The 54,496-nt window shown below is 64.0% G+C and carries 58 protein-coding genes (1 of these 58 cut by a window edge); 40 read left to right on the top strand and 18 right to left on the bottom strand.

What is annotated here, in order from left to right:
- Positions 1–569, top strand: partial view of a LacI family DNA-binding transcriptional regulator gene (locus tag AC1DLO_RS06225; protein WP_476888821.1) — the 3' portion only. The gene continues 52 nt to the left of window position 1, outside the view; only the last 569 of its 621 coding nucleotides appear in the window; its start codon lies beyond the left edge, outside the window; it ends in the stop codon at positions 567–569.
- A gap of 3 nt (positions 570–572) precedes the next feature.
- Here AC1DLO_RS06225 and AC1DLO_RS06220 read toward each other — a convergent pair whose 3' ends face one another.
- The 3 genes from AC1DLO_RS06220 to AC1DLO_RS06210 all read right to left on the bottom strand — a co-directional run bounded on the left by AC1DLO_RS06220 (position 573) and on the right by AC1DLO_RS06210 (position 4,331).
- On the bottom strand, positions 573–1,559 hold the full coding sequence (locus AC1DLO_RS06220; protein WP_476888820.1) for a bile acid:sodium symporter family protein: 987 nt from the start codon (positions 1,557–1,559) through the stop codon (positions 573–575).
- A gap of 162 nt (positions 1,560–1,721) precedes the next feature.
- Entirely contained in the window at positions 1,722–3,221 is a 1,500-nt protein-coding gene (locus AC1DLO_RS06215; RefSeq protein WP_476888819.1) for a SulP family inorganic anion transporter, read from the bottom strand.
- Positions 3,222–3,227: 6 nt separating this feature from the next.
- A complete protein-coding gene (locus tag AC1DLO_RS06210) occupies positions 3,228–4,331 on the bottom strand; it encodes a GTP pyrophosphokinase (protein ID WP_476888818.1) in 1,104 nt (367 codons plus the stop codon).
- A 151-nt stretch (positions 4,332–4,482) separates the two neighbouring features.
- Here AC1DLO_RS06210 and AC1DLO_RS06205 point away from each other — a divergent pair, with 151 nt between their 5' ends.
- The 4 genes from AC1DLO_RS06205 to AC1DLO_RS06190 all read left to right on the top strand — a co-directional run bounded on the left by AC1DLO_RS06205 (position 4,483) and on the right by AC1DLO_RS06190 (position 7,756).
- On the top strand, positions 4,483–5,295 hold the full coding sequence (locus tag AC1DLO_RS06205; RefSeq protein WP_184741231.1) for an alpha/beta hydrolase: 813 nt from the start codon (positions 4,483–4,485) through the stop codon (positions 5,293–5,295).
- Between the two features lie 68 nt (positions 5,296–5,363).
- Complete coding sequence (locus AC1DLO_RS06200) at positions 5,364–6,332, top strand: carbohydrate kinase family protein (protein ID WP_476888817.1); 969 nt, start codon at positions 5,364–5,366, stop codon at positions 6,330–6,332.
- Positions 6,329–6,853 carry a YbhB/YbcL family Raf kinase inhibitor-like protein gene (locus tag AC1DLO_RS06195; protein ID WP_476888816.1) on the top strand — a complete coding sequence of 175 codons (525 nt, stop codon included), beginning with the start codon at positions 6,329–6,331 and terminating at the stop codon, positions 6,851–6,853. The genes AC1DLO_RS06200 and AC1DLO_RS06195 overlap by 4 nt, the downstream gene beginning before the upstream one ends.
- 42 nt (positions 6,854–6,895) lie before the next feature.
- On the top strand, positions 6,896–7,756 hold the full coding sequence (locus AC1DLO_RS06190; protein WP_476888815.1) for an HAD family hydrolase: 861 nt from the start codon (positions 6,896–6,898) through the stop codon (positions 7,754–7,756).
- On the opposite strand, the gene AC1DLO_RS06185 is transcribed toward AC1DLO_RS06190, so the two are convergent.
- Positions 7,753–9,027: a LuxR C-terminal-related transcriptional regulator gene (locus tag AC1DLO_RS06185; protein WP_476888814.1), complete on the bottom strand. Its 1,275-nt coding sequence runs from the start codon at positions 9,025–9,027 to the stop codon at positions 7,753–7,755. The genes AC1DLO_RS06190 and AC1DLO_RS06185 overlap by 4 nt on opposite strands.
- A 139-nt stretch (positions 9,028–9,166) precedes the next feature.
- Between AC1DLO_RS06185 and hxlB the strand changes: the two genes are divergently transcribed.
- The 4 genes from hxlB (at position 9,167) to AC1DLO_RS06165 (ending at position 11,795) form a co-directional block, all read left to right on the top strand.
- Entirely contained in the window at positions 9,167–9,820 is a 654-nt protein-coding gene (gene hxlB / locus AC1DLO_RS06180) for a 6-phospho-3-hexuloisomerase (protein WP_476888813.1), read from the top strand.
- Between the two features lie 62 nt (positions 9,821–9,882).
- Entirely contained in the window at positions 9,883–10,506 is a 624-nt protein-coding gene (hxlA, locus tag AC1DLO_RS06175; RefSeq protein ID WP_476888812.1) for a 3-hexulose-6-phosphate synthase, read from the top strand.
- A 186-nt stretch (positions 10,507–10,692) separates the two neighbouring features.
- On the top strand, positions 10,693–10,941 hold the full coding sequence (locus AC1DLO_RS06170) for a hypothetical protein (RefSeq protein WP_476888811.1): 249 nt from the start codon (positions 10,693–10,695) through the stop codon (positions 10,939–10,941).
- Positions 10,942–11,015: 74 nt separating this feature from the next.
- Positions 11,016–11,795, top strand: coding sequence for a glycerophosphodiester phosphodiesterase family protein (locus AC1DLO_RS06165; RefSeq protein WP_476889073.1), 780 nt, complete (start codon positions 11,016–11,018; stop codon positions 11,793–11,795).
- Here the strand turns inward: AC1DLO_RS06165 and AC1DLO_RS06160 are convergent.
- Together AC1DLO_RS06160 and AC1DLO_RS06155 are read right to left on the bottom strand one after the other, a co-directional pair.
- On the bottom strand, positions 11,737–13,026 hold the full coding sequence (locus AC1DLO_RS06160; protein WP_476888810.1) for an RNA polymerase sigma factor: 1,290 nt from the start codon (positions 13,024–13,026) through the stop codon (positions 11,737–11,739). The two genes, AC1DLO_RS06165 and AC1DLO_RS06160, sit on opposite strands and share 59 nt — an antisense overlap.
- Positions 13,027–13,033: 7 nt before the next feature.
- Positions 13,034–13,384, bottom strand: a complete 351-nt coding sequence (locus AC1DLO_RS06155; RefSeq protein ID WP_476888809.1) for a YciI family protein — start codon at positions 13,382–13,384, stop codon at positions 13,034–13,036.
- 132 nt (positions 13,385–13,516) lie between these two features.
- Here AC1DLO_RS06155 and AC1DLO_RS06150 point away from each other — a divergent pair, with 132 nt between their 5' ends.
- Together AC1DLO_RS06150 and AC1DLO_RS06145 are read left to right on the top strand one after the other, a co-directional pair.
- Entirely contained in the window at positions 13,517–14,659 is a 1,143-nt protein-coding gene (locus AC1DLO_RS06150) for a glycerate kinase (protein ID WP_476888808.1), read from the top strand.
- 265 nt (positions 14,660–14,924) lie between these two features.
- Complete coding sequence (locus AC1DLO_RS06145) at positions 14,925–15,389, top strand: GatB/YqeY domain-containing protein (protein ID WP_476888807.1); 465 nt, start codon at positions 14,925–14,927, stop codon at positions 15,387–15,389.
- Positions 15,390–15,454: 65 nt separating this feature from the next.
- Here AC1DLO_RS06145 and AC1DLO_RS06140 read toward each other — a convergent pair whose 3' ends face one another.
- Positions 15,455–16,807 carry a uracil-xanthine permease family protein gene (locus AC1DLO_RS06140; protein WP_476888806.1) on the bottom strand — a complete coding sequence of 451 codons (1,353 nt, stop codon included), beginning with the start codon at positions 16,805–16,807 and terminating at the stop codon, positions 15,455–15,457.
- Positions 16,808–16,996: 189 nt separating this feature from the next.
- Between AC1DLO_RS06140 and AC1DLO_RS06135 the strand changes: the two genes are divergently transcribed.
- Complete coding sequence (locus tag AC1DLO_RS06135) at positions 16,997–17,602, top strand: malonic semialdehyde reductase (RefSeq protein WP_476888805.1); 606 nt, start codon at positions 16,997–16,999, stop codon at positions 17,600–17,602.
- Positions 17,603–17,722: 120 nt separating this feature from the next.
- Positions 17,723–18,223, top strand: a complete 501-nt coding sequence (locus tag AC1DLO_RS06130) for a 2'-5' RNA ligase family protein (protein WP_476888804.1) — start codon at positions 17,723–17,725, stop codon at positions 18,221–18,223.
- Positions 18,224–18,237: 14 nt separating this feature from the next.
- On the opposite strand, the gene pgm is transcribed toward AC1DLO_RS06130, so the two are convergent.
- Complete coding sequence (pgm, locus tag AC1DLO_RS06125; RefSeq protein WP_476888803.1) at positions 18,238–19,896, bottom strand: phosphoglucomutase (alpha-D-glucose-1,6-bisphosphate-dependent); 1,659 nt, start codon at positions 19,894–19,896, stop codon at positions 18,238–18,240.
- 208 nt (positions 19,897–20,104) lie between these two features.
- Between pgm and AC1DLO_RS06120 the strand changes: the two genes are divergently transcribed.
- A complete protein-coding gene (locus AC1DLO_RS06120; RefSeq protein ID WP_476888802.1) occupies positions 20,105–20,725 on the top strand; it encodes a DUF4190 domain-containing protein in 621 nt (206 codons plus the stop codon).
- A gap of 83 nt (positions 20,726–20,808) precedes the next feature.
- On the opposite strand, the gene AC1DLO_RS06115 is transcribed toward AC1DLO_RS06120, so the two are convergent.
- Genes AC1DLO_RS06115 through AC1DLO_RS06105 form a run of 3 tightly spaced genes read right to left on the bottom strand, consistent with a single transcriptional unit; the run spans position 20,809 to position 24,530 of the window.
- On the bottom strand, positions 20,809–22,278 hold the full coding sequence (locus tag AC1DLO_RS06115) for a peptide MFS transporter (protein WP_476888801.1): 1,470 nt from the start codon (positions 22,276–22,278) through the stop codon (positions 20,809–20,811).
- Positions 22,279–22,336: 58 nt separating this feature from the next.
- Complete coding sequence (locus AC1DLO_RS06110) at positions 22,337–23,794, bottom strand: amidase (protein ID WP_476888800.1); 1,458 nt, start codon at positions 23,792–23,794, stop codon at positions 22,337–22,339.
- On the bottom strand, positions 23,787–24,530 hold the full coding sequence (locus AC1DLO_RS06105) for a Type 1 glutamine amidotransferase-like domain-containing protein (RefSeq protein ID WP_476888799.1): 744 nt from the start codon (positions 24,528–24,530) through the stop codon (positions 23,787–23,789). Before AC1DLO_RS06105 ends, AC1DLO_RS06110 begins: the two co-directional genes overlap by 8 nt.
- An 80-nt stretch (positions 24,531–24,610) precedes the next feature.
- Here AC1DLO_RS06105 and AC1DLO_RS06100 point away from each other — a divergent pair, with 80 nt between their 5' ends.
- The 3 genes from AC1DLO_RS06100 (at position 24,611) to AC1DLO_RS06090 (ending at position 26,241) form a co-directional block, all read left to right on the top strand.
- A complete protein-coding gene (locus tag AC1DLO_RS06100) occupies positions 24,611–24,937 on the top strand; it encodes a rhodanese-like domain-containing protein (RefSeq protein WP_476888798.1) in 327 nt (108 codons plus the stop codon).
- Positions 24,938–24,967: 30 nt separating this feature from the next.
- The gene (pheA, locus tag AC1DLO_RS06095) at positions 24,968–25,927 is read left to right on the top strand and encodes a prephenate dehydratase (protein WP_476888797.1); all 960 of its coding nucleotides are present in this window, start codon (positions 24,968–24,970) and stop codon (positions 25,925–25,927) included.
- A gap of 95 nt (positions 25,928–26,022) precedes the next feature.
- The gene (locus AC1DLO_RS06090) at positions 26,023–26,241 is read left to right on the top strand and encodes a hypothetical protein (protein ID WP_184741211.1); all 219 of its coding nucleotides are present in this window, start codon (positions 26,023–26,025) and stop codon (positions 26,239–26,241) included.
- Between the two features lie 27 nt (positions 26,242–26,268).
- On the opposite strand, the gene AC1DLO_RS06085 is transcribed toward AC1DLO_RS06090, so the two are convergent.
- Positions 26,269–27,315 (bottom strand): diacylglycerol/lipid kinase family protein, encoded by a 1,047-nt coding sequence (locus AC1DLO_RS06085; protein WP_476888796.1) that lies wholly within the window; start codon positions 27,313–27,315, stop codon positions 26,269–26,271.
- A gap of 111 nt (positions 27,316–27,426) precedes the next feature.
- On the opposite strand from AC1DLO_RS06085, the gene serS reads away from it, so the two are divergent.
- From serS to AC1DLO_RS06070, 3 genes are all read left to right on the top strand, one after another.
- Positions 27,427–28,707, top strand: coding sequence for a serine--tRNA ligase (gene serS, locus AC1DLO_RS06080; protein WP_184741209.1), 1,281 nt, complete (start codon positions 27,427–27,429; stop codon positions 28,705–28,707).
- Positions 28,708–28,925: 218 nt separating this feature from the next.
- Entirely contained in the window at positions 28,926–30,065 is a 1,140-nt protein-coding gene (locus AC1DLO_RS06075) for a hypothetical protein (protein WP_476888795.1), read from the top strand.
- A gap of 101 nt (positions 30,066–30,166) precedes the next feature.
- Positions 30,167–31,012 (top strand): HAD family hydrolase, encoded by an 846-nt coding sequence (locus AC1DLO_RS06070; RefSeq protein ID WP_476888794.1) that lies wholly within the window; start codon positions 30,167–30,169, stop codon positions 31,010–31,012.
- A gap of 23 nt (positions 31,013–31,035) precedes the next feature.
- Here the strand turns inward: AC1DLO_RS06070 and AC1DLO_RS06065 are convergent, their stop codons facing one another.
- The 6 genes from AC1DLO_RS06065 to AC1DLO_RS06040 all read right to left on the bottom strand — a co-directional run bounded on the left by AC1DLO_RS06065 (position 31,036) and on the right by AC1DLO_RS06040 (position 35,438).
- Positions 31,036–31,635, bottom strand: coding sequence for a hypothetical protein (locus AC1DLO_RS06065; RefSeq protein WP_476888793.1), 600 nt, complete (start codon positions 31,633–31,635; stop codon positions 31,036–31,038).
- A gap of 42 nt (positions 31,636–31,677) precedes the next feature.
- On the bottom strand, positions 31,678–32,358 hold the full coding sequence (locus tag AC1DLO_RS06060) for a hypothetical protein (protein WP_476888792.1): 681 nt from the start codon (positions 32,356–32,358) through the stop codon (positions 31,678–31,680).
- Positions 32,345–32,986 (bottom strand): hypothetical protein, encoded by a 642-nt coding sequence (locus tag AC1DLO_RS06055; RefSeq protein WP_476888791.1) that lies wholly within the window; start codon positions 32,984–32,986, stop codon positions 32,345–32,347. The genes AC1DLO_RS06060 and AC1DLO_RS06055 overlap by 14 nt, the downstream gene beginning before the upstream one ends.
- 62 nt (positions 32,987–33,048) lie before the next feature.
- Positions 33,049–33,825, bottom strand: a complete 777-nt coding sequence (locus AC1DLO_RS06050) for a hypothetical protein (RefSeq protein ID WP_476888790.1) — start codon at positions 33,823–33,825, stop codon at positions 33,049–33,051.
- Entirely contained in the window at positions 33,822–34,799 is a 978-nt protein-coding gene (locus AC1DLO_RS06045; RefSeq protein ID WP_476888789.1) for a WXG100 family type VII secretion target, read from the bottom strand. Before AC1DLO_RS06045 ends, AC1DLO_RS06050 begins: the two co-directional genes overlap by 4 nt.
- A gap of 150 nt (positions 34,800–34,949) precedes the next feature.
- Entirely contained in the window at positions 34,950–35,438 is a 489-nt protein-coding gene (locus tag AC1DLO_RS06040) for an inorganic diphosphatase (protein ID WP_059388921.1), read from the bottom strand.
- Between the two features lie 136 nt (positions 35,439–35,574).
- Here AC1DLO_RS06040 and dacB point away from each other — a divergent pair, with 136 nt between their 5' ends.
- From dacB to AC1DLO_RS05940, 20 genes are all read left to right on the top strand, one after another.
- Complete coding sequence (gene dacB, locus AC1DLO_RS06035; RefSeq protein ID WP_476914430.1) at positions 35,575–37,107, top strand: D-alanyl-D-alanine carboxypeptidase/D-alanyl-D-alanine endopeptidase; 1,533 nt, start codon at positions 35,575–35,577, stop codon at positions 37,105–37,107.
- A gap of 68 nt (positions 37,108–37,175) precedes the next feature.
- Positions 37,176–38,288, top strand: a complete 1,113-nt coding sequence (locus AC1DLO_RS06030) for a zinc-dependent metalloprotease (RefSeq protein WP_476888787.1) — start codon at positions 37,176–37,178, stop codon at positions 38,286–38,288.
- 104 nt (positions 38,289–38,392) lie between these two features.
- The gene (gene tilS / locus AC1DLO_RS06025) at positions 38,393–39,430 is read left to right on the top strand and encodes a tRNA lysidine(34) synthetase TilS (protein WP_476888786.1); all 1,038 of its coding nucleotides are present in this window, start codon (positions 38,393–38,395) and stop codon (positions 39,428–39,430) included.
- 31 nt (positions 39,431–39,461) lie between these two features.
- Positions 39,462–40,013, top strand: a complete 552-nt coding sequence (hpt, locus tag AC1DLO_RS06020; RefSeq protein WP_184741199.1) for a hypoxanthine phosphoribosyltransferase — start codon at positions 39,462–39,464, stop codon at positions 40,011–40,013.
- A 219-nt stretch (positions 40,014–40,232) separates the two neighbouring features.
- The gene (locus tag AC1DLO_RS06015; RefSeq protein ID WP_476888785.1) at positions 40,233–40,787 is read left to right on the top strand and encodes a SipW-dependent-type signal peptide-containing protein; all 555 of its coding nucleotides are present in this window, start codon (positions 40,233–40,235) and stop codon (positions 40,785–40,787) included.
- A 9-nt stretch (positions 40,788–40,796) separates the two neighbouring features.
- Complete coding sequence (locus AC1DLO_RS06010; protein ID WP_476888784.1) at positions 40,797–41,432, top strand: SipW-dependent-type signal peptide-containing protein; 636 nt, start codon at positions 40,797–40,799, stop codon at positions 41,430–41,432.
- Complete coding sequence (locus tag AC1DLO_RS06005) at positions 41,429–42,010, top strand: signal peptidase I (protein WP_476888783.1); 582 nt, start codon at positions 41,429–41,431, stop codon at positions 42,008–42,010. Before AC1DLO_RS06010 ends, AC1DLO_RS06005 begins: the two co-directional genes overlap by 4 nt.
- Entirely contained in the window at positions 42,007–42,735 is a 729-nt protein-coding gene (locus tag AC1DLO_RS06000) for a hypothetical protein (protein ID WP_476888782.1), read from the top strand. Before AC1DLO_RS06005 ends, AC1DLO_RS06000 begins: the two co-directional genes overlap by 4 nt.
- Positions 42,735–43,283: a hypothetical protein gene (locus AC1DLO_RS05995; RefSeq protein WP_476888781.1), complete on the top strand. Its 549-nt coding sequence runs from the start codon at positions 42,735–42,737 to the stop codon at positions 43,281–43,283. Before AC1DLO_RS06000 ends, AC1DLO_RS05995 begins: the two co-directional genes overlap by 1 nt.
- A 168-nt stretch (positions 43,284–43,451) precedes the next feature.
- Positions 43,452–45,521, top strand: a complete 2,070-nt coding sequence (gene ftsH / locus AC1DLO_RS05990) for an ATP-dependent zinc metalloprotease FtsH (RefSeq protein ID WP_184741182.1) — start codon at positions 43,452–43,454, stop codon at positions 45,519–45,521.
- 10 nt (positions 45,522–45,531) lie between these two features.
- Positions 45,532–46,203 (top strand): GTP cyclohydrolase I FolE, encoded by a 672-nt coding sequence (gene folE / locus AC1DLO_RS05985; protein ID WP_476914429.1) that lies wholly within the window; start codon positions 45,532–45,534, stop codon positions 46,201–46,203.
- 8 nt (positions 46,204–46,211) lie between these two features.
- Positions 46,212–47,117 carry a dihydropteroate synthase gene (gene folP, locus AC1DLO_RS05980; RefSeq protein ID WP_184741180.1) on the top strand — a complete coding sequence of 302 codons (906 nt, stop codon included), beginning with the start codon at positions 46,212–46,214 and terminating at the stop codon, positions 47,115–47,117.
- Between the two features lie 29 nt (positions 47,118–47,146).
- On the top strand, positions 47,147–47,506 hold the full coding sequence (folB, locus tag AC1DLO_RS05975; RefSeq protein WP_476888780.1) for a dihydroneopterin aldolase: 360 nt from the start codon (positions 47,147–47,149) through the stop codon (positions 47,504–47,506).
- Positions 47,503–48,042 carry a 2-amino-4-hydroxy-6-hydroxymethyldihydropteridine diphosphokinase gene (gene folK / locus AC1DLO_RS05970; RefSeq protein ID WP_476888779.1) on the top strand — a complete coding sequence of 180 codons (540 nt, stop codon included), beginning with the start codon at positions 47,503–47,505 and terminating at the stop codon, positions 48,040–48,042. Before folB ends, folK begins: the two co-directional genes overlap by 4 nt.
- A 3-nt stretch (positions 48,043–48,045) precedes the next feature.
- The gene (locus AC1DLO_RS05965; protein WP_184741177.1) at positions 48,046–48,567 is read left to right on the top strand and encodes a DUF3180 domain-containing protein; all 522 of its coding nucleotides are present in this window, start codon (positions 48,046–48,048) and stop codon (positions 48,565–48,567) included.
- On the top strand, positions 48,548–49,060 hold the full coding sequence (locus tag AC1DLO_RS05960; protein ID WP_476888778.1) for a PH domain-containing protein: 513 nt from the start codon (positions 48,548–48,550) through the stop codon (positions 49,058–49,060). Before AC1DLO_RS05965 ends, AC1DLO_RS05960 begins: the two co-directional genes overlap by 20 nt.
- A complete protein-coding gene (locus AC1DLO_RS05955) occupies positions 49,057–50,559 on the top strand; it encodes a PH domain-containing protein (protein WP_476888777.1) in 1,503 nt (500 codons plus the stop codon). Before AC1DLO_RS05960 ends, AC1DLO_RS05955 begins: the two co-directional genes overlap by 4 nt.
- Positions 50,552–51,502, top strand: coding sequence for a Rossmann-like and DUF2520 domain-containing protein (locus tag AC1DLO_RS05950; RefSeq protein WP_476888776.1), 951 nt, complete (start codon positions 50,552–50,554; stop codon positions 51,500–51,502). The genes AC1DLO_RS05955 and AC1DLO_RS05950 overlap by 8 nt, the downstream gene beginning before the upstream one ends.
- A gap of 2 nt (positions 51,503–51,504) precedes the next feature.
- Positions 51,505–52,407 carry a pantoate--beta-alanine ligase gene (panC, locus tag AC1DLO_RS05945; RefSeq protein WP_476888775.1) on the top strand — a complete coding sequence of 301 codons (903 nt, stop codon included), beginning with the start codon at positions 51,505–51,507 and terminating at the stop codon, positions 52,405–52,407.
- Between the two features lie 128 nt (positions 52,408–52,535).
- Positions 52,536–53,984 carry an MDR family MFS transporter gene (locus AC1DLO_RS05940; protein ID WP_476888774.1) on the top strand — a complete coding sequence of 483 codons (1,449 nt, stop codon included), beginning with the start codon at positions 52,536–52,538 and terminating at the stop codon, positions 53,982–53,984.
- The last annotated feature ends 512 nt before the right edge of the window (positions 53,985–54,496 follow it).

The raw sequence follows: 54,496 nt of genomic DNA, 5'->3' as shown, positions 1-54,496 counted from the left end.
TCTCCCTCACCACCGTGTCTTATGTCCTGTCCGGGCGCCACGGCGGCACCACCCGCATCAGCGAGTCAACCCAAGCGCGCGTGCAGGCGGCTGCCAAGGAGCTGGGTTACGTGCCTAACCAGGCAGCCCGCGGAATGCGCCGCGGCAAGACAGATCTGGTTGCGATTGCCATCGGTGATCTCGAATGGCCCTGGGACCGTGCTTTGGCCACGGCTGCAGCACGCATCTTGCCCGAGCACGGCTACCAGCCGGTGATCCTCATCGGCGAAGGATGGCGTCGGTTCATGCTCTCCGGCGGTGCCGACGGGGCCATCATTGGCGCCCTTCCGCCTGGCACGCTTCTCGATCTCACGGTGGGCGAACTCGCCCGGCGGGGAGTGGCCCAGGTCATCATTTCGGACACCATGCAGCCCGCCGGGTTCGATGTCCTGGCACCTGGATCCGCCGGTGGGATCCCGGAACCGGAAGCCCTCGAAGGTGCCATCACCCTCCTTCTGGACCGGCTCGCCGGACGCACTATTGGCGCGGGAACCACCAAGGCCGCGCCGTGGGAGTTCAAGGCTCCGTAGCTGTCAGCTCTCCTTGAGCGGCTTCCGGGCCAGCCACGCCGCGACAATGGCACCGGAAACGTTGTGCCACAGCGAGAAAACGGCCGACGGCAACGCTGCCAGCGGCGTGAAATGCGCCGTGGCCAAAGTGGCGGCAAGGCCGGAATTCTGCATGCCGACCTCGAAGGCCAATGCCCGGCGTGCCTTATCGTCAAGCCGGCCCAGCTTGCCCGCCAGGTAGCCCAGGCCGAGGCCGAAACCGTTGTGGAGCACCACGGCGAGGAACACGATGCCGCCCGCGGCAACGATCTTGCTGGCGCTGCCCGCCACCACCACGGCGACGATCAGTGAGATCACGACGGCGGATGCCCAGGGAAGTGCCGGTAGCACCTTGCCGACGAGCTTCTTGAGGAAGAGGCGGGCCGCGAGGCCTCCGACGACCGGGAGGAGGACTGTCTTGACGATGTCCAGGACCATGGAGCCGGCATCGATGTCCAGGAACGATCCCGCCAGGAAGAAGACCAGAACGGGGGTCAAGATGGGGGCGATGAGGGTAGAGACTGACGCGACAGCCACGGACAAGGCAACGTCACCCTTCGCGAGGAACGCCATGACGTTGGAAGCCGTGCCGGACGGCGCGCAGCCCACCAGGATCAGGCCGACAGCCAGCTGCGGCTCAAGGTTGAGCGCCACCGCAATCAGCCAACCGGCACCCGGCATGATGACGTAGTGCGCCACGATGCCCAGCACCACGGCCCAGGGGCGTTTGGCTACTGATGCGAAGTCCGGCGGGGTAAGCGTCAGGCCCATGCAGAACATGATGATGCCCAGGAGGTAGGGCACGCTGGGACCCAGTGGTTTGAAGGCATCCGGGAGCAGGAAACCGGCCACTCCGGCGAGAACGACGAGCAGGGGGAAGACCGTGACCGCAATCCGGGCGATCTTGGCTTCCGCGGCAAGCGCCGGATTCAGGACGGGAGTTTCGGTGGGGTTGGTTGTTGCCTCAAGCATCTGTCTATCGTGGCACCCGCGGTAGAACGTGCTCCCAATCCGTGACCCGAATCGAATGAATATGTCAGATGACCGTTGTTTCCAGACCCAACTAACTCGCATTAAGTGTCGTTTTGGCGGCTCATAACGACAACAACTGCGAGCTAGTTGGGGCCAGGGACGTTAGCCCGCGTTGAGCTTGCCCGCGAGCCGCTCGCGCATCCGGATGCTGGCCGCGTTGAGCCCTATAAGCTCCACCTCGCGGCCGTGCCTGCGATATTTTTCTGTGACGGAATCCAGCACGGCAACGGTGGAGGCGTCCCAGATGTGCGAAGCGTGCAGGTCGATGACCACGTGGTCGATTCCCTCCGAGGAGTCTTTCGCGTAGTCGAATTGCGTGTAGAGGTCGTTGGATGAAGCGAAGAACAACTCACCGTCCACCGTGTAGCTCGCCACGGTCCTGCCATTGAGTTCGAGCTCGCTCCGTTCCACCGTGGCGAAATGGGCCACACGGCGGGCAAACAGCACCATGGCCGCGAGGACGCCGGCGCCAACTCCGATGGCCAGGTTGTGGGTCGCCACCACCACGGCCACGGTCACCAGCATGACGCCGGTCTCGGATTTCGGGAGGCGCCTGAGCGTTGCGGGCCGGATCGAATGCCAGTCAAACGTGATGAGGGAAACGAAGATCATCACAGCAACCAAGGCGGCCATGGGGATCATGCCGACCACGTCCCCCAGGGCCACAACAAGCACGAGCAGGAATGCTCCGGCCAGGAAGGTCGATAGCCTGCTGCGGGCACCCGAACCCTTGACGTTGATCATGGTCTGTCCGATGACGGCGCAGCCGCCCAAGCCACCCAGGAAACCGGTGACGATGTTCGCGATGCCTTGGCCCCAGGAGACCCGGGTCTTGTTGGAACGGGTGTCCGTGATGTCGTCCACGAGTTTCGCGGTCAGGAGCGACTCCAGCAGGCCCACCAGCGCCATGGACAAGGCGAACGGTGCAATGGTCTGGAAGGTCTCCCAGGTCAAAGGCACATTCGGCAAGAAGAAGCCGGGAAGGCTGTTGGGGAGTTCGCCCTTATCGTGCACCGTGGGAACCCTGATTCCTGCCATCACCGTGACGATGGTGAGGGCGACGACCGCCACCAAAGGCGCGGGCACCGCCGTCGTGATCCTGGGCAGACTGAAGACGATCAAAAGCCCTATGGCCACAATCGGGTAGACCATCCAGGGGACGCCGATCAGCTCGGGCAACTGGGCCATGAACACCAGGATGGCCAAGGCGTTCACGAATCCGATCATGACGGAACGGGGAATGAAGCGCATGAGCCGCGTGACGCCCAGGACCGCCAAGACGATTTGGAAGATCCCCGCCAGGATGACCGTGGCAATCAGATAGTTGAGCCCGTGCTCCTTCATGACGGGGGCGATCACGAGCGCGACGGCGCCAGTAGCCGCGGAGATCATGGCCGGCCGGCCACCCACGATCGCAGTGGTCACTCCCATGGTGAAGGACGCGAAGAGCCCGATCCGAGGATCCACGCCGGCGATCACAGAGAACGCGATGGCCTCTGGAATCAGCGCAAGGGCCACCACCAAACCGGCCAGGGCTTCCGTTTTGAGCCTGCGGGGCGAGCGCAGCGTGAAACGGAGGGACTGGAGCTGCTCGGGTGTCATGGGTCCTTAGCTGTTGGTCAGGCGGTACCGCTCAATCTGCTTGAGCCGCCGCTGGAGGCTGTCCCGCCGGGGGTGGGGGACGACGTCGGGAGCCTCGGCGGTGAGGTCGATGTGTTCGGTGCCGTACTGCCACAGCAGGAGATCATCCAGGAGGCGGTCCGGTCCGGGGGAGTAACGGTGGTCCAAGGCCTTGCGGACCTCGGTGATCCGGTTGGCGCTGAGGAGACCGGCGAGTTCCACGGTCTTGTTCAGTCCGTGGGCCGCCAGAAGCTCCGCAGCCCAGCCCCAGTCGTCATCAACTTTACGGTCAACGTGCGGAAGGAGCGTCCGCCAGACGTCACGTACACGGTTGGGCGTGAGGGGCATGGACCCTTCGCCGTCCAGATCCCAGTAACCGCGGACCTCCTCGTAGCGTTCGTGGAGGTCCGCGAAGGCGCTTTCCACGGTTTCCAGCATGGCTGCGGTGGCCGTGAACTGGCGGTCGAAATGTGGTGTCCAGGCGCGCGGATCCTCAGCCTTGAAGCGGATGTCGTGTTCGATCTCGCTCCAGGCATGGGCAAAAACCGTACGGATCTGGCATTCGAAGAAATAGCTGCCATTCGGCGGAATGTCCGGATTGAAGACCTGCTGGTAGGCCTTCACGGTCTCGTTCTGGATGGTGCGCAGGATGAGGTGGCGGCTCGAATATCCGTAGGTGCCGGACTCGATCGAGCCGATGTCCTTCTCGAGGTCGCCACGGCAATCGAAAAGCTGGCGCTGGCGCTTGATCAAATTGGCAACGGCGGCGTTCTCGGCCGGAAGCTTGGTGATGACGCGCAGTCCCACCATGTCGTTCAGGGTGCGGAACGGGTCCGGGAACTTCAGCACCCGGGGACCGCCCTCCAGGGGCACTTCGGTGCGGGAGATCTTCTCCCGGAAGGATTCGACCGTCTTGGTGCGTCCCGTGACGAAAAGGGGCACGGACTCGCTGTCCTTGAGCATGTCCCGCAAGGTCAACAGGACGTCGCGGGTGACGAGCTTCAGGGCAGGCCGGACGCGTTCGTAGAGCTCCACGTTCGCCTGTACTGATTCGCGCAGCTGAGGATCCAAGCTGTCCCAATTGCTAGCCATGCCTCCAGCTTACGGCGGAGGGCCGACAGTTTTCGGAGCCGGACCGCGTTGGAGCCGGACCGCGCTCCTTTGCCTGTGTCCGCGCGGAAACCGCGACGGCTCCCCCTCCGCGTCGCCCCGCCGCGATAGGCTCGGCACAAAGGAGGACACGATGAAGCGGCACAAGTACTACTACGGCGACCACTCCAGCCAATGGGGCGAGTTGTTCGTACCAGACAACTCACTGGAGGCACACCGCAGTCGGCATGACGGAGTGGTGGTGGTGATCCACGGCGGATATTGGCGCTCGCAATACGGCGCCGAGCTCGGCGAGCCGATTGCGCGGGACCTCGCTGCACACGGAATCGCCGCCTGGAACCTTGAGTACCGCAGGGCAGGAAACGGTGGCGGGTGGCCGCACACGTTCGAAGACGTCCTCGATGGAATCGACCATCTGGGCGAGATTGCCGGCACGCACGGACTCAACCTGGACAAAGTGGTTGCGCTGGGCCACTCCGCAGGCGGCCACCTTGCGGTGTGGGCAGCCGGCCGGGAAAAGCTCTCCAAAATTGGTGCCCCCGACGCCGATCGGCAGCTCCATCGGCACGACAATGGCACAGCCGTGCGGCTGACCGGCGTGGTGAGCCAATCAGGGCTCCTGAACCTGGCAGATGCCGAACGGCTCAACCTGAGCAATGGTGCCGTCGACAACCTGATGGGCGGCGACTCCATTAGATACCCCAAACGGCATATTTATGCGGACCCCATGAGGTCGCTCCCCATCAGTGTTCCGGTTTTTGCCGTCCACGCTGCTTCTGACGAAGATGTTCCGTGTAGCCAATCTGAGGCTTACGTTGCCGCTGCCACTGCTTCCGGAGGCGCCGCACAGCTCCTCAAGGTACCCGGGGACCATTTCGACCTGATCGATCCCAGGGCGGTTGCGTACAAGAAATGCCGGGAGCTGGTGCAGCGGCTTCTGGTGTGACGGTTTGCTGACAAGTCACCCACTGTCATTGAGAGACGCGCACCACATCTGCGTGGCAGAGTTGTCCCATGCTGACAGTCATTGGTGAAGCGCTGGTTGATGTGGTCCAGCGCTCCTCGGGAGTCGATGCCCACGTGGGCGGCAGCCCGCTCAACGTTGCCGTGGGGCTGGCCAGGCTGGACCACGCCGTCCAGTTCATCGGACGCTTCGGTAAGGATGCCTACGGCGACTCGATCGCGGCCCACCTGCGCTCCAGTTCCGTCATGGTTCCGCTGCCGCCGGATGAGAATCCCACCAGTGTGGCCACTGCACTGATCGACGACGACGGCGCGGCCAGCTACACCTTCGACCTCATCTGGGAACTTCCCGGCCTCGCAACTCGACTGCCCTTCATGCTTCAGGGAACGTCCCTCCTTCACACCGGCTCCATCGCCACCATGTTGGAGCCGGGAGCAGCGGAAGTCCTTGCCGCCGTCGAGCACGCCCACCCGAACGCGACCATCAGCTTCGATCCCAACTGCCGGCCCAGCATCATCACAGACCGGGACTACGCTCGCGCCCAAGTGGAGCACTTCGTGGCGCTCTCCGACGTGGTCAAGGCTTCCGACGAGGACCTTGAGTGGCTCTACCCCGGCGTCGACGTCCTGGAATCGGCCCGGCGCTGGCTGCGCCTGGGCGGTAGTGCGGGACCGGCCCTCGTGGTGGTCACACGGGGAGCGGACGGACCTTGGGGAGTCACTGCCGCTGGCGAGGCCCAAGTGGACGCCCCCAAGATCGACGTGGCGGACACGGTGGGCGCGGGTGACTCTTTCATGGCCGCGCTCCTCTCAGGGATTGTCGATCAAGGACTGGCAGGGGCGCAAAACCGGGACGAGCTGCATGCCATGCCTGCCGAAGTGCTCGAAGGGATCCTCAACCATGCAGCGCGTGCTGCGGCTGTCACTGTCTCCCGGCCAGGCGCGAACCCGCCGACGCGAGCCGAGCTCAACGCCCTAGGCGCCCCAGAGGCTGAGGCAACCACTGAAAGGAAGCCATGAGCTACGCCGACCTTCCTCGCGTCCCGGCCTTTGATCTCACCAGCGAATCGGTCAAGGACGGTGACGCGCTCAAACCGGCACAGACCAGCAAGCGCTTCGGCGTGGCCGGAGGCAAAGACGAGTCGCCACACTTGAGCTGGGATGGAGCCCCGGCGGGAACCAAGGGTTACGTCGTCACGGTTTTCGATCCCGATGCCCCGAAGGCCGATGGCTATTGGCACTGGGCCGTAATCAACATCCCTGCCGGTGTGAGCTCCTTGCCGGCCGGCGCCGGGGTTCAAGGTGGTTCGCACTTGCCGTCGGGCGCTTTCCAGTTGAAGAACGACGCCGGGTTCCCCGGTTATCTGGGGGCCGCCCCTCCGCCAGGACATGGACCGCACCGGTACATCGTGGCCGTGCATGCCGTTGACGTCGAAGAACTGGGTCTCGACGCCGGCGCCTCCACGGGTGCGCTTGTCCGGAAGCTGGTGTCACACACCCTGGCCCGGGCCGTCATCACGGGCCATTTCGAGCGCCGGTAGCTCGTAGCCGCCCTCGGCGGCCGGCCCCACTAGACTGACATGATGCGGCTCGTAGCAAGTGACATTGACGGCACCATCCTTGGCCATGACGGCAAGATCAGCAGCCGCACTATCCGCGCTTTCCATGCTTGCCGTGACGCGGGCATCGAGGTGGTGTTCGTGACGGGTCGGCCGCCACGCTGGCTCTATCCGTTACGCGAGCAGATCGGGCACACCGGCACCGTCATTTGTTCGAACGGAGCCGTGGTGTGGGATCTTGAGGCTGACAAGCTGATTTCCGCCAATGCATTGAGCATCGAGTCCGTGCTGGAGGCCCGCAGGATTATCAAGCAGCTCCGCCCCGACGCCTTGTTCGCGGCCGAAACCCTCACCGGATTCCACCTTGAGCCTGGTTTCATCGAGAACGAAACCAGTGAGCTCCTGGCCGAGTTCACCCCCGCGCGGCTGGATGAGACGCTCACCGCGGATGACGCTGTCGTGAAGTTCCTTGCCGTGACCCGCACCGGCACCCCGGATGATTTCCTTGCAAAGGTGCAGCCCGCCGTCGCGCATCTCGTGGAGACCACGCACTCAGCACCGCGGACCGCCCTCCTGGAGATGTCCGCGCCCGGTATCAACAAGGCCGTCACGCTGGCTGAATATGCGGCGTCCAGGGGCGTCGAGGCCGCGGATGTGGTGGCTTTCGGTGACATGCCCAATGACGTCGAGATGCTGCGCTGGGCCGGCGACGGTTACGCGATGGCCAGCGGCCACCCAGAGGCCATCAGCGCCGCGGGTCAGCAAGCGCCGCATTTCGACGACGACGGCGTGGCCCAGATTCTCGAGGCGAAGCTCAATTCCCTAAGGGTGGCGGTGGGGACTAGCCAGCCCCGTACCCGGACGCCGCGCACCCGCCAGGACTAGCCCGGCGTCCGCAGCCCGTGGCTGTGCGCCAAGGCAATGGCCTCTGTTCGTGAACCTACGCCGAGTTTCCTGAAGATATTCCTGACATGGAATTTAACCGTGTTTTCGCTGATGTGCAGCTTGGCGGAAATAGCCCTGTTCCGCTGCCCGGCGGCCAACAGCTGAAGGACTTCCATTTCGCGCTCCGCCAGGCCCCATCCGCCGATGTCGCCGACGGGGGCCGATGGCGGGTCCAGCGGCAGGACCACCTGCACATCCGCTCCCCAGCCGGCCATGACCTCGATGTTCATGCGGCCGTCCAGTGCCGCCACCCGGCTATTGAGCCGTGCAATGTTGGGCGAATCCGCGGTCAGTTCTCCCAGGCCGTCGTCGCGCACATTGATGAGGAGGTTTACGCCGTCGCAGTCCCACTGCACGCGCACACGCTTGACCTCAGGCTGCTCCACGATGGCGAGTACCAGGCCCCGCACGATTGCCCGGGCAGCATGGGCTACCTCGCCGGGCAAGGCGCGGCCGTTGATCGGTGGCTCGATGAACTGGATGTCGAGCCCGCTGAAGTGCGTGAGTGGCCGCAGGTCCTCCCGCAGCCTTTCAAACGCGGTAGCCACGGGCTCTTCCACGAGATCCGATGTGCGGTCGCTCAACGTCCGCAAATTCACGAGGGAGGTAGCGGCAAGGTCCGTGACGGCCTTGCGCGCCGCGGCGTCGTCGAGGGAGCCTGATCGCAGCGCCGCCAACATCGTCTCAAGGGTGGTGGAATGCTTGTCCACGAGTTCGGCCGTGACTCGGAGCCGCTCGGCGGACGCCGCCCGGGATTCCAAGAGGTACGACGGCGGCGCGTCCGCCACCTTCTCTTGGATGCGCCGGGCCGTCAGTTGCCACAGGTAGTCGAGCATCCGCAGCGCTGATTCACGCTCCAAGGGCTCTTCGGCCAGGACCGGCGCAGTGAGGGTCAGCAGCGCATTGGTCTGGGACGTCAATGCGAGGACGGGCCGCAGCCCTCCGGCGATGGTCGCTTCTCCCTGCCAGGCCTCGCCTTCCGCGACATGGGAGCGCAACTGGTCCAGTTCAGGAATGGAGACGCGGCTGATGATCCCCTCCGCCCCGGCCTTCTTCTGGGGCCGGCCAGTGCAGTCCTCGGTGAAAATGATCAACGCGCTACTGCCCACATAGGGCGATGCTGCTTCACGAAGGCGTTCGGCGATACTCGTCAACGGGGCGTTCGCTAGTGCGGCCACCGCCTCCAGGAGTGTCCATGCGGTTGGAGTCATCCCGCCACTTTAGCGGCTTCCGTTCTGCGCCTACTACCCGAACGGGTAGTTAAGACTGCCCGTGCTCAGCGTTTTGCCTATCCGTTCAATCCTGAACGATTGATTCAAGCAGAGCATTCAACTGAGCAGGAGGTAACGCATGACCACCACCGCAGAGGCTGTCCACGCCGCATCGGACGAAGATCGTGTCCTGGGTAGCGGCGCCCAGGACGTCGACTTAAGCCAGGACATCGACCTAAGCCTGGCCCTCGTGGGTAGCGAAATCGCGGAGACGGCCGCTGAAGTGGACTTGGGGCAGCTGTCCCGCCTGGCCACGGAAGTCCAGTCCGCGGGAAACTCGGCCACCGGCCGGATCTTTGTCGCAGGAGCTGGCCGAAGCGGCCTTGTCCTGAGGATGGCTGCGATGCGGCTGATGCACTTCGGCTTCGACGTCCATATCGCGGGGGACACCACGACGCCGGCTATCCGCGCGGGCGACGTCCTGCTGCTTGCCTCGGGCTCCGGGACGACCTCCGGCGTCGTGCGGGCCGCCGAGACAGCCTCAAAAGCCGGCGCCAGGATCGCGGCCTACACCACGAACACAACGTCCCCGCTCGCGGAACTGGCCGACGTCGTCGTCATCATTCCCGCTGCGCAGAAGACAGACCACGGCTCAACAGTGTCCCGTCAGTACTCCGGCAGCCTGTTCGAGCAGGTGCTCTTCCTCGCTACAGAAGCGGTCTTCCAGGCCTTGTGGGACAACGACGCAACCCCGGCCGAGGAACTGTGGCTCCGCCACGCCAACCTCGAATAGCCCCTGATTTCCAGCGCACCAACACCACAACAAACCTCAACAAAAGAAGAAAAGAGAACCCCATGAAGCTGCAAGTCGCCATCGACGTCCTCACCACCGAAGCTGCCCTCGAGATCGCGGGCAAGGTGGCCGAATACGTTGACATCATCGAACTCGGCACTCCGCTCGTGAAAAGCGAAGGTCTTTCGGCCGTGACCGCCATCAAGGAAGCCCACCCGGACAAGATCGTGTTCGCAGACCTCAAGACCATGGACGCTGGCGAACTCGAAGCCGATATCGCCTTCAAGGCTGGCGCCGACCTCGTCTCCGTACTCGGCGGCGCAGACGATTCCACGATCGCCGGTGCGGTCAAGGCGGCCAAGGCACACAACAAGGGCATCGTGGTGGACCTGATCGGCGTTGGGGACAAGGTCACCCGCGCCAAGGAAGCCAGGGCCCTTGGTGCCAAGTTCATCGAGTTCCACGCTGGCCTCGACGAGCAGGCAAAGCCGGGTTACAACCTGGACGTCCTGTTGAGCGCCGGCGAGGAAGCCCGGGTACCGTTCTCCGTGGCTGGCGGAGTGAACCTGTCCACTATCGGAGCAGTCCAGCGCGCCGGAGCGGACGTCGCCGTCGTCGGCGGTTCCATCTACGGTGCAGACGACCCCGCGCTGGCCGCGAAGCAACTCCGCGCAGCGATCATCTAGTACCCCCTTTTTTCAACCGGGCCGGGCCCAACTGACCCGCAGTTAACGTCCGTTTTGGGGCCTCCAAACGACATCAACTGCGGGCCAGTTGGGTCCGCTCACGTATTACACAGATTCAGTCCAACTGCCGTTCAACTTGCCCCCATAGTCTTTTGCCATTCGATACCGAACAAATATGGGGACAAGATGGCAAAGAGGAAGACGACCGGGTGGCCCGAGGCCCCGGTTCGCCGGGCAGTGCCGGCCGAACATTGGAAGCAGTTGCGCCGCGGAGATCGCGTGCGCGTCAAGCTTGCGCCGGGGTTTGAGAACCCCGGCCAGGTGGACGCCATTTCGAGTGACCACAGTGTGGTCTGGGTAAACCTCGATGGCGGCCGCGGACGCACGCTGGTGCACTGTGGCGACGGCGTGGAGATCGTCCCGCAGGAATCCTGAGGCATTCGCTGGCCGCACGGCCTGGCCACGCTACCGCGGGTCGCCTCGCCGCGGGTTACGCTACCCGTGTGAGCCTGAACCTGCCCTTCTTTAGCCGCCCCGACGGACAAAACGCACCGCTCGCCTTCGCACACCGCGGGTTTTCGCCGGACGGACTCGAGAACTCGGCGGCGGCCTTCAGTGCCGCGCTTGGGCTTGGCTTCACGCATCTTGAAACCGATGCCCGCACCACTGCTGATGGCGTGGTTCTCCTTTTCCACGACGAGACTCTGGACCGCGTCACGGACAGCCACGGCCAGATCTCCAGCCTCAGCGCGGCTGAGGTTGCCAAGGCCCGGATTGGCGGCCGCGAAGCAATTCCCCTCTTGGCAGACATCCTGGCCGCATTCCCCGAGACGCGGCTGAACGTCGACGTCAAGGATTGGCATACCGTCAAGGCCCTCGCCGGAGTCATTGAACGGCTCGACGCGCATGATCGGGTGTTGATCGCGAGTTTTTCCGATCGCCGGCGTCGCGCAGTCCTGCGGTTGCTCCGCCGTCGAACGGCATCTTCGGCGGGCATCGTGTGCAACGCCGCCTTTACCCTTCTGGGACCGCTTGTTCCGGAAGGATGGCTACGGAAGATCCTGCACGACGTCGATGCCCTCCAGGTACCCGTCCGCTACGGCCCACTGACGGTAGTGACGTCCGGTTTCCTGCGGCGGGCGCATCGGCTTGGGTTGCAGGTCCACGTCTGGACGGTCAACGACCCGGCAGAGATGGCCAGGCTGCTGGATATGGGTGTGGACGGGATCGTCACCGACCGTGCGGACCGTCTGAAGTCGGTGTTGCAGGACCGCGGGGGATGGTGGTGAGCGCCCGGGCCCGGGCCTCCAGGAAAGCCCGCTCGGCGTCGTTCCCGGTGCGCTCTTGCGCAGCGCGGTAGGCGGCAATAGCTTCGTCGTTGCGGCCGAGCCGGCGGAGCAGGTCCGCCCTCACGGCGTGGATCAAATAGTAGTTCCCTAGTTCAAGGAGTTCGACGGCGGCGAGACCCGCGGCGGGTCCTTCCACCTCCGCGAGGGCAATTGCCCGGTTCAAGGCAACCACTGGCGTCGGCACCAAGGCCAGGAGTTGCCCGTAAAGCGCCAGGATTTGCCGCCAATCGGTGTCGGCGGGCTTTGAAGCGCCGCTGTGCACGGCATTGATGGCTGCCTGTAATTGGTAAGGACCTGGCTGGTTCCGCTTCAAGCACTGCCGCACCAACAGTTGCCCTTCGGCAATGAGATCTTTGTTCCAGAGGCTGCGGTCCTGATCCGCGAGCAGCACTAGGCCGCCGTCGGGAGTTGTCCGGGCGGCACGGCGGGAATCGAGGAGAATCATGAGGGCCAAGAGCCCCTTGGCCTCGGGCTCGTCAGGCATGAGTTCCATGATGAGCCGGCCGAGGCGTATAGCCTCGCGGCAGAGGTCTTCGCGCACCAGCCCGGCCCCTGAACTCGCGGCGTAGCCCTCGTTGAAGACCAGGTAGACCACGGCGAGCACCGATTTCAACCGCTCCGGCAGCTCGGCCCCGCTCGGCACACGGTAGGGGATGTGGGCGTCGCGGATCTTTCCTTTCGCCCGCACAAGGCGCTGGGCCATAGTTGGCTCGGGGACCAGGAAAGCGTGGGCGATTTCGGCGGTGCTGAGCCCACCCAGGAGCTTGAGTGTCAGTGCCACTTGTGCGGCCCGGTTGAGGGCCGGGTGGCAGCACGTAAAGATCAGCCGGAGCTGGTTGTCCTCCACTGTGTCCACCTCGATTGCTTCGGCTTGATCGCCATGCACCTCGCCGTGCAGATCGCCGTTCAGCAGGGCGGACTGGGCGAGTTTCTCCCGGCCGGTTGCCTCGCGGCGGAGCCGGTCGATGCCGCGGTTGCGGGCGGTGGTAATGATCCAGCCGGCGGGGCTTGGCGGCAGCCCGGCGTCGGGCCATCGGGCCACGGCCTCGGTGAAGGCGTCCTGGACCGCGTCTTCGGCGGCATCGATGCTGCCCAAAACGCGGACCAGGACGGCCACGGAGCGTCCATACTCTTCGCGGAATATTTGTCCGATCTCCGAAATATGGACCATGGGGAAACTATTCCCGGTAGCCCGCGAAGGGCCGGACTTCGATAGGCAAGGTGGTGGCTTGGGCGGCTTTGCGTCCCCACTCGAGCGCCACGTCCAGGTCCGGAGCCTCGATGACCCACAGCCCTCCCACGTGTTCCTTTGCCTCGGCGAAGGGCCCGTCCGTGGTGAGTACTTCGCCGTCGTTCACCCGCACCACTGTGGCGGCGCTGGCGGGGTGCAGGCCGCCCGTGAAAACCCAGGCGCCGGCGTCGCGCATTTCCTGGTTCAGGACGTCAAGATCGGCCATGACTTTGTTCAGGATTTCGGGTTCCGGAATGGGGCCGTCGGGCTGGTAGATGCTGAGCAGATAGCGTGACATGGCTGTTCCTCCTTGGGATGTGGCGCCGGCACCTTGCCTGCGTCTCACCCTCTATACGAACGGCGTGTGCTGTTTTCGACATCTCCACGCACTAATCTGCGAAAAGCTTAGCGCCGCTGGCAGGATGGAATCATGCGTATCCTGATTGCCCCGGACAAGTTCAAAGGTTCCCTCACCGCTGCCGAGGCTGCATCGGCCATGGCCGAGGGCGCATTGCGTGTCTATCCGGATGCCGTGGTGACGCAGTTTCCCATCGCCGACGGTGGCGAAGGAACACTGGAAGCGGCCGTGGCGGCAGGCTACGAGGAGCGGATCAACGCCGTCGTCGGCCCGATTCTCAAGCCGGTAGGTGCCGCATGGGCCATCCGGCAAAACGCCTTCGGCGGAGCCACCGCAGTGATTGAAACGGCGCAAGCGTCAGGGTTGGCGCACATGGAGCCGACACCGGAAAACGCCTTGCGCGCCCACAGCTATGGCTGCGGCCAACTCATCGCCGCGGCCCTCGACGCCGGAGCTACAGAGATTGTGCTCGGCCTGGGAGGCTCCGCAATGTCCGACGGCGGCAGCGGCGCCTTGCGCGCACTCGGGCTCAAGCCCCTGGATTCTGCAGGGAACGTGGTTCCGCTTGGTGGAGGCTCGCTCGCCGACGTCGTGTCCCTCGACGTCTCCGGGCTGGATCCGCGGCTGACCGCGGTACGGTTCCGGATCGCCGTCGACGTCCGGAACCCGCTCTTTGGCGACGACGGTGCAGCGCACGTTTTCGGTGCGCAGAAGGGGTCGGATGCAGATGCCGTGGAGCTGCTCGACGCCGGCCTGCGCAACTGGGCATCCCTGCTGCGGGAAGCGGGCGGACAGGACGTCAACGTCCCTGGCGCCGGGGCGGCTGGCGGATTCCCGGCGTCGTTCTTGGCCTTCACCCGGGCGACGCTTGAAGGCGGGTTCGCCCTCGTGGCGGGACTGACAGGGCTTCCCGAACAGCTCGAGGGCGCGGATCTGGTGATCACGGGGGAAGGCTCCATGGATTCGCAGTCGCTGACCGGCAAGGCACCCATCGCCTTGGCCGATTCGGCCCATGTGCAGGGCATTCCCGTCATTGTCGTAGCCGGCAGGATCTTGGTGACGCCCGAGGAACTCGCAGGCCACGGCGTGGTTGCCGCGGCCCAGTTACTCGATGTCGCCCAACGTCGCGATGGGGTGCCCGACGCGGCAGATGCCGTCGCGAACGCCGCCAAGTACCTCGCGTGGGCAACGAGCCAAGTACTGGAAGGCGTCTAGCCCCCGTCCGCGGAGGGACATGCCCCCCGTTGGCTGCGGGGAATGGACATAGTGTGAATATGTCCAATGCTCAAAGCCAAGAGGGGGCATGCTCAGTGTTGGATTGCGGGGTTACTCGGCGTCGCCACCGGGCAGATAATGAATGTACAAGTATGGCTCTGACTTCTGCCATGCACCTACGATGCGACGACCCCGCCCGGGACGCCGTCACCGCCTGCCGGGCTGGCAGCCGGCCAGCACGGCAAATCGAATCGAGGAGCACACCATGTCCACCTTGAAGGAGCGGCTGCACGCAGACGTCGTCAGCCATATGAAGGATGGCAACCGCGTCGCCCTGAACGCCACGCGCAACGTCCTGAGCGAGATTGACACCCGTGAGAAGGCCGGACAGGCGCCGATCCATTTGGACGACGCCCAAATCACGGCCATGTTGCAGAAGGAGGCCGCGGAGTATCACGAGGTCGCCCGCCTTTACGAGGAGGCCGGAGAGTCCGAGCGTGCCGCCACGGAGATCGCGGATGCCGAGGTAATCGAAGCCTATCTCCCGGAACCACTGACTTCCGAGGAAGTCGAGTCCATTGTTGACCGGACCATCGCTTCGCTCAAGGCCAACGGCGTGGAGTTGAGCCTGATGCACATGGGCTATGTCATGAAGCCGGTCACCGAAAGGGTCGCCGGCCGCTTCGACGGCAAGGCGGTCAGTGAGATCGTCCGCAGGCGCCTGTCTTAGCTAGGTGTGTTCGGCGGGGAGGGTACTCTCCCCGCCGAACACATGAATTTCCCAGGGACGGGACGCTACCGCTTCTTCCCGCTCCTCTTAGCCGCCGCATTCATCGCTGCCTTTGCCACTGGCGGCAGCCCCGCTGTCTCCATCTCCGGCTCGGCGACAGTCCCGCGCCAACGCGCCAAGCCCTTCATACCGTGGTAGACCACCAAAGCGGCGGCCGAACCCAGCGCGATGCCCGTGAACTTCAGCTCTCCGATGGTCCAGGTGTAGTCCGCGATTCCGATGATCAAAGCGACGGCGGCTGTGGTCAGGTTGATCGGGTTGGAGAAGTTGACCTTGTTCTGTACCCAGATCTTCACGCCCAGGACGCCGATCATGCCGTAGAGCATGGTCGCGGCGCCGCCCAGCACGCCGGCGGGGACGGTGGCAATCAGTTCGCCAAACTTGGGCGAGAAGCTCAGCAGGATGGCGAAGGCACCGGCAACCCAGTAGGCCGCCGTCGAATATACCTTTGTGGCTGCCATGACGCCGATGTTCTCGGCATACGTCGTGGTGCCGGAGCCGCCGCCGAATCCGGCGAGGACAGTCGCGACGCCGTCGGCCATCAACGCGCGGCCGGAGACGTCGTCGAGGTTTCGTCCGGTCATCGCGGCCACGGACTTCACGTGCCCCACGTTCTCAGCGACAAGGACCAGGACAACCGGTACGAATAAGCCAACGACGCCGAGGTGGAACTCGGGTGTTTGGAAGTGCGGGAGCCCGATCCACGACGCCGCGTCCATCTTGGAGTAGTCCACTTCGCCGCGCGTCATGGCGGTGAAGTAGCCAACCACGACGCCCACCAGGATGCTCAAACGGCCCAGAATGCCGCGGAAGAGGACGCTCACCAGGATGATCGTCACCAGCGTCACGAGGGCGGTGACCGGGGCCTTGTCGAAGTTCGCCTTTGCGGCCGGCGCCAAGTTCAGGCCGATCAGGGCGACGATTGCGCCCGTCACGATGGGCGGCATGGTCCGGTTGATCCACTCAGCGCCGAACTTCTGCACCACTGCGCCGACAAGCGCCAGTACGACGCCGGCGAGCACCACGCCGCCCAGCGCGCCGGGAACGCCGAACTGCTGTTGGGACGCCAGGATGGGGGCGATGAAGGCGAAGCTCGAGCCAAGGTAGCTGGGTACGCGGCCCTTGGTGATGACCAGGAACAATAGCGTGCCGATGCCGGAAAAGAGCAATGTGGTGGCCGGTGGCATGCCCGTGATGATGGGCACCAGGAAGGTGGCTCCGAACATCGCGACGACGTGCTGCATGCCGACGCCGATGGTCAACGGCCACGCCAGCCGCTCCTCGGGTGCCACCACGTGTCCCGGCCGGATCGTCTTGCCGTTGCCATGCAGCTTCCATTTGGTTCCAAGCATGCTCATCTACGGGAGCCTTCCCTGAAAGTTGTGATTATCCGGGTGCAACCTTACCGCCCGGACGGCCTGCCGCTTCCGCTGTGTGGAACGTCACGTGGCTTCACGGGAAGAGGCGAGGGGAAGTTGAAGTTGCAACTTACGGAAAGCACAAGCGCCCGGCCGTCCAAGGCTGCGGGCACAGCGAAAGGTACGCGAATGACGATCGCCCACGAAGAAGCAGTGATTGACGCCGCAGCAGTCGACGCCATCTTTGCCGAAGCCCGCACAGCCAACTCCTTTGCCGGCGAGGTCTCCGAAGAACAGGCCCAGGCTATCTACGAACTGACCAAGTTCGGCCCGACGGCGTTCAACTCCCAGCCGCTGCGCGTCACCTACGTCCGTTCGGACGAAGCCCGCGCCAAGCTCGTCGAGACCCTTTCTCCGGGCAACAAGGCCAAGACCGCTTCTGCTCCATTGGTCGCAGTGCTTTCCTACGACACCGCTTGGCACGAGCAGTGGGACAAGTTCCTTCCGGTCTACTCCGCCCCGAAGGCCATGTACGACGCCAACCCCGAGTTCACCGCAACCACGGGCAACAACAACGCCCACCTGCAGGCTGGCTACTTCATCCTCGCCGTCCGCTCGCTCGGCTTCGCTGCCGGCCCCATGACCGGTGCCGACTTCGCTGCGATCGACGCCGAATTCTTCCCGGCCGGTGACCAGAAGAGCTTCCTCGTGGTCAACATCGGCCAGCCAGGTCCGGACGCTTTCGGCGATGCCAAGCCGAAGTTCGCCTACGAAGACGTCGTCCGCACCGTCTAACGCTCGCTCACCTTTGACGTCCTTTTCGCCGACCGTCGCTCACGTCTTGTGAGCGACGGCCGGTGTTTAAGGCGGGATGTGTGATGGAGGGTTGCGCGGGACCGGTGGGAAACTTTCCTTATGCGGAACCTGATTCTGGTGGCATTCGTCGAAGCAGTGGCTGATGGGCTGGTCTTCCCGCGCAGTGACTGGCCGCTGCACATCACCCTGCTGAGGTTCGACGTCGAGCCCTCCGACGATGAGGACGTCGCCGCTCGTCTCAGCGAGCTTGTTTCAGCGCCCGCGATGGGCGCCCTCGGGGCGGAGCTTACGGTGGGGTCCGACGCCGGATTTGGCCACCAAGGTTCCATACCGGTCAGCTTGGTGGAACACCATCCCATTTTGCAGGGCTTGCACGAGGAACTGTTCGACGCCATGGAGAGCGTCGGAGGGCGCGCGGCAACTCCTCGCTACGTCCTGGACCACTACCGTCCGCACATTTCACATCACGACGGCAAGCGCCCCGAGCCGGGTGACGCCGTCGTGCTCGACCAGATCGCGCTGGTGGACATGGCGCCGGGAGGCAACCACACGATCCGCCGGATCCTGAAACTGTGGCGCCTCCCGGCAGAGTCCGAGTAAGGGGTCCGGGGAGGCTAGGAAATCACGCCGTCCACGAGTGCCTTGGCCTCTTCCTGGACCTGCTTGAGGTGCTCGACGCCCTTGAAGGACTCGGCGTAGATCTTGTACACGTCCTCCGTTCCGGACGGACGGGCCGCGAACCAGGCGTTCTCGGTGACCACCTTGAGGCCGCCGATTGATGCACCGTTGCCCGGAGCCTCGGTCAGCTTGGCGGTGATTTCCTCGCCCGCCAGCGTGGTGGCGGTGACGTCCGACGACGAGAGCTTGCCGAGCGCGGCCTTCTGCTCACGCGTGGCGGCGGCGTCGATCCTGGCGTAGACGGGCGAGCCGAACTGGTCCGTAAGGCCCTTGTATAGCTGCGATGGCGACTTGCCCGTGACTGCCGTGATCTCGGATGCCAACAGCGCCAGCAGGATGCCGTCCTTGTCAGTGGTCCAGACGCTTCCGTCGCGCTTGTTGAACGAGGCACCAGCAGACTCTTCGCCGCCGAAGGCGCCCTCGCCGGAGAGAAGGCCCGGCACGAACCACTTGAAACCCACCGGAACTTCCACGAGCTTCCGGCCCAGCCCTGCGGCCACGCGGTCAATGATGGAAGAGGACACGAGGGTCTTGCCGACCACCGAGTCCGGGTTCCAGCCGGTGCGGTTGCGGTACAGGTAGTCGATCGCGACGGCGAGGTAATGGTTCGGGTTCATCAACCCGCCGTCGGGGGTCACGATGCCGTGACGGTCGGCGTCGGCGTCGTTTCCTGTAGCGATATCGTAGGCGCTGCCCGTGCCTGCGTCAGACATTCGGTTGATCAGCGAAGCCATGGCCGACGGCGAGGAGCAGTCCATGCGGATCTTCTCGTCCCAGTCGAGGGTCATGAATGCCCACTGTGGGTCAACGGTGGGGTTCACCACGGTGAGGTCCAGCTGGTGACGCTCGCCGATTTCACCCCAGTAGTCCACGGATGCGCCACCCATGGGGTCTGCGCCGATGCGGACGCCGGCCTGGCGGATCGCGTCGAGGTCCAGGACGGCTGGGAGATCGTCCACGTAGCTGCTGAGGAAATCGAACTTGCCGGTGCCCTCCGCCTTGAGCGCATCGTTCAAGGGAATCCGCTTGACGCCGCGCAGGCCGTTTTCCAGGAGTTCGTTGGCGCGGTTGGCTATCCAGCCGGTGGCATCGGTGTCGGCAGGGCCGCCATGCGGGGGGTTGTATTTGAAACCACCGTCGGCTGGGGGGTTATGGCTCGGGGTGACCACGATGCCGTCCGCCTGGGGTTGCCCGGGGCCGGCCTCGTTGTTGTACTTGAGGATCGCGTGGCTGAGCGCCGGGGTGGGCGTGTAGCCGTGCCGCGCGTCGATCAGGACGTTGACCCCGTTGGCGGCGAGGACTTCAAGGGCGGAATTTTGCGCAGGTTCGCTCAGCCCGTGGGTGTCCTTGGCGAGGAAAAGCGGGCCGGTGATGCCCTGCCCTGCGCGGTATTCCACGATCGCCTGGGTGATGGCGAGGATATGCCCTTCGTTGAACGAGGCCTTCAGGCTGGAACCCCGGTGTCCGGAGGTCCCGAATGCAACGCGCTGGGCGGGATCGCTGAGATCCGGCGTCACGTCGTAGTACGCGTCAAGAAGGGCAGTGATGTCTACAAGGTCCTGGGGAAGGGCAACAGTGCCCGCACGGCTAGCCATTGACCCAGCATGCCAGACGGTCCAGTGCGCTTGAAGAGAAAACACACTATTGCGGTGCCTATGACATCGTATTTCCGCTCCACCAACGAAGATTCACTGCCCGTTTACCGGAGTGCGGCACGGGGTTGGCGAGTTGAGGCTCCGGGAGCTTATATGCGCCTTGGCTCGGCGGTAGGCTGTGCAGAAAGACTCACGAGGGGGATTTTCCATGACCGACCAGCCAGCTAAACCCGAGAACGCCCCCCAGGGTGATGAACCGCCCAAGGGCTACGAACCGCCGACGTATGTGCCGCCAGCACCCCAAGCCAGTGAAAACCCGTATGGCGAGCAGCCATTTGCCTCGCCGGCGGCTCCTGGCCCGTACGGTCAGCCCGAAACGCAGCCCCAGGCGCAGCAGCCGCAGGAACCGTATGGCCAGCACCAAGGCGGTCCGGCCCAGTTCGGTCAGCCCGCTTACGGACAGCAACCGGCTTATGGCCAGCCCGCTTCGCCGTACGGGCAGCCTTCCCAAGGACAGCCTGCTTACGGGCAGCCGCCCAGCCCCTATGGTCAGCCCGCTTACTATGGCATGCCTGCCGAGCCAAAGGGCCTGAGCATTGCCAGCATGTGCTGTGGCATCTCAGTCTTCATCGGTTTCGGCTTCTTCATGCTGCCGCAGATCGCGGCCGTGATCCTTGGGCACATGGCCCTCAAGAAGGAGCCGGCTGGCAAGGGCATGGCCATCGCGGGCCTCGTGATGGGATACCTCGGCATTGCGGGTGCGGTCATCTTCTGGGTCTTTATTGTGATCGTTGCCGCAACCGCTTCGCGCTACAACTACAACTACTAGAACGACGACGGCCGGTGCGCCCGGTGGGAATCCCGCCAAACACTCCGGCCGCCGTCGTTGTTTACGCCGACGTTGTTAAGGGACTAGCGGACGCCGGCCATCAACTTCTTGATAGCCGGCGAGCCGGCGGCCAGGGCCACCGCGATCACCACGGCCGTGCCACCGACGCCCAGGAAGTAGGGCAGCTCGTCAGCTGGGTTGTACAGTCCGGCCAGAATGCCCGCCAGCGTGGTCCCGAGGGACACTGAGAGGAAGAACAGGGCCACCATCTGCGTGTGGAACGCTTTGGGTGCCAGCTTGGTGCTCACGGACAGGCCGATGGGGGACAGGAACAGCTCCGCCAAGGTGAAGAGGAACAGGATTCCCACCAGCACCAGCAGAGGGGTCTTACCCGCGCCAGTCAGCGGGATGAAAGCCAGGAACGCCAAGCCCATGATGAAGAGTCCGGCGGCAAATTTGATGGGGGAACCCGGCTGCTTCGGGCCAAGTTTGGTCCACAGGGCAGCCATGACACCGGCGAAGACGATGATGAATACCGGGTTGATGGACTGAACCCAGGCGGCCGGCATTTCCCAGCCGAAGAGGTTGCGGTCCAGCTTTTCCTCCGAGTACACGGCAATGAACGTGAACTGCTGCTGGAAGAGCGCCCAGAATGCCGCCGAGGCGATGTACAGCGGAATGAACGCCGTAACCCGTTTGCGCTCGAGCGGCGTGACCTTCTTGCTTCTGAAGATCAGCGCGAAATAGAGAGCGGAGGCGGCGATCGCTGCGTAAGCCATGCTGCGGGCCAGGTTGCCCGGGTTCACCACGCCCGTGATGAGCAACACGGCGATCGCGACCGCGATGCCCAGGAAGATGAGCCCGTAGCGGCTCCGCTGTGCTGAAGGAAGGGGGTTCGGGACGCGGTGGGCTTCTTCCGGCAGTTTGTTGCGGCCCAGTGCGTAGATGCCGAGGCCGATCGCCATGCCGACTGCGGCTGCGCCGAAGCCCCAGTGGAAGCCGCTGCTTTCCTGCAGCCAGCCGGTGACGAGCGGGCCGATCAGCCCGCCGATGTTGATGCCCATGTAGAAGATGGAGAAGCCGGCGTCACGGCGTTCGTCCTTCTCCCCGTAGAGGGTGCCGACCAACGCCGTGGCGTTCGCTTTGAGGCCACCGGAGCCCACGCCCACGAGCACCAGGCCCGCCACCAGGCCCGGTATGCCCGGGAGAAGCGCAAGCGCGATGTGGCCGCCCATGATCATGATGGCGGAGCCGAACAATACCCGTTCGGAGCCGAAAATCCGGTCCGCTAACCAAGCGCCCAGGATCGTGGAGAGGTATACGCCTCCGCCGTACGCGCCAACCAGTCCGGCGGCGAGCGATTTGTCGATCGCGAGTCCGCCGTGGTCCGCGGTGAAGTACATGTAATACAGCAGGATGCCCTGCATTCCGTAGAAGGAGAAGCGCTCCCACATTTCCACGGAGAAGAGGCTGGCCAGCATCTTTGGGTGGCCGAAAAATGACGTGTCGCCCGTGATTTTGGCGGGCGCCGCCGTGTCTAGAGGTGTGGTCATTTATCCCATGCTGGCATCCATGTCACATAATGTCACATTTTTTAGATGCCTCGGGTAACTATTTGTCGGGGTTGAGTGCCCGTTGTTGCTGCCCCTCGAGCTGCGCTGCGAGTTGCAGGAGCAGGAGTTCGGATCTCGGCTTTCCAATGAGTTGGATGCCCATCGGAAGCCCCGTTCCTGGGGTTGGGCCGGTCCAATGCACGGGCAGGGTGATCGCCGGCAGCCCGCACACATTCACCATGGAGGACCAGGGCGCAAACTCGCATTGCTTGCGGTAGTCGTCGTCCGCGTCGCCAGGCCAGTCCGGGGCCGGCCACTGTTTTCCACTGAGGTCCTGCCCAGTGAACCAGCCCACGGGCCGTGGCGTCTGTGCCAGCGACGGCGTCAGCACGAGATCCCACTGCCCGTACTGGGCAACGGTGTCGTGGGTGAACTGCCGCAGGAAGCCGATGGCTTCGTTGACCTTTGCTGCGCTGCGTTGTTGCGCCCGACGCCGGAAGGTCCGGGTCAGCGGGGTCAGCAGCGCTTCGCGCTGCGGCAGGATGCGCGCGCTCCCGACGCCGGCGGTCCAGGCCGCGGTGAACGCTTCCGGATAGCGATTGTCGTAGCGGATCTCGGCGTCGAACACTGAATGGCCGGCGTCAGTCAGCAGCTCGACGCCCGTGTCGAGGGCATCCAAGGCTTCTTGCTCCGGCGTGAAGGGAAAGGTGGTGGACCATGGGCTGTCCAGGCTCACGCCGATGCGCAAGGCCGTCGGCGCTTCTCCGATGGCCGCAAGGTAGCCCCGTTCAGGCTGGTATTCGCGTGGCACCAGGGCGTCCATCATGAGCGCGGCATCCGCTGCGGAACGCGCCAAAGGTCCGGCAACTACCAAGTGAGCGGCGTCGCCAACGCTTTCGCCCGCCGGCACTAAGCCGCGACCCGGCTTCAACCCCAACAGTCCACATGCCGCGGCCGGAATACGTATGGAACCGCCGCCGTCGCTCCCGGGCGCGAAGGGAATCAAGCCGGCGGCAACTGCGGCAGCGCTGCCTCCTGACGATCCGCCGGAGCTGCGGCTCAATGCGTGCGGATTGCGCGACGGCGGTGCGATGCGGTTTTCGCTGTAGGCCGTCAGTCCGAATTCCGGAACTTGAGTCTTGCCCAGTGAGATGGCACCGGTGCCTTTGAGCGTGGCAGCGAGGGCTCCGTCCTCGGGCGCGGATTTGCGGTCCAGGGCTGCACTGCCGTGGGTGGTGGCGACTCCTGCCACATCGGTGAGGTCCTTGAATGCCAGCGGTACCCCGTGCAGGAGTGGAAGTTCTGCCCCTTCCCGCCGCTGGCGGACGTACGTTGCGTCGGCCGTTCGGGCGTCGAGCATGGCCTGGTCAGCCGTCACCGTGACAAAAGCTCCCAGCGCGTGGTTGTGCTTTGCGATCCTCGCAAGGAAATGTCCCGTGGCCTCAACTGCGGAGAGGTGTCCCGTGGCCAGGGCTTCGCGTAAGGCAACGGCGCCGAGTTCGTGGATGTCAGCCAAGGAAACGGGACTCCAAGCGCTCTTCAACGGCAAGGTCGCCGCCAGAATCTCCGGCCGCCGCGGTGACCCGATAAGCGGCCTTACCCCTGACTTCCGCAACCACGTCCACGAGTTCCGTGCCGCGGTAGACGAGCCCGACGCCGTCGTCGGTGCAGTGCGTTTCGCTCAGCACCCCTTCGGCAACAAGGCGATGGACCAGCGGCCGGCGGCCCAGCTCGGAGTCATAGTGGACGCCGTTGGCGTAGGGGAGGAAGGCGAGCCCATTGGTCACGGCACGCAGTTCGGGGCCGTAGGAATCGGTGGTGCCGCCCTGGAACCAACAAATCGAGCCCGCCGATACACCGGCCAGCACCACTCCCTCTTCCCAGACTCGCCTCAGAATGCCGTCCAGTCCGTGCGCACGCCACACAGCCAGCAGATTGACTACTGAACCGCCATTGACCCACACCACGTCCTGTTCCAAAAGGTACGCCTCGGGGTCGCTGTAATTGGGCATCGTGAACAGGTTCAAATGGCTGAAGTCGAAACCGGAAACCCGGGCGGCCTGGTCCAGTTCCGCAGCAAACCAACGCTGGTCGCCGGACGCCGTACCGATGTGCGCGACTCGCGGGGCGCGTCCGCTCACGCCGGAGAGTTCGACCGCGTGGTGCATCAGGAGATCGAACTCCATCCTGGTGCGATGACCTGACTTGTATCCGCCGGACGTGGCGAGGATGGTGGGCTCGCCAGTAGCCATGTGGCCTCCTGCCTCGTGTGGTCGCGGTCCCTGCAACGGTAGGCTGGATTGGAGATCTGAATCAACTGGAAGGAACCCACGTGAGCGATTTCGAGACCGTGCCTGTCGGCGATGTTCCGGCTGACGCGAAAATCCTGGATGTCCGGGAGGATTACGAATGGGTGGCAGGTCACGCTGAGGGCGCCCTTCACATTCCCCTTGACCAGATCCCGGCACGGCTTGACGAACTTGATCCGGACGATGACCTTTTTGTCATTTGCCGCACCGGCGGGCGCTCCTTCCGGGCTGTTCAGTGGCTCGTGGGGCAGGGGTATACGGCCACAAACATCGCCGGTGGCATGGACATGTGGTTCGAGTCCGGCCGCCCCATGGTTTCGGAGAACGGCCTCAAGCCGGTCGTCCTCTAGCCGCGACGCATAACACCTAAGGAATATTTGATGTCGGGTTCCGCGCTCACCTACACCTTCCTTGGCCCGGAAGGTACGTTCACCGAGGCTGCGCTCCTACAGGTCCCTGGCGCGGCCGAAGCCAACAGGGTGCCGTGCTCCAACGTGAACACGGCACTCGAGCGCGTCCGTCGGGGCGAGGCTGATGCGGCCATGGTGCCGATCGAGAACTCGGTAGAAGGTGGCGTTACCGCCACGCTGGATGCCATTGCCACCGGAACCGAACTTCGCATCATCCGCGAAGCCCTAGTGCCCATCACGTTCGTGCTGGTTGCCCGGCCTGGGGTGAAGATCGCGGACATCCACCGGGTGTCCACCCATGGTCACGCGTGGGCCCAGTGCAGATTGTGGGTCGATGATAATATCCCCAATGCGGAATACGTTCCGGGATCCTCGACGGCGGCTGCCGCTGTCGGGCTTCTCGAGGGTGACGCGCACTATGACGCGGCAATCTGCGCCCCTCTCGTCGCCGCCGAACGGCCTGGCCTGAACATCCTCGCCGAGAACATCGGGGATAACCCCGGCGCGGTCACCCGCTTCGTCCTGGTCAGCCGGCCCGGCGCTCTGACGGAACGGACGGGCTCGGACAAGACCACCGTCGTGGTGCCCCTCCCCGAAGACCGCCCTGGCGCCCTGATGGAAATCCTGGATCAGTTCGCCACCCGCGGCGTCAACCTCAGCAGGATCGAGTCCCGGCCCACCGGCCAGTATCTGGGACACTACTTTTTCAGCATTGACGCCGACGGCCACGCCTCCGACGCCCGGGTGGCCGATGCTTTGGCAGGCCTGCACCGGATCAGTCCGGCAACCCGCTTCCTGGGTTCCTACGCCCGGGCCGACGCACAGCAAACCTCGGTTGCTCCGCATACTTCTGACGCCGCATTCGCGGCCGCACATGCCTGGGTTCGCGGCATTCTGGGCGGAGAATCTGCTCCGCAAAGCGTTGGATAATTGACTCTTCAACCCCTATCGCGTGGCTAAAACTGTGCGTATGCTTGCTTGATCCACAATTGATGGACGCATGCCCCTAACGGAGGGAGCGGGCCATGTCGGGAAATAGCAATGACACCAGCGGCCAGGGAATGATCGTCAATCCGAAGCCCAAGGCGGACAACCAGGACTGGGACGGCGACGAAGCTGACCGGGCCGATCGCTTGCGCTTTGAGGAAGAGCAGGCCATGATCCGCGAGCAATCCGAAGCGCGCGCGGCCGCCAAAGCGTTGGCAGAACGCAAAGCAGCGGAAGCGGCGAAGAACGCCAAGTAGCGTCTCGCCAAATTGCAAACACGCCAGTTATTGCACGCGAACCAGAAGAGAACGCGGCTCCACTTTGACGGTGACCTCCGTGGCTTCACCTGAAGGATCACCGTCAAGCTGCGTGGCCATGGGTTCGTTGCTCCGGATGACCACCTTGCCCGAACGGTAGAAGTTCATGACCGGCAAGTTTCGGTTGTGCTTGAACAGGATCTTGGCGTACACAGCGAGCCAGCCGATGGCGCTGCGGGGGCTCATCACCACAACGTCGAGGACGCCGTCGTCGATCATGGCTTCGGGAATGAAATCGATGCCGCCCGGAATCAAGCCGCAATTGGCGAACAGAACGCTTCGGATCTTCCGGGACTGCTCGGGCTCGTCATCCATGGCGATGGTGACCTTCTTGCGCCGTCCGGGCAGGTGGCGGACGCCGGCCTCCGTGTAGGCCAGCCAGCCGACGGCCTTCTTGAGGTCGTCGTTGGTGTCGCCCACAACTTCGGCATCCAGGCCCATGCCCGCGATCACCAAGAAGGCATGTTCCGAGGTGGCTCCCGTCCGCTCATTGTGGATAGCCATGCGGGCGGTGTCGATGTAGCGCTGGTGGCCGAAGAGGGCGGTCTGGATGTTGCCCCGCAGGTCGTTGACGTCCAGGTTCACGTTGCGTGCCAGGAGGTTTCCGGTGCCCAGGGGAATCAGGCCCATCGCGACGTCGGTGTGAGCGAGGGTCTCTGCCACGACGCGAACGGTGCCGTCTCCGCCGCCCACCAGCACGACGTCGGGCCCGTAGGCCAGCGCCGCCTTGGCCTGCGAATGGCCGGGGTCCTCAGCAGTCGTATCGAAGAAGCGGGGTTCGTCCCAGCCGGCAAGATGACAGGCTTCCCGGATGATCCTCCTGGCGTCTTCGGCCTTGCCCTTGACGGGATTGAGGATGACGGCGACCCTCTGTAAACCGGGATCGGGCTTGTGTGCGTCTTCGCGGACGGCGCTGCGGGTGTGCCTGGCCCTGAGCCGGCGCACACCCCACCAACTGGAGACGGCGAAGACCACGCCCCCAGCGAGAATCACGTATAGGATCCAATCGCTCATGGTACTTCAACCCTATCCCGCCGGGGGGTGCAGCAGCGCATGCAGCAGCGGGTGCCTGCCGCCGTCGGACGCTGGCCACGGAGCTGTGCCCTCATTCGATACTCTTGTCTGGTGATCGACGTAAAAGACCTCAGCGAAAACCCGGACAAGTTCCGTGCCAGCCAGCGCGCCCGCGGCGCCGACGAGTCCGTGGTGGACGCGATCATTTCCGCCGATGCAGACCGCCGCGCAGCCCTGATCCGCTACGAGAACCTCCGTGCGGAGCAGAACGTCTTCGGCAAGAAGGTGGCACAGGCCAAGGGCGAGGAAAAGCAGGCGCTGCTGGCCGAAGTCAAGGAACTCGCCAATGCGGTCAAGGCTGCCTCTGCTGAAGCGGACGCCGCCCAGGCCAAGCAGGAAGAGCTGCTCCGTGTCATCCCGAACCTGATCGTAGACGGCGTGCCAGAGGGCGGCGAGGACGATTTCGTGGTGGTCAAGACCGTCGGGACACCACGCGAATTCCCGGACTTCGAGCCGAAGGACCACCTGGAGATCGGCGAGCTCATTGGCGCGATCGACATGGAACGCGGCGCCAAGGTATCCGGTGCGCGCTTCTACTTCCTCCGCGGCGTGGGTGCGCGCCTGGAGATGGCGCTGTTGCAAATGGCCATGGACCAAGCCATCGAGGCCGGCTTCGTGCCCATGATCACTCCCACTTTGGTGCGTCCTGAGACGATGCAGGGCACCGGTTTCGACGTAAAGCACGACGCCGAGATCTACCGTCTCGCTGAAGACGACCTTTACCTCGTGGGAACCTCGGAAGTGGCCCTCGCCGGCTACCACGCGGACGAGATCCTTGACCTTTCCGCCGGCCCCATTCGCTACGCAGGGCAAAGCTCCTGCTACCGCCGCGAAGCAGGTTCGCACGGCAAGGACACCCGTGGCATCATCCGTGTCCACCAGTTCAACAAGGTGGAGATGTTCATCTACACCACGGTTGAGGAAGCCGCTGCCGAGCACGAGCGCCTCCTGGCCTGGGAAGAGGAAATGCTGGCCAAGGTCGAGATCCCGTACCGCGTGATCGACACCGCTGCCGGCGACCTCGGCATGTCCGCTGCTCGCAAGTTCGACTGCGAAGCCTGGGTCCCCACCCAGAATGCGTACCGCGAGCTCACGTCCACGTCCAACTGCACCACCTTCCAGGCCCGTCGCCTCAACATCCGTGAGCGCGCGGTCAACGAGGACGGCGTTGCGAAGGGCACCCGAGCCGTCGCCACCCTGAACGGCACCCTGGCCACCACCCGCTGGATTGTGGCCATCCTGGAGCACCACCAGAACCCAGACGGCTCGGTCAACGTCCCCAAGGCCCTCCAGAAGTACCTCGGCGGCCTCGAGGTCTTGCCGGTCCTGTAACGAGTCCGTCGGGCGAAGCTTCTTGTCCACCGCTAGCGGCTGATTCACCATCGCGTCCGCTTCGAGGCGTCCGCATCGCGATTCCGGGGCTTGTTTCCGATTCGGCTGCTTGAGGTGCCATCGTGGGAAACAAGCCTCGGAATGCCGAGCCGAATTGTCCTCCACAGCTCGACTTATCCACATGGAGGCGTAGCGCGGCTGACTCGACGGTACGATCCATGGACAGTATTTCCATGGACATCCCCTCGCAGCTCATTGTCTCCGCCGAACGTTTGGCCCTCACCGGATCCACGTCGGCGATTCACCACCACTTCAGGTCTGGCCGGCTTGTCCGGCTCCGGCGCGGCTACTACCTGAAAACCTCGGAGTGGGTGGATGCGACTCCGAGCGAGCGGTTCAAATGGTCAGCGGCGGCGGTGGGTCTGGCGTTCGAGCAGCCGGTCTTTTGTCGGGAGACTGCGGCGGTGGTGCTCGGGGTCCCGACGCTTCGGCCCCCGACGTTCGTTGACCTAGCCACTTCCTCGGAGCGAATCACCGGCCGGCGCGCTGCAACCTTTGTGGTCCACGGAAACAACGCTCTTGCCAATCAGGCCCGGAGCGTCGGCAACCATCCCATGCGATATTTGCTTCAACGGGAAACTGATGCGGTGATTGCCGGTGATTTCGCTTGTACAGGTCCGGTGCAAACGGCTCTCGACGTCATGTGCACCTCACCATTCAGCAGTGCTCTGGTAGTGGCTGAGGGAATCGCGCGAATGCTTTGGGAGCAGGGCTCGCTCGGTCAAGATGCTCGTCTGTCAGATCATCCTCGCATGGCCTTGGCATTGGATGGAGTCGCTACCGATGCCGCCAAAAGCCGTGCTAGCCGCATCGCGAACTTGGCCCACACGAAATCCGAATCGGCCGGGGAATCGTTCAGCAGTGCGGCCATCGAATTGTTGGGATTCGAGCAGCCCGTCCAACAGCACACGATCGTCGACTCGGGACAATTTGTTGCCAGGACCGATTTCTGGTGGCCGGAACAGCTGGTCGCGGGCGAGTTCGATGGCAAGCAAAAGTATCTGGAGGAGGGCCTGCGGGGAGATCTAAGCGCCGAGGAAGTCGTCTATCGGGAAAAGCTACGTGAAGACCGCATTCGAGGATGGGGGTTCACCCTCGCTAGATGGAATTGGGCAGACCTGGAACAGCCAGGCCGCCTGCGGCAGAAGCTCCTGCGCGCCGGGCTACGTCCTCGGCCCGGGCGCCCGTTTCTGATATCCCGCCCACAAGTGCCGGAATGGGAAACAATCCCCGGGGTGGCGGGCCTGCAACGCCGGACGGCGAGCTCGCCCGGCCCGGGAGCGCCAAAGCCCAAGTAAATACTCACACTGTGGACAACGTGGGAGTATTCACCCCCTGTTAATCCCTTGCTGTGGCCTGCGTCCTAGCTGGTGTCGGTGGGGTCTGCTTCACTGGAGGCATGACTATTTTGACTGGTACCTCAGTCGCTGGCATCGATGACCAGCGGAATTTCAATCACAAACTCATGGTCGCACTGGATGTTGACGGAACCCTCGTGGACCACGATGGCCACATGTCACAGGGAGTCCGCGAAGCCGCAAGGGCCGTCGTTGACGGCGGTCACGACGTCCTGATCGCTACCGGCCGTTCGCTGAACGCCACCTTGCCCATCATCGAGCAGATCGGCCTGGAACGGGGCTATGCGGTGTGCTGCAACGGCGGCGTGACGTTGAGGCTCGATCCGCAGTTGGATGCTGGCTACGAGATCATCCACAAGGCCACTTTCGATCCCGCTCCGGCGTTGATGGCTCTCCGCGAGCAGCTTCCGTCCGCCAAGTACGCGCTTGAGGACGAGGACGGGAACTTTCTCTCCACCGAGCGATTCCAGGACGCCAGCTTCGGCGTCGAGGCAATCGGCGTCGATTTCCAAACCATGCTGGATGCCACCGCGGTACGCGTCGTGGTGTTCAGCAGCGAGAACACTGCCGAGGAGTTTTCCACCGCCATCCGCAAGATCGGGTTGTCCGGGGTCACCTACTCGGTGGGCTGGACGGCTTGGCTGGATATCGCCGCCGCCGGAGTCACCAAGGCCAGCGCGCTGGAACAGTTGCGCCAGCGGCTCGGCACCCACCCGCGTCACACCGTGGCGGTGGGGGATGGCCGCAATGACATCGAGATGCTCAGCTGGGCCGGCCGTGGCGTTGCCATGGGCCAAGCGCCCGAGGAAGTCATCGCCGTAGCGGACGAGGTCACCGCGTCGGTGTACGACGACGGCGCGGCCCTCATTCTGCGCGGCCTGCTTTAAAGGTCTGCGCACACGGGTACGCCCTAGTAAACCTCGAGGATCATCGCGAGGAGCCGGGCGGCTGCGGGCCTGGCAGCATGCTCCTCCACCCACTGGGCACGGGCAAGGGCCTTGCTTACGGCTTGGGTACTGATCCCCAGTTCCTGGGCCACGGCCTTCTGTTGCCCACGCACGCCGGGCGTCAGCAGATCCAGGACGCGCCACTCAGCAAAACTCCGGTGCTGCACGATGTGTCCTAGAAGGCGTAGCACGGCCTCCGACTCGGTAGCCAGGGCAGCAATCGGGCCTTCAACGGCCACCGGGATGCGCTCCTTGCCGTTCCGTAGGCGATCTACGGCGCGGCGGGCGTAGACCAGTCCGTGCCCGGAGGCGTCTTTGATTTGGTTGGGCAGGGGTTCGTTGACAGGCCCGACGCCGATTCCCACGTACCATCGCCCGCTCCGCAAAGCGATGAGCGCCGTGTCCACAGCCTGATGCGGGGAGTCCACGATGCCTTGGACTTCATCTTCCACCGAGCGGTCAAAGTCCAGGCGCGCAGGGATGTGGCGCAAGTCTTTCAGCAGCTGCGGAACAAGGTCTCCGTTGCCGCGGCTGTCGCGTTGGTTGATGGTCAGCGTGAACATGGTGGATCATACATTACCGGCAGGTATCTGACTTTCAAGCGGTTAATCCAGAGCCGTTTTGCTCGTTACGACGGCGGGTGGCAGCGATTGTGGGGCGATCCATTCCGCGCCGGGAATACGTGCGGCTACCATGCCGTCCTGGATTGACCGGACCAACGGAGCCGGATCCTGGTTGCTTTCAAAGGTCCAAAAACGTCGGTCGGGCACCCGACCCCCGGCAGGATGCGGGTCCGGCGGACCTTCGGAGCGGAACACCAACGCGTACTTTCCCGTGACGCCGAGGCGGGTCACCTCCTTGGCAACCAGGAGCGCCGCAGGGGAAGAGCCATCGTGGCTCGTGACCACTTTGATGGATTCGGGAGCGACCTGGCTCCAACGGAAGATCCGTGTGGTTCGCTCCTGCGCGTAAGAGGCGACCATTCCGCCGTCGAACACGAGAAGCTTTCGGAAGGCCATTCCGAAAGTCAGCGACCACAGCACCAGGCCTGTCAGCAGGCAAGTGACCAGATAGACCGGCATGTTCTGGAATCTGTCAGGTGTGTGGTCGCTCGAGTTGGCGGGGCTGACGAATTGCCCGATTGTGCCGAAAACGAAGCCGATGATTAGGCATGGCAGCAACCAACTCCAAAAGATCCTCGACGACGATGCGATGTGGATAAGTTTCCCCAGGTCAGGTGCGAGGCGGTGTTCTGCCCGGCGGACCAGCCAGTTACGGCCGTGCATCGGGGTTCCTCCCGTAAAGCTTGGGAAGTCCGTCGTGAACTCGGGCCTGGGCCTCTTCTTTGGCGAGGAGCGCAGGATCCTCGATCGGAGGCTTTCCCTGGGTCAGGCCGGAATCCAGGTCGAGGGGAATGTAGCCGGGGGAGTGGTCCACGTTGGCTACCTCAAACATGCTGCCGACTATCAAGAAGATGTAAAGCGGGATGAATGACCACGCGATAGCGCGCCAACCCCCTGTCCAGGCGCCGGAGGTGGTTCCATCCTGGATCCGCACGGACCGCATGTGCGCCGCCCGGTCGCCAAAGAGCCCCGACGTTCCCCAGACCATGCCGTACACGAACAGGCCCACGAACCACAGCCCGGCAAACAGCGCGTAAAAGAAGGCGTCGTTGTATGCCAGTTCCAGGGTGGCCAGGTTGTTTTCCATTGCTTTGCGGACGGCGACAACCAGCAGGCACAGCACTGAATACGCGGCAAGGAAGACGACGCCGTCGAGGACGCGGCCCCAGAAGTGCCGGCTCGCGGAGGCCCGGACGTAATACTCGCCGCTCATCGTGTATTGCCTCACGGGGCGGCGGCTGCTTGCGTCGATCAGACGGGTTGGCCCGTCGAAGTTGTTCTTCTTAGCCATGCAATCCTCGGGGATGACGACGGCGGGGCGCACTTCTGAATGCACGCCCCGGCTGCTGGTGGTTATTTTCCGGAAACGATGGTGGCGAGAGTGCCCTCGAGGTTTGTTGCGGACACTTCCCGAAGCACGAGTGACAGCGAGCCCTCGGTGACAACCTGGTTGAGTACATGCACGGAGGTGGGCGCCGTGTAGATCGTCAGCGTCCGGAGGTCTTCGGCGTTCGTTTCGAAGACTGCCAGGTTGCTGACTGCCTGCGTCTCCGCAAGGAACTCGCCGCCTGAGGATTCGAACTCGGCCGGGGTGTAGCTGACCGCTTCAGAGTCCTTCGCCGCGGCACCATTGGGGTCCGCAAACGCCGCAAGGCGTCGGCTGACTTGGTCAACCGTGACTACGGTGAAGCCGTGGAGTCCGCCCTCGTCGACTTCCTCAAGCAGCGCGCCGTCGTCGTGGACGTAGATGAACAGCCAGCGCTTGCCGGTCGAAACTGTCCGCTCGATTGACGCAACCTGACGGCCGGTACGGCGCAGGGCCAAAGCACCGGTGATTTCCTCGGTAGCGTGCAGCCTGGACGGCTCGGCCTCGCCTTCGAAGATCACCGGATAGGCGAGCTCCTTGGCAAGAAGGCCCCGAAGGGCGACGCCGCAGAGCACGTTCCGGTCCGCCGTCTGGGCCGAGAGCCACGGGGTGGGGACAGCTTGTTCGCGCTGGACGCCGTCCAGGGCAACCACTTCTTCGTCTGTGAGGGTGGGCAGCGGCGTCCCTTGCGCCGAGGCTTTCGACAGGACCTTCGCCGCGGACTCCACATCGCGTTCGGTCCACTGGATCGTGTTGGTGCTCATCCGAAAATACCTCCCACGAATTTTCCGACCGATTTGGCCGCATTTCCTACGCCGTCAACCACTTTGGTGCCGGCGTCTTTTGCAAAGTTTCCTGCTTCCTTCAGGCCGTCGCCAAGGTATTGGGCGGGGTGCTGCGCGAAATTGGAGATGCTGTCCCAATGGTCCGCAACCAGATTCCCCAAGGCCCACGCGCCCGCGACGAGGCCTGCGCCGATGACGATCGGGGCGCCGATCGGGCCGAGCATCGCGGCGCCTCCCGCTGTCATCAGCATCATGCCGCCAACCCCGCCCACAACGGACAATCCGCCCGCGACCCGATCGCCTGTTCCGCGCCAGCCGTCGTGGGAGGGAGAGATCATGTCGTGGATGCCGCCAGCAATGCTGAGGGGGCCGGCGATACCTCCGGCGATCCGCATGCCCTGGGAGAACTTGCTGGCGTCTTCGAAAGCCTGCGCATACGGAACCCCGGCTTTGAGGTCTGTCAGGACCTCACTGAGCTTGCCGCCGTTCTTGAGCTGGTCAAGGCCGCCCTTGAGCCATCGCCCGGCGTCGTCCCAATTCGTCAGCAGCTCTTTGGTCTTGGCCCAGTCTTCGAAGCCGAGCTTGTGGAGTTTCCAAGCGTTCCAGAGCGTTGCGCCAAGGTCCTTGGCCCCCGTCCCGGTGTCGTAGACGCCTTTGAGGTCGGCTAGGGCGCTGGTGCCCATCCGCTGGCTGGCGTAATCCTGTTCCTCGGCATTTGCCTTGAGCTGCTTGGCGCCTTCCTTCAGCATGGTCGCCGCCTTGAGAAGCAGGGGACGGTGGCTGGAGTTCCAATCGCTCTTGAACCTTTGGGCGTCGCTGCCGGTCCATGCGGTCGTGTTATTGACGAGGCCGCTCAGCTGCATCCCCTGCATTTCCAGGGTTGTGGCGGCTTTGCCCATCACACCGGCCAACGAACGCAGCTGTGCGACGTCGGCGCCGTAGAATCCAGCCATCCGGAATCCCCCGTCCCTAGTCTTTGGTCATGTCGCGCCTAGCCTATTGCCCCGAAACAGGCGAGGTCGATGGGGACATCTACCCATTAACGACGACGGCGGCGGGTGCGGTTCGTATGGAACCACACCCGCCGCCCGAAGCGTGGGTCCTTAGTGGGAGACCGGAACGTAACGCTTGATGGAAGCTTCCAGCTCGGCTTCGGCGGCTGCGCGGTCGGCCCAGCCTTCAGCCTTGACCCACTTGCCGGGCTCAAGGTCCTTGTAACGGGTGAAGAAGTGCTCGATTTCCTTGATCAGGAATTCGCTGACATCCGAGATTTCCTGGATGTGGTCGAAGCGCGGATCGGCCGGAACGCACAGGACCTTGGCGTCTCCACCGCCGTCGTCGGTCATGTTGAACACGCCGATGGGGCGGGACTCAACGATGACGCCGGGGTACAGGTCGAAGTCCTGCAGGAGTACCAGTGCGTCCAAGGGGTCGCCGTCCTCGCCCAGGGTGTTCTCGAAGAACCCGTAGTGGGTGGGGTACTGCATGGACGTGAACAGGACGCGGTCCAGGCGAACGCGGCCGGTCTCGTGGTCAACTTCGTACTTGACGCGCGACCCCTTGGGGATCTCGATCGTGACGTCGTGCTTCATGGAATGCTCCTTGACAGTATTGGCATGGGCGCGGCAACAGAGCAGCCGACGCCGCCGACTACTATTGAGGATATAGCGAGAGGCCCAAGTTTCTTGAAACGGTGGGGACATTCAAGACTTTGAGGACTAAAGCTGCATGAAGGGCGTTGACCAGGCGGGGGCTGAAAAGCAGGCTTCGGACAAGCAGGAGAACCCCGTTCTCAGACCCAGGAACCCGGCATCGAAGGGCTTCGTCCGCTTTCTGCCACTGGTCTTGTTGATCTTGGTCATCGCTGCCCTTGCTGTGCCGATGGGGCTGGGCGTGGCACCCGGGTTCTTCGGGCCCGGCTTCCTGGGAGCTGCTAGCACGCCCATCCCCAAGGCGCCGGCCTGGCAACAGATTCCCGATGGGCTGAGCCGTGCCCAGGTGGTCGCGCCCTTGGACCCTTCAGCCCCGGTCCCGCTACCGGCCGACGTCACCCGCCAGCTCAACGCCTTACTGACGCCCGACGGCGGGGGAGACTTCACCGGTGTCGTTCAGGATGCGTTGACCGGACTTCCGCTTTACGATCGCGACGGCGGCAAGAACCGGGTGCCCGCGTCCAACATGAAGCTGCTCACCGCCGTCGCGGCGCTGCGGGCGATCGGCCCGGAGACCCGCTTCGGCACGCGGGTCCTGACAGGACCCTCAGCGTCGACCATCGTACTGAGCGCCGGAGGGGACGTCCTGCTTGGCGCGGGACCGTCACAGCCAGGCGAGGTGATGGGCCACGCCGGCCTCGAAACGCTCGCAGCGGACACCGCCAGAGCGCTCAAGGACCGCGGCGTGACAGGTCCGGTCACCGTGCAGTTGGATGACACGATCTTCACCGGACCGGCCTTGAACCCGGCGTGGAGCCTCGACGATGTCGCTGCCGGCGAAACAGCACCGGTCTTCCCGCTCGCGTTGAACTCGGCGCGGACCAGCCCGGGGGCCACCACCGGCCCCCGACCGCAGGATGCAGCCCTCACGGCCGCGGAGGCTTTCGTAGGGAAGCTCCAGGCCGCGGGTGACGCTGCCGGATTCACGGTGGCCTCGGGTGTGGAACGCGCCAAAGCTCCGACAGGAAAGCAGGATGTCCTCGCGAGCGTGGAGTCCGCCACCGTCCGCGAGCAAGTGGATCTGATGCTGGAAACCTCGGACAACTACCTCGCGGAGACGTTTGGCCGGATGGCTGCACTGTCCGTGGGAAAACCGGGAACCAACGACGGCGCCACGGCGGCCGTGAGCGCCCAGTTGGCGGAGCTGGGGATAGCCACGGACTCCATGCACTTGGCCGACGTGTCCGGCCTTGCCTTGGGCAACCAGGTATCAGCCCGGCAGTTCGCGGACGTGGTCCGGGCCATTACCTCCGGACCGGACACCCGCCTCCGTGCTGCGCTCGCCGGATTCCCGGTGGCAGGACTGACCGGGACACTCGGAGACCGCTACGGCGACGCCAGCACTTCGCAGGGGGCAGGTCTGGTCCGGGCCAAGACCGGAACCCTGAATTCGGTCATCGCCTTGAGCGGCTATGTGGTGGACACTGACGGCCGTCTCCTGGTTTTCTCCTTTATCGGCAACGGGCTGACGCCAGGAGCCGCGGGGAACAAAGTGGCGCTGGACAGGTCCGCCACCGCGCTCGCCTCGTGTGGTTGCTCTGGTGGTTGACGTTCGTCGCTGCCTGACGTTCGCCGCTGAGCGAACTTAAGGGCGCAGATTCAGCCTGCTGTGTTCTGATGGATCGTATGGAGTCTCAGCAGCAAGCCCAGTCCCTCATCAATTGGGAGCTGGCCGCCTCCACGGCTGCCCGGCTCGCTCCCCCCGGTCCCCCAATGAGCCCGGGCGAGATCGGCAAAGCCGTGGATAGCCTGCGTTTCAGCGCGGACATCTCGGTCCCGCATGTGCATGACATCACCGGTTTGGAAGCCGCGCGAGATCTCCGAGATTCCCATGTCCTGGTAGTGGACCGGGCATCGTGGGCGAAGGCGAACACTCAGAGCTTTGCGGTGATGCTCCAGCCGGCCCTCCAGCAAATGATGGATTCCCGCCGCGGTCCGGCGATGACACCGGCTGCGGCGGCCGCGAGCGGCGCCATCACGGGCAGCCAGCTCGGAGCGGTGCTTGCCTTCTTGTCGAGCAAGGTCCTGGGCCAATACGACCCCTTCGCGGCACTCGCCCCGGACTCAAAAGCGCCTCCCGCCGGCCGACTCTTGCTGGTGGCTCCGAATATCATCTCCGTGGAGCGCGAGCTCAACGTGGATCCGGACGATTTCCGGCTCTGGGTCTGCCTTCACGAGCAAACCCACCGCGTGCAGTTTGCCGCCGCGCCTTGGCTCCGGACCCACATGCTTGAGGAGATCGAGCGGCTCAGCACCAACCTGCTCGGTAATGTGGACTCCATCATGGACCGTGCTACGGCCGCTGCGCGGTCCCTACGCGACCGCTCAGCCGGTGCCACGCCTGGCCGAGGGGCCATCTTGGATCTGTTGCAGAACCCCGAGGAAAAGGCCTCGCTCTCGCACCTCACAGCAGTCATGAGCCTGCTGGAGGGCCACGCCAACGTGGTGATGGACGCCGTCGATTCCACCCTGGTCCCTTCAGTGAAGACCATCAGGCAGCGCTTCAGCGCACGGGGCAAGGACCGCGGAATGATCGAGAAATTCATCCGCAACATCCTCGGCCTGGATGCCAAGATGCGCCAGTACAGCGACGGAGCCAAGTTCGTCCGTGAAGTGGTTGCGCTGGCTGGCATGGAGGGCCTGAACCGGGTCTGGGAATCGGCCGAAAAACTGCCCACCGAAGCCGAAATCCACGACTCCAAGCTGTGGCTTGAGCGGATGGGTCTGTGACCGCGGGTACCGAATCAGGTCCAGCAGGGCCAGGCAGCAGCCCAGAAAGCAGCGGACGACGGCGTCCCGGGCGTTTGGCGCCTGTCGTCGGCAAGGCACGAAATATGTTGCAGGACGCACTGGCCTCGGCAGGCTATCCAGAGCGAATCCTGGTGGCTTGCAGTGGCGGTCCCGACTCCGTGGCCCTCGCTTCCGTGGCTGCGTACTTCGCTCGTCGCGGCCACGTGCACGGCCACCCAGTGAGCGTCGCCGCGGTCGTGGTTGACCATCAGCTGCAGGAAGGCTCGGATGAGGTCGCGGCACGAACAGTGGCGACCCTGAAGGAGCTGGGCCTTTCGCCTGTTCAGCTGAGGACCGTCGATGTGGCGGCCACCGGGTTCGGGCCCGAAGCCGCGGCGCGCGACGCCCGGCATGCAGCCCTTGAAGCGGCTGCCACGGAGCTTGATTGCCGGGCGATCCTGCTCGGGCACACCTTGGATGACCAAGCGGAACAGGTGCTGCTGGGCCTGGCCCGCGGCTCGGGAACGCGCTCCCTCGCCGGAATGCGGCCTGCCCGCGGCAAGCTCCTTCGCCCCTTCCTCGGCCTGCGGCGCGCGGAAACACTCGAAATCTGCGAGGTCGAGGAACTCGAAACCTGGCACGACCCCAGTAATGCGGATCCAGCCTTTGCCCGTTCACGAACCCGGGTCGAGGTAATGCCGTTGCTTGAGGCCAAACTCGGACCCGGCGTCGCCGAATCGCTTGCCCGCACCGCCGCGATCCTCCAGCAGGACGCCGATTTCCTGGAGCAGCTTGCCATGGAGAGCTATGCGGGCCTCGTGAACCGGACCGACGACGGCGTCTGGCTCCCCGAAGCCTCCTTGAGGGAGTTGGCCCCTGCGCTGAGGTTCCGGGTGATCGCAAAAGCAGCCGCCGACGTCGGGGGCCAGCAGCCCGGCTACGGGCGGCTCCAGGCGGCTGAAGCGTTGCTGCGCCGGCAGGGATCGGCCGGTCCCGTGCAGCTTCCCGGAAGCGTCAGCGTGTATCGGGTGTCGTTGAGTGAATTGGAGCGGCAGGCCCCCATGCAGGGAGATGGCGTTCCCCGAGAAGGCGGAGGCTGTGGGAAGCTAGTATTCCGGCATCACAAATCGCCCCAACACTAGCCGCACCCACGCATCAACACAGGAGCCATTGGTGGATTCAAACGACGTCCAGGCAGACCTCAAGCACGTTCTCTACACCAAGGAGCAGATCCAGCGACGAATCGGTGAACTGGCTGCACAGATCGACAAGGACTACGAGGGTCGTGAACTGCTGATCGTGGGCGTGCTCAAAGGCGCCGTCATGGTCATGGCCGACCTTGCGCGCGCACTTCACAGCCACGTCAGCATGGACTGGATGGCCGTGTCTTCCTACGGTTCCGGTACCCAGTCCTCCGGCGTCGTGCGCATCCTCAAGGACCTCGACACCGACCTCATGGGCAAGGATGTCCTGATCGTCGAGGACATTATCGATTCCGGGCTGACGCTCTCCTGGCTCAAGACCAACCTCGAATCACGAGGCACCGCTTCAGTGGAAATCTGCACCGCTTTCCGAAAGCCCACAGCCGCCAAGGTGGAGATCGACGTCAAGTATGTCGGCTATGACATTCCCAACGAATTCGTGGTCGGCTACGGACTGGATTACGCCGAAAAGTACCGCAACTTGGACTTTGTGGGAACTCTCGCCCCGCACGTTTACGAGTAGCCTTTCTTACCGCGGTATTGCCGCGAAGTTAAAGCTAAGAGAAGTCGGCCGCCCAATGGGGAGGCCGACTTCTTCTTTTAACTCATTCGGGGAGGGCTGTCGAGAATGGGCAATTTGCGTGTTAGCGTTCAGCTCAAATAGTCGTTTGACTTGACCTGGGGGGGCATTTTGAATATGGATTCGGTTTCATCGTCAAGGCGTGGGAAGGTCCGGGCACTTTTGGCTGGCGGTTTGGTTCTAGGGGTCGGCGCCGCAGTGGTGTTGGCTGCCTGGAACGATTCCGAGTTCGCCACCGGAACATTCACGGCGGGTACCTTCAATCTTCAGGGAAGCACGGACGGCACGGCCTACTCGGATCATGCGGCCTCTCCGGGAGCCACCCTGCCATTCACCCTCAACCCAGCCAATCTGGCGCCCGGGGACACTGTCTACGCACCCTTCGCGGTGCGGCTGGCGGCCAATACCACCACGGGGTCCACCGTCACGGTGAACACTGCTACTGCCACGGGGTCGGTCGCGAACCTGAGCTACCAACTCCTTGAAACTACGTCCTTCGGTTGCTCGAGCGGCACTACGGGAACCGAACTGGTGCCTGCGGGAACCGCACTCAACGGTGCACTGAGCGGTGTCACCTTCGACCTCAACGCCGGCAGCCCCACGAGCAATCCCGGCGGCGCGGTGTTCCTTTGCTTCAAAGTGACCGCAGCGGCAGGGCTGGTCCAGGGGCAAAGCGGCACGGCCACGTGGCAGCTCGCCGGGGCTTCCACTTCCTAATCAGCGACCATGACCGGACGCAGGACGGCTCGTCAGCCAGGGAAGGTCCGCCAGCCGTTCCTCCGTGTGCGCGCCATCTTGGCCGGAGGACTGGTCCTGGGCGTTGGAAGTGGTCTGACCCTTGCCGCGTGGAATGATTCCGAGTTCGCTTCAGGAACCTTCACGGCCAGCTCCTTCCAGATCGAATCCTCCATCAATTCCGGGGGGTCTTGGCTGGCGCACCCTGCTGCCGGCTCAGCCGCGATCCTGGCCTTCAATCCCGCGGGAATGTCACCAACATCAGTCAATTACGCCCCTATCTGGGTCCGCACCACGGCTGGATCGCTTTCCGGGTCCTTGGCACTCCAAGGCGCCACCACTACCGGCAATGCCTCCTTGGCAGCTGCCTTGGATTACAGGGTGGTGCGCTACTCGTCGGGAACATGCGATTCCAGCCAATTCACCGCCGGGGCAAGCTACATCGTGGGTTCGTCGGCTTCGAAGGTTCCGCTAACCACCTCCGGGGCAGCAACCGCGGTGGCCGCGAGCTTGGCCAGCCCCACGCAGCTATGCTTCGAAATCACCATGAAAGCGTCCGCAGACAACGCCCTGCAAGGCACGAATGTCAATGTCACGTGGGAAATCAAGGGGACCTCGGACTCATGACTGTAAGCCTGGCGCCGGCAAGACCGCAGAGGAAACGCAGCAATAGCAGGCGCCCAGCCGACGTCGTACGGGAGACGCTCCTTAACCTCGCAGCGATCGGCGGCGCGATCTGTATTCTCCTGACGCTGGCCGCCGTCTTTTTCCACATCACGCTCATCATGTTCAAGACCGGCTCGATGTCGCCCACCATCCCTACTGGATCGCTCGCGGTCGTGCGGGAAGTCCCGGTGTCGGAGGTCCGGATTGGAGACGTCGTCACGGTGGACCGTCCAGGGCAGCTGCCCATCACCCACCGGGTCACTTCTTCGCGCATGATCGCCGGCGGCATGGCGGTCCTCACGCTCAAGGGCGACGCCAACCATGTGGAGGATCCTGCACCCTACACCGTCTCCAAAGTCCGCACAGTACTCTATTCAGTGCCGGGGATTGCCTACGTTGTTGCCGGCGCATCGAACCCTTGGGCGCTGGGCGGCACTACCCTTGGCGTCGCTGCCTTGGTGACTTGGGCGCTGTGGCCCAGGCCGGAGGGAGCCCGGCCGGGGAGTTCCAGTCGGGCGCGGCACAAGGCGGGTCCATGATTGGACGTGCGAGCCGCCTGCGTTCTGCCGCGGCAGCCGGCGCGGTGTCGCTGGGTCTGCTCGCCGCCGCACCGGCATACGCTACGGCAGACGGGCCGGACTTGATATTGACGCACGGCGGCAACAATCCGCCAGCTGTCCTCGTACCCGGGTCCACCAGCAGATGGAGCATCGGGGTGACGAGCAGGGCGGTGACGCTGCACGATTTGCGGATGCGGCTGCGGGCTGAGGGCGCGCTTGGGCAACTTGCCGTACCGGACTCCTTGGCGCGACTTGTCACCGTGGACGTACGCAGCTGCCGCACGGAGTGGGTGTCAGGGGCCTGCCCGTCTGGCGAAAACACTGTCATTTCGGCGACGACGCTTTCTTCCCTCAGTGACTTGGGCACGGTCAGTCTCGCAAATCCCGACGGCGGGATCCCGGCCGGCGTCGAACTGCAGCTCACCGTCACATTGTCGCCCACGGCCGGCAACAGCGTGCAAGGGCTTTCAACGAGGATTGCCGCGCGCGTAGATGCCGCCGGAGAGCCGGAGCCGGCGAAGGACATTCCAGCGATCGGCCTCCCTGACACAGGATTCCGCTTGGGCATTTTTGCGCTACTTGGCCTGGGTGCCGTCCTGGCGGGAGCCTTCGCGTCGAGGCTCGCCAGTGCGCGAGCCGTTGGGCCTGCGCGAGCCGTTGCAGCCGGTGCCACGACGCCTGCCCGTGGGCCGGGTGAGGACTGATGAAGACACCCGAACGGCGAAGGGGTTTCGCGCATTTTCCTGGCCTGAGGCCAGCCGTCGCGGTGGCCGGAGTTGCGGCGGCCCTTCTGGGCCTTCCGGCCGGAACCTCGGCAAGCGATGCGAGCTGGACGAGTTCAGAGTTCGGCACCGGCGCTCTGAAGGCGGCCACCATTCCACCTCCCGTGATGATCAGCCCCTGTACACTCAGCCCCGGCGCGGCCGGGACCGACCCGGTGATCACGGTCAACTGGCAATTCCCGGCGGGAACAGGGTATGGGGTACCGGCAAACGTCAATTACTACGTAGCAAACGGGGGATTGCTTTCAAACCTGACGGCCGTGACTCCGGGAAGCAGCCTGGCCACCACCGGCCCCGTTAATGGGGTGTACACGACGCAGTTCAAATCGGGAGTCCTGAGCGGATTGCTCGGCGGAACATACGGCGTCTATCTGCAGACGAAGGACGGCACGGGATGGGTCTCCACACGTGCCACGGCAAACGCTTCCATGGGACTGGCCGGAAGTAATCCGGTGTGCACGGTGAGCTAGGAGCTTGCACAAGTACATGTCTGTGTACGCCTAGAGGGAACTTTTGCCCCTTACTATGCGTGAATCACTCCGAACGGTGTAAAGCTAGAAACTGACGCAGCACCACACGCGCGCAGAAGCTGCGCCGTGCAGCACTACCAGGAGGGACGGGGCGGAGCCCCCGAACAGATGAAAGCTAAGAGTTTCTTCAAGGGCCCGGGCATCTGGATTGTTGTCGTAGTCGGCTTGCTCCTGGTGGCATTTGCAACCCTTGCCCCCGGCGGATCAACCCGTATCGACACCGATAAGGGCCTTGCGCTTCTCGCCCAAAGCGGGAAAGTAGAGCAAGCCAAGATCTACGACGCCGAGAACCGCGTTGATCTGACGCTGAAAGACAACCTGGTGATTGACGGCCAGGATAAGGGCAAGAACGTCCAGTTCTTCTATGTCACCCCTCGCGGCGGAGACGTCGTCAAGGCTGTCACCAACGCCCAGCCAGCCAAGGGCTTCACTGACCAGCCCGTTGAGAACAACTGGTTCTCCGGACTGTTCTCGCTCCTTGTCCCGGTGCTCCTTCTGGGCGTCCTCTTCTGGTTCCTGCTCTCGCGGATGCAAGGCGGCGGCTCCAAGGTCATGCAGTTCGGCAAGTCGAAGGCCAAGCTCGTCAACAAGGACATGCCACAAGTGACCTTCTCGGATGTCGCCGGTGCGGACGAAGCCGTTGAAGAGCTCCAAGAAATCAAGGAATTCCTCGCGGAACCAGCGAAGTTCCAGGCAGTCGGCGCAAAGATCCCCAAAGGCGTGCTCCTCTACGGTCCTCCGGGCACTGGCAAGACCCTCCTGGCCCGCGCAGTCGCTGGTGAGGCCGGCGTCCCATTCTTCTCCATCTCCGGTTCGGACTTCGTGGAGATGTTCGTCGGTGTCGGTGCTTCGCGTGTCCGGGACCTCTTCGAGCAAGCGAAGGCCAACGCGCCGGCCATCATTTTCGTTGACGAGATCGACGCCGTTGGCCGTCACCGCGGTGCCGGCATAGGCGGCGGCAACGACGAACGCGAGCAGACCCTGAACCAGCTCCTGGTCGAAATGGACGGCTTCGACGTCAAGACCAACGTCATCTTGATCGCTGCGACCAACCGACCGGACGTCTTGGACCCCGCTTTGCTCCGGCCAGGGCGCTTTGACCGGCAAATCACCGTGGAAGCCCCGGACCTGGTTGGTCGTGAACAGATCCTGAATGTCCACGCCAAGGGCAAGCCGATGGCGCACGGCGTCGACCTCAAGGGCGTCGCCAAGAAGACCCCTGGCTACACGGGTGCAGACCTCGCCAATGTGCTCAATGAGGCCGCCCTCCTCACTGCCCGGTCCAATGCCAACCTGATTGACGACCGTGCACTGGACGAGGCAATCGACCGCGTCATGGCCGGTCCTCAGAAGCGCAGCCGCGTCATGAAGGAAATGGAGCGGAAGATCACCGCTTACCACGAAGGTGGCCACGCTTTGGTGGCGGCAGCCCTTCGAAATTCCGCACCGGTCACCAAGATCACCATCCTGCCCCGCGGCCGCGCCCTCGGCTACACCATGGTGGTCCCCGAGGACGACAAGTACTCGATCACGCGCAACGAACTCCTTGACCAGATGGCCTATGCCATGGGTGGCCGCGTCGCCGAGGAAATCGTCTTCCATGACCCCTCCACGGGCGCCTCGAACGACATCGAAAAAGCCACCGGAACAGCCCGCAAGATGGTCACCCAGTTCGGTATGAGTGAGCGCATCGGCGCCGTGAAGCTTGGCGTTGGTGGCGGTGAGCCGTTCCTCGGCCGGGACATGGCACAGGAACGCAATTACTCGGACTCCGTGGCGTACATCGTTGACGAGGAAGTGCGCCGCCTGATCGACCAGGCCCACGACGAGGCCTATGCCATCCTGACCGAGAACCGCGACGTCCTGGACCAGTTGGCCCTCGAACTGCTCGAGCGCGAAACGCTGAATCAGTCCGAGATCGCCTACATCTTCCGGGACATCCGGAAGCGGGACTTCCGCGAGGTATGGCTCTCCAAGGAATCCCGTCCGGTCCAGACTATTCCGCCGGTGGAGTCCCGCGCGGAGAAGGCCGAGCGCGAGGCGCAAGAACAAGCCAAGAATGCTCGTCTCGAAGAACCTCTGGACGCACAGCCGCCGCATCCTCAGGGCGTCGGCAGCCAGGAGTCATTCACGGGTCACGGACCTGACGCGGGCACCGACGTTTCGCAACACAGCTAAGCTTTCTGCTGTGACTCACATCGACGACGACGACTTCAGCAGTGCCGCAAGTGATGCCTTCGGCGGTTCGGGCGAGGGGAAATCCTCAGACAGCCACGGCCATGGACACCACTCGCACAAGGTCGACCGCCCGCGCATTGAGGCGGCTGTCCGCGAGATCCTCATTGCGGTGGGCGAGGACCCGGACCGTGGTGGACTGCTGGACACGCCAAAGCGCGTTGCCAAAGCTTATGCCGAGGTCTTCGCGGGCCTGCACCAGGATCCCGAGCATGTTCTGTCCACGACGTTCGACCTCGACCACGAGGAACTCGTGTTGGTCAAGGACATCCCGTTCTACTCCACGTGCGAACACCACTTGGTACCATTCCACGGCGTCGCGCACGTTGGGTATATCCCTTCCCACGATGGCAAAGTGACGGGCCTGAGCAAGCTGGCCCGCCTCGTGGACATTTACGCCCGCCGTCCCCAGGTTCAGGAACGCCTGACCACCCAGATCGTCGAAGCGCTCGTGACCCACCTCAAGCCCCGGGGAGCTATCGTCGTCATCGAATGTGAACACATGTGCATGTCCATGCGTGGCATCCGCAAGCCCGGCGCCAAGACCRTCACCAGCGCAGTGCGCGGGCAACTTCATGACCCGGCCACCCGCGCCGAAGCCATGAGCCTCATACTCGGAAGGTAACAAAGACCATGGATTCCCTCGCAGCAGCACCGGGAACAGGCCCGGCAACCAGCCCACTGCCTATCCTCCGCAAACCCCGTCCAGCCGCCCGCTTTGCGGACCTGCCGGCCGATCGTACGCTTGTCATGGGAATTCTCAACGTCACTCCGGATTCCTTCAGCGACGGCGGTAAGCACCCCACGGCGGATACGGCGATAGCGCACGGCTTGCGCATGTTGTACACGGGTGCGGACATCATCGACGTCGGCGGCGAATCAACCCGCCCGGGCGCCGAGCCTGTCTCCCCCGAAGAAGAGCAGCGGCGCGTCCTGCCGGTGATCCAGGCCCTCGTTAAGGCTGGAGCGCTCGTCAGCATCGACACGACGCACGCGTCGACGGCCGCAGCGGCCGTCGACGCCGGGGCCGCGATCATCAACGACGTTTCCGGGTTGAGCATCGAACCCGAGATGGCCGAGCTCGTCGCACGCTCCAAGGTGCCCTATGTCCTGACGCATCGCCGGGGCGACGCCGAGACCATGAACAGCCTTGCCGACTACGGCAATGTGGTGGAAGAGGTCATCGACGAGCTCAGGGGCGTCCGCGACAAGCTCTATGCGGCAGGTGTGTCACCGGAACAGATCATTGTGGATCCGGGCCTGGGCTTCTCCAAGGACGAGGACCAGAACTGGCAACTCCTCAAGTACATCGGCAAGCTTGATGAACTTGGCCACAGGGTCCTGATAGGAGCTTCCCGCAAGCGCTTCCTCGGAACGCTCCTGACCGTTGCCGGCAAGGCGGCGGCACCGGAGGAACGGGACCATGCCACGGCTGCCATCACGGCAATCAGCGCTGCTAACGGCGCGTGGGCCGTGCGAGTCCACGACGTCGGCCCCAGCCTTGACGCTGTCAAGGTTGCCGCGCGCGTCAGACACTAAGCTTCGTGAGCAAAGGGGGAGGAACCGGTTTGGACAAGATCACACTCACCGGCGTGACCGCCGTCGGGCATCACGGCGTCTTCGACTTCGAGCGCCGGGACGGACAACCGTTCGTCGTTGACGCGGTCCTGTATACCGATTTCAGCAAGGCTGCGGAAACCGACGACCTGCAGCACACGGCACACTACGGCGAAGTGGCCGAGTACATTACGTCCCTCATTACAGGCGAGCCACTCAACCTGATCGAGGCCCTCGCGGTGCGCATCGCCGATGGCATTTTGGCCGGCTTCAACGTCGCCGCCGTCGATGTAACCGTCCACAAACCCAAGGCTCCCATCGAAGTGCCGTTTGGCGATGTCACCGTCAGTGTCCACAGGGAGCGTGCATGACCTCCCGTTTCACGAAAGCCATCCTGGCCCTCGGCAGCAATCTGGGCGAGCGGAACGATACCCTGTCCACCGCCGTCGCAGACCTTGTGGACCGCCCGGAAATCCGCCTGCTTGGCGTCTCTCCCGTGGTCCAGACAAAGGCCGTGGGCGGACCCGTGGGGCAGCCGGACTTTCTCAACATGGTGATCGCCGTTGAGACCACCCTTGCGCCGCTCGATCTGCTGCAGCACTGCCACGACGTCGAGCAAAAGCACCATCGGGTCCGCGAAGTTCGCTGGGGTCCGCGCACGTTGGACGTGGACATCATCGTTTACGGGGACCTCACCAGCGACGACGAAACCCTGACCCTGCCACATCCTCGGGCTGCGGAGCGCGCCTTCGTGCTGTATCCATGGGCCCTCCTGGACCCTGCCGCGCGGCTCAACGGCGAGAGTGTCGCCGAACTGGCCGCCAAAGCCGAGGACTTTCCCGGGCTTCGACCGTTCGATGGTTTCGACGGGTCCGGCAGCGTCGCTGCCGCTGGAGCGGTGGAATAGCCCATGAAGGCCATGCGTCCGCTCTTGTTGGCGATCATCACCGTCGTTCTCGCCGCAGTTGGCTGGCTGGCGTCCGTGCTCACCACCCGATACAGCATGGCGACGCCGGTACTTCCTCCTTCCGCCTTGGTGACCATGGGTGTCATCGTCGTGCTCACGTTGATCATGGGCATCCGCGTCCTGCGCTGGCGCAGCGGCAAGAAGAAGACGATGCTCAACCCCATCCTGGCCGCGCGAACCCTGCTCCTGGCCCAAGCCTGCGCTTACGCGGGCACCGTGCTGCTCGGCTGGCACGTGGGAATAGTGTTGGAGCAACTCCGGATCTGGAGCCTCCGCAGTGATCAGGGCATCTTCTGGCTTGCGCTGATCATGGGCGGCGGCGGGCTTATCATGACCATTGTCGGGATCGTGGTGGAACGGTTCTGCCGGATCCCCCCGGAAGATCTCGAAGGCGGCGCCGGCGTCCAGGATAAGCGCCGCGGCGAGGCCAAGGGCGAAGGCGAGTATGCATACCGCGGCGATTGACCCTCCTGGTATCCAATGGCTGCGCGTATCGCCCAAATACGTGACCGTGCGGCTCGTCGAGTGGGCCGTTGGCAACGTGTTCATGGTCGCGGTCTTCAGTCTGCCCTTGCTCTTCGTGCAACTGGGGTGGTGGAAGTGGCCGCCGCTGTGGTTCGCCATCGCCGTCCCAGCGGCCTTTCTGCTGCTTGCCCTGTGGAGGCTCGTGTTGATTCCGAGGCAGGTGAGGGCCATCGGCTATGCAGAACGCGACGACGACCTCTTGATCCGCCGCGGCATCTTCTTCCAGCGGACCATGGTGGTTCCTTACGGCCGGATGCAGTACGTCGATGTTGCCGTTGGACCAGTCGAACGCCTTCTCGGGCTGTGCACCCTCAAACTCCACACCGCCGCGGCCGGAACCAATGCCCATTTGCCCGGACTCCCTGCCGCTGAAGGCGCACGGCTGCGCGAGCAGCTTTCGGCCCGCGGTGAAGCGAGGCTGGCCGGGCTGTGACCCAGGATCAGACCGCCGTCGACGGCGACTGGCACCGTGTGCACCCGGCGTCGCCGTTCGTACGGGGATGGGTGGCACTCGCCGCGATCGTTTATTTCTTTGGCCGCGACACCTTCGAACGGGCACTCCAGGGCCGCGGAACCATTGGCGACAATTTCAACGAGCGCACGCTCTGGCTCTTGGCCGGGGGAGCCCTCGTGCTGTTGCTGGCCTTGGGATCCTTCGTCCTCAGCTGGTACTTCACGCGCTATCAGCTTGCGGAAGGCTACGTCAGGGTCAACACCGGTTTCCTGTTCAAACAGCAGCGCCAGGCCCGGCTTGACCGCGTCCAGGCCATCGACATCGTGCAGCCCCTGCTTGCCCGTATTTTCGGCCTCGCCGAGCTGAAGTTCGAGGTCGCCGACGCCGGCCACTCGGCCGTGCGGCTCTCTTACCTCAAGCTCGCGCAGGCCAAGCAACTCCGTGCCACGATTCTGGGCCGCGCGGCCGGCATTGCTGACGGGAGCGAGACGGTCGAGGTACCTGAGGCTCCTGAACAGGTGGTGCTTTACCTCCCGCCCGGAAGGCTTGTCGGTTCGCTGATCCTGAGCGAGCAGAGCTTCTTCATCGTGCTCAGCGCCATCGCGTCCGTGATGATTTCCGTGCTGACCGAGTCCCGGGCGTTCATCCTCTACTTGATTCCGGCGATCCTCGGCCTGGGTACGGCTTACTGGCGCTCGTTCAACAAGGGCTACAACTTCACGGCGGCGATTTCCCCAGACGGAATCCGCCTGCGTTACGGGCTCCTGGATACCCAGGCCCAGACCGTGCCGCCGGGCCGGATCCAAGCGGTCAAGGTCACGCAGCCCCCGTTATGGCGCATCCTTGGCTGGTATCGGATCCACGTCAACGTCGCCGGCTACGGTGAACACCACCGCAGCGAAGCCGAGCACCGCACCATGCTGCTTCCCGTTGGCCGGAAGTTCGAAGTGATGATGATGCTCTCGCTCGTCCTGCCCGATCCCGGGATCGCCGACCCGGAACGTGTGTTCACGGCCGGCTTGACTGGCCTGGATTCCGACGCCGGTTTCATCACCACGCCGAGGCGTGCCTGGATTCTTTCCCCGTTGGGCTGGCGACGAAACGGTTTCCTTGCCACGGACACGGCCTTGCTGCTGCGCTCCGGGCGTTGGTGGCGGAAGTTGGTAGTGGTTCCACATCAGCGGACACAGTCCATGGCCCTCCACCAAGGCCCGTTGGCCCGGCTGTTCGGTGTGGCCGACCTCGTACTCCACACGACCCCCGGGCCGGTGGCACCCAGGCTCATCCAGGCAGCCACCGACGAAGCAGTCGGCTTGTTCGACCAGCAGGCGGCCCGTGCCCGGGCGGCTCGCAAGCTTCAGAGCAGTGAGCAATGGCTGGCCCAGCTTCCGCCCGCGGCGTTGCCGGTGCTCCCAGCCCCGCCAAACACGGTCGCAGTACAGCACGTACCAAATCAGGAGGAACCACACCATGGCTAGGCCAGGACGACTCGGCGTTGGAATTATTGGCGCCGGCAAAGTGGGTGCCGTCCTGGGTGCGGCTTTGCGCGCAGCCGAACACGCCGTCGTCGGGGTTTCCGCGGTCTCGGAGGCGAGCCGGGAGCGGGCGGAAACGTTGCTTCCCGGGGTCCCCGTCCTGGACATCCAGGACATTGTGGAACGGGCAGAGTTGGTGCTGCTGGCCGTCCCGGACGACGCCCTCGGCGAACTCGTGGAAGGACTGGCGAAGCTCGGAGCGTGGCAGCCCGGACAACTGGTAGCGCACACTTCCGGCCGCTTCGGCGTCGGAATACTGAAGCCGGTCCGCGCCGCCGGTGCCATTCCACTCGCCCTCCACCCTGCCATGACGTTCACGGGCATGAGCCTGGACCTGACCCGGCTCATGGACTGCACGTTCGGCGTTACTGCCGACGCCGCCATGTTGCCCATCGCCCAGGCCCTCGTGGTGGAGATGGGCGCCGAACCGGTGGCCATCGCCGAGGCCGATCGCACGCTCTACCACGCAGCGCTTGCCCACAGTTCAAACCATATGGTCACGCTCGTTGCACAGGCCTCCCAGCTGCTGCGCGAGATCGGCGTCGATACCCCCGAGCGAATGCTCGGCCCCTTGCTGCGCGCCACCTTGGAGAACGCGCTCGCCTCAGGCGAGTCGGCGTTGACCGGGCCCGTGGCCCGCGGAGACGTGGGAACAGTGTCCGCTCACACCGAGGCCCTCAAGGAGTACGACGCCGGTGCCGGCGGCGATGTCCTTGCCGCTTACCAGGCCATGGCCCGGGCCACTGCCCGTCGAGCGGTCAACCGTGGACTGCTCAAGGAAGGCCAGCTCGGCGAGATCAACAACGCCTTGGAAGGCTCAAGTACGCCCGACATCGGCGAAGACCGTCCAGGCAGCGACGCTGCCGGGATGCAGGAAGGAAACTGAGAATGGCCATCAAACTTGTGACCACCGCATCGGAACTGCGGAACGAAAGCGCTCGGTTGCTCGCAGAAAAGCGCGGCCGCTCGCAAGGCCTCGTCCCTACCATGGGCGCTTTGCACACCGGGCATGCAGCGCTGGCCCGCACCGCCGTCGAACAGAACGACGTCGTGGTGGCCTCCATCTTCGTGAATCCCTTGCAATTCGGAGAGGCCGCGGATCTTGAACGCTACCCGCGCACCCTTGATGCGGATATGGCACTCCTCGACGCCGAGGGCGTGGACCTCGTCTTCGCCCCTTCAGTTGACGAGGTCTACCCCGGTGGCGAGCCCCTGGTCCGTGTGACGTCGGGGCCGCTCGGCGAGAAATGGGAAGGCGCCTCGCGTCCCGGCCATTTCGACGGCGCCCTCACCGTCGTCGCCAAACTGCTGCACTACGGCCTGCCCGGGGGTCCAGCCGTCGACGGCGGTGCTGCCGCGTACCGCGCGTACTTCGGCCAGAAAGACGCCCAGCAGTTGGCTCTCGTGAAGCGGATGGTAGCGGATCTCAGTTTTCCGGTGGACATCGTGGCAGTGCCCACCGTGCGCAATGCGGAAGGACTGGCGCTTTCCAGCCGGAACCGTTTCCTTTCCGACGAAGAACAGGAGGCGGCGTTGGTGCTGTCCCGGGCCCTTCGCCTTCTTGAGTCCCGCGCGCTGGCGAACGAACCGCTGGGGCTTGACTCCGCCGTCGCACTCGTTGAATCGCAGCCCCTCGTGAAGCTGGACTATTTCGACGTCGTCGATCCCCGCACGCTGGAACCGCTCGCCGAAAACTGCCAGGACACTCCGTTCCGGGGAGAAGCGCTCGCGATCATCGCGGCGAAGGTAGGACCTGTGCGGTTGATCGACAACGTGCCGCTGAATTCCTGAACTTCCGGTTGTCGGCTCACAAACGTTTGGATTAACTGCTGACGGGAATGCCGTTGAGGCTTAGACTGTTGCAGTCTTCACCGGCGCCGAGCGCCGGATACCACCGCACCCAAAGCTGAGGGATCCTCATGTCTACCGATGTCACGTCAGACGCGCACGGCAACCCCGTGCCGGGAACGGGGACACAACAAGCCCGCGACAAGATGTCGCGGGAGTCTGTCACCGTTATCGTCACGCTTCTGGTCGCCACCTTCGTGGTGATCCTCAACGAGACCATCATGAACGTTGCCTTGCAGCGGCTCATGACGGACCTCAACGTTGACGCACCCACGGTCCAATGGCTCTCCACGGGATTCATGCTGACCATGGCCGTGGTCATACCCACCACGGGTTTCATCCTCCAGCGGCTCACCACTCGAGCTGCGTTCCTCCTTGCGATCGGACTCTTCAGCGGTGGCACACTGCTCGCGGCCCTGGCCCCGGGGTTCGGCGTGCTCCTCTTGGCGCGAATCGTCCAGGCGGGTGGCACGGCAATCATGTTGCCGCTGCTGATGACCACCATCTTGACGCTCGTTCCCCTGTCCCGCCGCGGAGCGGTGATGGGCAACGTAACCATCGCGATCTCGGTTGCGCCGGCTTTGGGCCCCACGGTTTCCGGCATCATCCTGGACCACCTCTCGTGGCGATTCATGTTCGTCTTCGTGCTGCCCGTCGCTTTGCTGGCGATGGCCATCGGTGCCCGATTCCTGACCAACGTGGGCGAACGGGGCAATGTGAAGCTGGACTTCGCCTCAGTGGTCCTGACCGTCCCGGCCTTCGGTGGCCTGGTCTATGGACTGAGCCAGATCGGTGGCCACAGCGGTGCAACGGCCTTGCCGATTGCTGCACTGGTGATGGGCGTCTTGTGCATGGTGGTCTTCGTTTTCCGCCAGCTCAAGTTGCAGAAGTCCGACGCTCCTCTGCTTGACCTGAGGGCTTTCAACTTCCGCATGTTCACGGTGTCAGTCCTCCTCATGGTGGTTGCCATGATGGCCCTCTTTGGCGGCGTGATCCTGCTTCCGCTCTACCTCCAGAACGTCCTCCACTTGCAGCCGATGGAGACGGGCCTGGCACTCCTTCCGGGAGGCTTGGCGATGGGCTTGCTCGGCCCGGTGGTCGGCAGGCTGTTCGACAAAGTCGGTCCGCTCCCTCTGACCGTGACGGGTTCGGTGCTGCTGGTCCTTACTCTCTGGCAGTTCTCGATGCTTACGGCGGGCAGCCCGTTGTGGTGGGTCGTCGTCCTTTACGCGGTGCTCAGCTTGGGACTGGCCTTGCTGTTCACGCCCGCGTTCACCACGGGCCTCAACCCGCTCCCGCCGCACCTCTACTCGCATGGCTCGGCCATCATGAGCACGCTCCAGCAGGTAGCCGGCGCCGCAGGTACAGCCCTCCTGGTCTCGATCTTCGCCGTGGTGTCCGCCGCGTCCGGTTTTGTGGCCGGAATGCAGGCCGCCTTCCTGACGGCCACCTTTATTGCGGTGGTTGCCGTGGTGCTTTCTGCCATGATGCGTAAGACCGAGGGAGCAGCGGGGCATTAGATCGCTTGCCTATTTGCCTGGTTCGATGCTTGCTAGAGTTCGACGGCCGCTAGAGTTCGACGGCGCCGCATCACCTTCCGTGATGCGGCGCCGTTTTGCCGGGTGGCGGTTTGGTGCGCTGCCCTGTGCCGCTGTGGCGGCGGTGTGCGTCATGGTGGGGTCTGACGCCGTCCGCCCTTGGCGGCGGTGAAGCCCGGGATTCATGTGACGCACAGCATGTTTGTGGTTTGCGGTCCGAAAGGGCTTCAATCTGGTGGCGCCGGGCCCGAAATCGGCGTGTTTTAGGGAGTTTCGGGGCGCGGGAGGTGACATCTGGGTGAATTTGCGTGGGGTCTTGGTGGTGTGTAGAGTAGTTCGAGTCGCCGCCGCTGGTGCGGAAAAATTGCGACAGACTCCCTTTCAAATGGAAACCAGTTCTTGGTTCGCTTTTGTGTGTTCCGGTGCGGTTTCCGGGGGTCCCGGATGGTGTTTTGTCCGGCGTGGTTCCCGGGTTCGGGAGTTGTGCCGGGAGG

The sequence above is a fragment of the Arthrobacter sp. 01T419 genome (assembly GCF_056398865.1).
This window is presented reverse-complemented; position numbering and strand designations above follow the sequence as displayed.

What these genes read in the sequence shown, in the direction of transcription:
- AC1DLO_RS06220 (WP_476888820.1), bottom strand. Translation starts at nt 1,559, where the DNA reads ATGCTTGAGGCAACAACCAACCCCACCGAAACTCCCGTCCTGAATCCG.
- AC1DLO_RS06215 (WP_476888819.1), bottom strand. Translation starts at nt 3,221, where the DNA reads ATGACACCCGAGCAGCTCCAGTCCCTCCGTTTCACGCTGCGCTCGCCC.
- AC1DLO_RS06210 (WP_476888818.1), bottom strand. Translation starts at nt 4,331, where the DNA reads ATGGCTAGCAATTGGGACAGCTTGGATCCTCAGCTGCGCGAATCAGTA.
- AC1DLO_RS06205 (WP_184741231.1), top strand. Translation starts at nt 4,483, where the DNA reads ATGAAGCGGCACAAGTACTACTACGGCGACCACTCCAGCCAATGGGGC.
- AC1DLO_RS06200 (WP_476888817.1), top strand. Translation starts at nt 5,364, where the DNA reads ATGCTGACAGTCATTGGTGAAGCGCTGGTTGATGTGGTCCAGCGCTCC.
- AC1DLO_RS06195 (WP_476888816.1), top strand. Translation starts at nt 6,329, where the DNA reads ATGAGCTACGCCGACCTTCCTCGCGTCCCGGCCTTTGATCTCACCAGC.
- AC1DLO_RS06190 (WP_476888815.1), top strand. Translation starts at nt 6,896, where the DNA reads ATGCGGCTCGTAGCAAGTGACATTGACGGCACCATCCTTGGCCATGAC.
- AC1DLO_RS06185 (WP_476888814.1), bottom strand. Translation starts at nt 9,027, where the DNA reads ATGACTCCAACCGCATGGACACTCCTGGAGGCGGTGGCCGCACTAGCG.
- hxlB (WP_476888813.1), top strand. Translation starts at nt 9,167, where the DNA reads ATGACCACCACCGCAGAGGCTGTCCACGCCGCATCGGACGAAGATCGT.
- hxlA (WP_476888812.1), top strand. Translation starts at nt 9,883, where the DNA reads ATGAAGCTGCAAGTCGCCATCGACGTCCTCACCACCGAAGCTGCCCTC.
- AC1DLO_RS06170 (WP_476888811.1), top strand. Translation starts at nt 10,693, where the DNA reads ATGGCAAAGAGGAAGACGACCGGGTGGCCCGAGGCCCCGGTTCGCCGG.
- AC1DLO_RS06160 (WP_476888810.1), bottom strand. Translation starts at nt 13,026, where the DNA reads ATGGTCCATATTTCGGAGATCGGACAAATATTCCGCGAAGAGTATGGA.
- AC1DLO_RS06155 (WP_476888809.1), bottom strand. Translation starts at nt 13,384, where the DNA reads ATGTCACGCTATCTGCTCAGCATCTACCAGCCCGACGGCCCCATTCCG.
- AC1DLO_RS06150 (WP_476888808.1), top strand. Translation starts at nt 13,517, where the DNA reads ATGCGTATCCTGATTGCCCCGGACAAGTTCAAAGGTTCCCTCACCGCT.
- AC1DLO_RS06145 (WP_476888807.1), top strand. Translation starts at nt 14,925, where the DNA reads ATGTCCACCTTGAAGGAGCGGCTGCACGCAGACGTCGTCAGCCATATG.
- AC1DLO_RS06140 (WP_476888806.1), bottom strand. Translation starts at nt 16,807, where the DNA reads ATGAGCATGCTTGGAACCAAATGGAAGCTGCATGGCAACGGCAAGACG.
- AC1DLO_RS06135 (WP_476888805.1), top strand. Translation starts at nt 16,997, where the DNA reads ATGACGATCGCCCACGAAGAAGCAGTGATTGACGCCGCAGCAGTCGAC.
- AC1DLO_RS06130 (WP_476888804.1), top strand. Translation starts at nt 17,723, where the DNA reads ATGCGGAACCTGATTCTGGTGGCATTCGTCGAAGCAGTGGCTGATGGG.
- pgm (WP_476888803.1), bottom strand. Translation starts at nt 19,896, where the DNA reads ATGGCTAGCCGTGCGGGCACTGTTGCCCTTCCCCAGGACCTTGTAGAC.
- AC1DLO_RS06120 (WP_476888802.1), top strand. Translation starts at nt 20,105, where the DNA reads ATGACCGACCAGCCAGCTAAACCCGAGAACGCCCCCCAGGGTGATGAA.
- AC1DLO_RS06115 (WP_476888801.1), bottom strand. Translation starts at nt 22,278, where the DNA reads ATGACCACACCTCTAGACACGGCGGCGCCCGCCAAAATCACGGGCGAC.
- AC1DLO_RS06105 (WP_476888799.1), bottom strand. Translation starts at nt 24,530, where the DNA reads ATGGCTACTGGCGAGCCCACCATCCTCGCCACGTCCGGCGGATACAAG.
- pheA (WP_476888797.1), top strand. Translation starts at nt 24,968, where the DNA reads ATGTCGGGTTCCGCGCTCACCTACACCTTCCTTGGCCCGGAAGGTACG.
- AC1DLO_RS06090 (WP_184741211.1), top strand. Translation starts at nt 26,023, where the DNA reads ATGTCGGGAAATAGCAATGACACCAGCGGCCAGGGAATGATCGTCAAT.
- AC1DLO_RS06085 (WP_476888796.1), bottom strand. Translation starts at nt 27,315, where the DNA reads ATGAGCGATTGGATCCTATACGTGATTCTCGCTGGGGGCGTGGTCTTC.
- AC1DLO_RS06075 (WP_476888795.1), top strand. Translation starts at nt 28,926, where the DNA reads ATGGACAGTATTTCCATGGACATCCCCTCGCAGCTCATTGTCTCCGCC.
- AC1DLO_RS06070 (WP_476888794.1), top strand. Translation starts at nt 30,167, where the DNA reads ATGACTATTTTGACTGGTACCTCAGTCGCTGGCATCGATGACCAGCGG.
- AC1DLO_RS06065 (WP_476888793.1), bottom strand. Translation starts at nt 31,635, where the DNA reads ATGTTCACGCTGACCATCAACCAACGCGACAGCCGCGGCAACGGAGAC.
- AC1DLO_RS06060 (WP_476888792.1), bottom strand. Translation starts at nt 32,358, where the DNA reads ATGCACGGCCGTAACTGGCTGGTCCGCCGGGCAGAACACCGCCTCGCA.
- AC1DLO_RS06055 (WP_476888791.1), bottom strand. Translation starts at nt 32,986, where the DNA reads ATGGCTAAGAAGAACAACTTCGACGGGCCAACCCGTCTGATCGACGCA.
- AC1DLO_RS06050 (WP_476888790.1), bottom strand. Translation starts at nt 33,825, where the DNA reads ATGAGCACCAACACGATCCAGTGGACCGAACGCGATGTGGAGTCCGCG.
- AC1DLO_RS06045 (WP_476888789.1), bottom strand. Translation starts at nt 34,799, where the DNA reads ATGGCTGGATTCTACGGCGCCGACGTCGCACAGCTGCGTTCGTTGGCC.
- AC1DLO_RS06040 (WP_059388921.1), bottom strand. Translation starts at nt 35,438, where the DNA reads ATGAAGCACGACGTCACGATCGAGATCCCCAAGGGGTCGCGCGTCAAG.
- dacB (WP_476914430.1), top strand. Translation starts at nt 35,575, where the DNA reads ATGAAGGGCGTTGACCAGGCGGGGGCTGAAAAGCAGGCTTCGGACAAG.
- AC1DLO_RS06030 (WP_476888787.1), top strand. Translation starts at nt 37,176, where the DNA reads ATGGATCGTATGGAGTCTCAGCAGCAAGCCCAGTCCCTCATCAATTGG.
- tilS (WP_476888786.1), top strand. Translation starts at nt 38,393, where the DNA reads ATGTTGCAGGACGCACTGGCCTCGGCAGGCTATCCAGAGCGAATCCTG.
- AC1DLO_RS06010 (WP_476888784.1), top strand. Translation starts at nt 40,797, where the DNA reads ATGACCGGACGCAGGACGGCTCGTCAGCCAGGGAAGGTCCGCCAGCCG.
- AC1DLO_RS06005 (WP_476888783.1), top strand. Translation starts at nt 41,429, where the DNA reads ATGACTGTAAGCCTGGCGCCGGCAAGACCGCAGAGGAAACGCAGCAAT.
- AC1DLO_RS06000 (WP_476888782.1), top strand. Translation starts at nt 42,007, where the DNA reads ATGATTGGACGTGCGAGCCGCCTGCGTTCTGCCGCGGCAGCCGGCGCG.
- AC1DLO_RS05995 (WP_476888781.1), top strand. Translation starts at nt 42,735, where the DNA reads ATGAAGACACCCGAACGGCGAAGGGGTTTCGCGCATTTTCCTGGCCTG.
- ftsH (WP_184741182.1), top strand. Translation starts at nt 43,452, where the DNA reads ATGAAAGCTAAGAGTTTCTTCAAGGGCCCGGGCATCTGGATTGTTGTC.
- folP (WP_184741180.1), top strand. Translation starts at nt 46,212, where the DNA reads ATGGATTCCCTCGCAGCAGCACCGGGAACAGGCCCGGCAACCAGCCCA.
- folK (WP_476888779.1), top strand. Translation starts at nt 47,503, where the DNA reads ATGACCTCCCGTTTCACGAAAGCCATCCTGGCCCTCGGCAGCAATCTG.
- AC1DLO_RS05965 (WP_184741177.1), top strand. Translation starts at nt 48,046, where the DNA reads ATGAAGGCCATGCGTCCGCTCTTGTTGGCGATCATCACCGTCGTTCTC.
- AC1DLO_RS05960 (WP_476888778.1), top strand. Translation starts at nt 48,548, where the DNA reads ATGCATACCGCGGCGATTGACCCTCCTGGTATCCAATGGCTGCGCGTA.
- AC1DLO_RS05950 (WP_476888776.1), top strand. Translation starts at nt 50,552, where the DNA reads ATGGCTAGGCCAGGACGACTCGGCGTTGGAATTATTGGCGCCGGCAAA.
- panC (WP_476888775.1), top strand. Translation starts at nt 51,505, where the DNA reads ATGGCCATCAAACTTGTGACCACCGCATCGGAACTGCGGAACGAAAGC.
- AC1DLO_RS05940 (WP_476888774.1), top strand. Translation starts at nt 52,536, where the DNA reads ATGTCTACCGATGTCACGTCAGACGCGCACGGCAACCCCGTGCCGGGA.